At 72.0% G+C, this 56312-nt stretch carries 52 protein-coding genes (2 of these 52 only partly in view); 22 read left to right on the forward strand and 30 right to left on the reverse strand.

Going from position 1 to position 56312, the window contains the following annotated elements; all coding sequences use genetic code 11:
* From GT358_RS05435 to GT358_RS05455, 5 genes are all read left to right on the forward strand, one after another.
* A protein-coding gene (locus tag GT358_RS05435) for an aminotransferase class V-fold PLP-dependent enzyme (RefSeq protein WP_166581551.1) crosses the window boundary here: on the forward strand, nt 1-578 show its 3' portion. The gene continues 655 nt to the left of window position 1, outside the view; 578 of the gene's 1233 nt are visible here — the last part of the coding sequence; its start codon lies off the left edge, out of view; its stop codon occupies nt 576-578.
* Between the two features lie 59 nt (nt 579-637).
* Nucleotides 638-2074 (forward strand): deoxyribodipyrimidine photo-lyase, encoded by a 1437-nt coding sequence (locus tag GT358_RS05440; RefSeq protein ID WP_166581552.1) that lies wholly within the window; start codon nt 638-640, stop codon nt 2072-2074.
* 109 nt (nt 2075-2183) lie between these two features.
* The gene (locus GT358_RS05445) at nt 2184-2624 is read left to right on the forward strand and encodes a TrgA family protein (RefSeq protein WP_166581553.1); all 441 of its coding nucleotides are present in this window, start codon (nt 2184-2186) and stop codon (nt 2622-2624) included.
* Entirely contained in the window at nt 2621-3736 is a 1116-nt protein-coding gene (locus GT358_RS05450; protein WP_166581554.1) for an NUDIX domain-containing protein, read from the forward strand. The genes GT358_RS05445 and GT358_RS05450 overlap by 4 nt, the downstream gene beginning before the upstream one ends.
* A gap of 88 nt (nt 3737-3824) precedes the next feature.
* Nucleotides 3825-4592, forward strand: a complete 768-nt coding sequence (locus GT358_RS05455; protein ID WP_166581555.1) for a GNAT family N-acetyltransferase — start codon at nt 3825-3827, stop codon at nt 4590-4592.
* A gap of 7 nt (nt 4593-4599) precedes the next feature.
* Here the strand turns inward: GT358_RS05455 and GT358_RS05460 are convergent, their stop codons facing one another.
* The 4 genes from GT358_RS05460 to thrS all read right to left on the reverse strand — a co-directional run bounded on the left by GT358_RS05460 (nt 4600) and on the right by thrS (nt 8516).
* Nucleotides 4600-4809: a cold-shock protein gene (locus tag GT358_RS05460; RefSeq protein ID WP_166581556.1), complete on the reverse strand. Its 210-nt coding sequence runs from the start codon at nt 4807-4809 to the stop codon at nt 4600-4602.
* A gap of 170 nt (nt 4810-4979) precedes the next feature.
* Entirely contained in the window at nt 4980-5984 is a 1005-nt protein-coding gene (locus GT358_RS05465) for a YsnF/AvaK domain-containing protein (protein ID WP_166581557.1), read from the reverse strand.
* A gap of 10 nt (nt 5985-5994) precedes the next feature.
* On the reverse strand, nt 5995-6465 hold the full coding sequence (locus GT358_RS05470; RefSeq protein ID WP_166581558.1) for a YsnF/AvaK domain-containing protein: 471 nt from the start codon (nt 6463-6465) through the stop codon (nt 5995-5997).
* Between the two features lie 80 nt (nt 6466-6545).
* Nucleotides 6546-8516: a threonine--tRNA ligase gene (thrS, locus tag GT358_RS05475; protein ID WP_166581559.1), complete on the reverse strand. Its 1971-nt coding sequence runs from the start codon at nt 8514-8516 to the stop codon at nt 6546-6548.
* A gap of 207 nt (nt 8517-8723) precedes the next feature.
* Between thrS and GT358_RS05480 the strand changes: the two genes are divergently transcribed.
* Nucleotides 8724-9452: a carboxylesterase gene (locus tag GT358_RS05480; protein WP_166581560.1), complete on the forward strand. Its 729-nt coding sequence runs from the start codon at nt 8724-8726 to the stop codon at nt 9450-9452.
* Nucleotide 9453: 1 nt separating this feature from the next.
* Complete coding sequence (locus GT358_RS05485; RefSeq protein ID WP_166581561.1) at nt 9454-10362, forward strand: serine aminopeptidase domain-containing protein; 909 nt, start codon at nt 9454-9456, stop codon at nt 10360-10362.
* Here the strand turns inward: GT358_RS05485 and phaZ are convergent.
* Entirely contained in the window at nt 10325-11626 is a 1302-nt protein-coding gene (gene phaZ, locus GT358_RS05490) for a polyhydroxyalkanoate depolymerase (RefSeq protein WP_166581562.1), read from the reverse strand. The two genes, GT358_RS05485 and phaZ, sit on opposite strands and share 38 nt — an antisense overlap.
* Before the next feature lie 96 nt (nt 11627-11722).
* Between phaZ and phaC the strand changes: the two genes are divergently transcribed.
* The 3 genes from phaC (at nt 11723) to phaR (ending at nt 14758) form a co-directional block, all read left to right on the forward strand.
* Entirely contained in the window at nt 11723-13534 is a 1812-nt protein-coding gene (phaC, locus tag GT358_RS05495) for a class I poly(R)-hydroxyalkanoic acid synthase (RefSeq protein WP_166581563.1), read from the forward strand.
* A gap of 135 nt (nt 13535-13669) precedes the next feature.
* On the forward strand, nt 13670-14125 hold the full coding sequence (locus GT358_RS05500) for a Phasin (protein ID WP_166581564.1): 456 nt from the start codon (nt 13670-13672) through the stop codon (nt 14123-14125).
* 147 nt (nt 14126-14272) lie between these two features.
* Complete coding sequence (phaR, locus tag GT358_RS05505; protein WP_166581565.1) at nt 14273-14758, forward strand: polyhydroxyalkanoate synthesis repressor PhaR; 486 nt, start codon at nt 14273-14275, stop codon at nt 14756-14758.
* A gap of 49 nt (nt 14759-14807) precedes the next feature.
* Here phaR and GT358_RS05510 read toward each other — a convergent pair whose 3' ends face one another.
* From GT358_RS05510 to GT358_RS05545, 8 genes are all read right to left on the reverse strand, one after another.
* Nucleotides 14808-16175 (reverse strand): aminotransferase, encoded by a 1368-nt coding sequence (locus GT358_RS05510; RefSeq protein WP_166581566.1) that lies wholly within the window; start codon nt 16173-16175, stop codon nt 14808-14810.
* A gap of 133 nt (nt 16176-16308) precedes the next feature.
* On the reverse strand, nt 16309-17619 hold the full coding sequence (locus tag GT358_RS05515; RefSeq protein WP_166581567.1) for an FAD-binding oxidoreductase: 1311 nt from the start codon (nt 17617-17619) through the stop codon (nt 16309-16311).
* The gene (locus GT358_RS05520; RefSeq protein ID WP_166581568.1) at nt 17616-18005 is read right to left on the reverse strand and encodes a VOC family protein; all 390 of its coding nucleotides are present in this window, start codon (nt 18003-18005) and stop codon (nt 17616-17618) included. Before GT358_RS05520 ends, GT358_RS05515 begins: the two co-directional genes overlap by 4 nt.
* Nucleotides 18005-19354, reverse strand: coding sequence for a glutamine synthetase family protein (locus GT358_RS05525; RefSeq protein ID WP_166581569.1), 1350 nt, complete (start codon nt 19352-19354; stop codon nt 18005-18007). The genes GT358_RS05520 and GT358_RS05525 overlap by 1 nt, the downstream gene beginning before the upstream one ends.
* A complete protein-coding gene (locus GT358_RS05530) occupies nt 19351-20037 on the reverse strand; it encodes a type 1 glutamine amidotransferase (protein WP_166581570.1) in 687 nt (228 codons plus the stop codon). The genes GT358_RS05525 and GT358_RS05530 overlap by 4 nt, the downstream gene beginning before the upstream one ends.
* Before the next feature lie 72 nt (nt 20038-20109).
* Nucleotides 20110-21288 (reverse strand): alpha-hydroxy acid oxidase, encoded by a 1179-nt coding sequence (locus GT358_RS05535; protein WP_166581571.1) that lies wholly within the window; start codon nt 21286-21288, stop codon nt 20110-20112.
* A gap of 670 nt (nt 21289-21958) precedes the next feature.
* Nucleotides 21959-22765 carry a tryptophan synthase subunit alpha gene (trpA, locus tag GT358_RS05540; RefSeq protein ID WP_166581572.1) on the reverse strand — a complete coding sequence of 269 codons (807 nt, stop codon included), beginning with the start codon at nt 22763-22765 and terminating at the stop codon, nt 21959-21961.
* 48 nt (nt 22766-22813) lie between these two features.
* Nucleotides 22814-23263 (reverse strand): VOC family protein, encoded by a 450-nt coding sequence (locus GT358_RS05545; protein WP_166581573.1) that lies wholly within the window; start codon nt 23261-23263, stop codon nt 22814-22816.
* A gap of 121 nt (nt 23264-23384) precedes the next feature.
* Between GT358_RS05545 and GT358_RS05550 the strand changes: the two genes are divergently transcribed.
* The 3 genes from GT358_RS05550 (at nt 23385) to GT358_RS05560 (ending at nt 25762) form a co-directional block, all read left to right on the forward strand.
* Nucleotides 23385-23585: a hypothetical protein gene (locus GT358_RS05550; protein ID WP_166581574.1), complete on the forward strand. Its 201-nt coding sequence runs from the start codon at nt 23385-23387 to the stop codon at nt 23583-23585.
* Between the two features lie 59 nt (nt 23586-23644).
* Entirely contained in the window at nt 23645-24742 is a 1098-nt protein-coding gene (gene ychF, locus GT358_RS05555; protein ID WP_166581575.1) for a redox-regulated ATPase YchF, read from the forward strand.
* Nucleotides 24743-24811: 69 nt separating this feature from the next.
* Nucleotides 24812-25762: a DUF808 domain-containing protein gene (locus tag GT358_RS05560; protein ID WP_166581576.1), complete on the forward strand. Its 951-nt coding sequence runs from the start codon at nt 24812-24814 to the stop codon at nt 25760-25762.
* Here GT358_RS05560 and GT358_RS05565 read toward each other — a convergent pair.
* The gene (locus GT358_RS05565; RefSeq protein ID WP_166581577.1) at nt 25759-27210 is read right to left on the reverse strand and encodes a UdgX family uracil-DNA binding protein; all 1452 of its coding nucleotides are present in this window, start codon (nt 27208-27210) and stop codon (nt 25759-25761) included. The genes GT358_RS05560 and GT358_RS05565 overlap by 4 nt on opposite strands.
* On the reverse strand, nt 27210-28427 hold the full coding sequence (locus GT358_RS05570) for a putative DNA modification/repair radical SAM protein (protein ID WP_166581634.1): 1218 nt from the start codon (nt 28425-28427) through the stop codon (nt 27210-27212). The genes GT358_RS05565 and GT358_RS05570 overlap by 1 nt, the downstream gene beginning before the upstream one ends.
* Before the next feature lie 118 nt (nt 28428-28545).
* On the opposite strand from GT358_RS05570, the gene GT358_RS05575 reads away from it, so the two are divergent.
* Entirely contained in the window at nt 28546-29835 is a 1290-nt protein-coding gene (locus tag GT358_RS05575; RefSeq protein WP_166581578.1) for an adenylosuccinate synthase, read from the forward strand.
* A gap of 10 nt (nt 29836-29845) precedes the next feature.
* Nucleotides 29846-30103: a DUF2842 domain-containing protein gene (locus tag GT358_RS05580; RefSeq protein WP_166581579.1), complete on the forward strand. Its 258-nt coding sequence runs from the start codon at nt 29846-29848 to the stop codon at nt 30101-30103.
* A gap of 63 nt (nt 30104-30166) precedes the next feature.
* Here the strand turns inward: GT358_RS05580 and GT358_RS05585 are convergent, their stop codons facing one another.
* A complete protein-coding gene (locus tag GT358_RS05585; RefSeq protein ID WP_166581580.1) occupies nt 30167-32452 on the reverse strand; it encodes a hypothetical protein in 2286 nt (761 codons plus the stop codon).
* Between the two features lie 117 nt (nt 32453-32569).
* Here GT358_RS05585 and GT358_RS05590 point away from each other — a divergent pair, with 117 nt between their 5' ends.
* Entirely contained in the window at nt 32570-33277 is a 708-nt protein-coding gene (locus GT358_RS05590; RefSeq protein ID WP_243730709.1) for a thiamine diphosphokinase, read from the forward strand.
* Here the strand turns inward: GT358_RS05590 and GT358_RS05595 are convergent.
* Nucleotides 33195-34124: a DMT family transporter gene (locus tag GT358_RS05595; RefSeq protein ID WP_243730710.1), complete on the reverse strand. Its 930-nt coding sequence runs from the start codon at nt 34122-34124 to the stop codon at nt 33195-33197. The two genes, GT358_RS05590 and GT358_RS05595, sit on opposite strands and share 83 nt — an antisense overlap.
* Nucleotides 34125-34276: 152 nt before the next feature.
* On the opposite strand from GT358_RS05595, the gene GT358_RS05600 reads away from it, so the two are divergent.
* Nucleotides 34277-34786 carry a copper chaperone PCu(A)C gene (locus GT358_RS05600; RefSeq protein ID WP_166581581.1) on the forward strand — a complete coding sequence of 170 codons (510 nt, stop codon included), beginning with the start codon at nt 34277-34279 and terminating at the stop codon, nt 34784-34786.
* A gap of 24 nt (nt 34787-34810) precedes the next feature.
* Here GT358_RS05600 and GT358_RS05605 read toward each other — a convergent pair whose 3' ends face one another.
* Nucleotides 34811-35182 (reverse strand): arginine transporter, encoded by a 372-nt coding sequence (locus GT358_RS05605; protein WP_166581582.1) that lies wholly within the window; start codon nt 35180-35182, stop codon nt 34811-34813.
* 124 nt (nt 35183-35306) lie between these two features.
* Nucleotides 35307-37505 (reverse strand): esterase-like activity of phytase family protein, encoded by a 2199-nt coding sequence (locus GT358_RS05610; RefSeq protein ID WP_166581583.1) that lies wholly within the window; start codon nt 37503-37505, stop codon nt 35307-35309.
* Between the two features lie 133 nt (nt 37506-37638).
* On the opposite strand from GT358_RS05610, the gene lepA reads away from it, so the two are divergent.
* Nucleotides 37639-39438 carry a translation elongation factor 4 gene (gene lepA / locus GT358_RS05615; RefSeq protein WP_166581584.1) on the forward strand — a complete coding sequence of 600 codons (1800 nt, stop codon included), beginning with the start codon at nt 37639-37641 and terminating at the stop codon, nt 39436-39438.
* Nucleotides 39439-39896: 458 nt separating this feature from the next.
* Here the strand turns inward: lepA and GT358_RS05620 are convergent, their stop codons facing one another.
* A complete protein-coding gene (locus GT358_RS05620) occupies nt 39897-41444 on the reverse strand; it encodes an alpha/beta fold hydrolase (RefSeq protein ID WP_166581585.1) in 1548 nt (515 codons plus the stop codon).
* Between the two features lie 77 nt (nt 41445-41521).
* Here GT358_RS05620 and GT358_RS16480 point away from each other — a divergent pair, with 77 nt between their 5' ends.
* Both GT358_RS16480 and GT358_RS05630 read left to right on the forward strand, forming a co-directional pair.
* Nucleotides 41522-44143 carry an OmpA family protein gene (locus GT358_RS16480; protein WP_208103329.1) on the forward strand — a complete coding sequence of 874 codons (2622 nt, stop codon included), beginning with the start codon at nt 41522-41524 and terminating at the stop codon, nt 44141-44143.
* Nucleotides 44143-44943, forward strand: a complete 801-nt coding sequence (locus GT358_RS05630) for a hypothetical protein (protein WP_166581586.1) — start codon at nt 44143-44145, stop codon at nt 44941-44943. The genes GT358_RS16480 and GT358_RS05630 overlap by 1 nt, the downstream gene beginning before the upstream one ends.
* A gap of 63 nt (nt 44944-45006) precedes the next feature.
* Here the strand turns inward: GT358_RS05630 and pqqE are convergent, their stop codons facing one another.
* The 10 genes from pqqE to GT358_RS05680 all read right to left on the reverse strand — a co-directional run bounded on the left by pqqE (nt 45007) and on the right by GT358_RS05680 (nt 55377).
* Nucleotides 45007-46107 (reverse strand): pyrroloquinoline quinone biosynthesis protein PqqE, encoded by a 1101-nt coding sequence (gene pqqE, locus GT358_RS05635; protein ID WP_166581587.1) that lies wholly within the window; start codon nt 46105-46107, stop codon nt 45007-45009.
* Complete coding sequence (pqqD, locus tag GT358_RS05640) at nt 46100-46390, reverse strand: pyrroloquinoline quinone biosynthesis peptide chaperone PqqD (RefSeq protein WP_166581588.1); 291 nt, start codon at nt 46388-46390, stop codon at nt 46100-46102. Before pqqD ends, pqqE begins: the two co-directional genes overlap by 8 nt.
* Before the next feature lie 2 nt (nt 46391-46392).
* Nucleotides 46393-47151, reverse strand: coding sequence for a pyrroloquinoline-quinone synthase PqqC (pqqC, locus tag GT358_RS05645; RefSeq protein ID WP_371416225.1), 759 nt, complete (start codon nt 47149-47151; stop codon nt 46393-46395).
* On the reverse strand, nt 47148-48029 hold the full coding sequence (gene pqqB, locus GT358_RS05650; RefSeq protein ID WP_166581590.1) for a pyrroloquinoline quinone biosynthesis protein PqqB: 882 nt from the start codon (nt 48027-48029) through the stop codon (nt 47148-47150). The genes pqqC and pqqB overlap by 4 nt, the downstream gene beginning before the upstream one ends.
* A 9-nt stretch (nt 48030-48038) precedes the next feature.
* Nucleotides 48039-48140, reverse strand: a complete 102-nt coding sequence (pqqA, locus tag GT358_RS05655; RefSeq protein WP_166581591.1) for a pyrroloquinoline quinone precursor peptide PqqA — start codon at nt 48138-48140, stop codon at nt 48039-48041.
* 135 nt (nt 48141-48275) lie between these two features.
* Entirely contained in the window at nt 48276-50177 is a 1902-nt protein-coding gene (locus GT358_RS05660; protein ID WP_166581592.1) for a beta-galactosidase, read from the reverse strand.
* Between the two features lie 31 nt (nt 50178-50208).
* Nucleotides 50209-52287, reverse strand: a complete 2079-nt coding sequence (locus tag GT358_RS05665; RefSeq protein ID WP_166581593.1) for an alpha-galactosidase — start codon at nt 52285-52287, stop codon at nt 50209-50211.
* Nucleotides 52284-53129 (reverse strand): carbohydrate ABC transporter permease, encoded by an 846-nt coding sequence (locus tag GT358_RS05670; RefSeq protein ID WP_166581594.1) that lies wholly within the window; start codon nt 53127-53129, stop codon nt 52284-52286. Before GT358_RS05670 ends, GT358_RS05665 begins: the two co-directional genes overlap by 4 nt.
* Nucleotides 53130-53165: 36 nt before the next feature.
* Nucleotides 53166-54071, reverse strand: a complete 906-nt coding sequence (locus GT358_RS05675) for a carbohydrate ABC transporter permease (protein ID WP_208103330.1) — start codon at nt 54069-54071, stop codon at nt 53166-53168.
* Nucleotides 54072-54132: 61 nt separating this feature from the next.
* Nucleotides 54133-55377: an ABC transporter substrate-binding protein gene (locus GT358_RS05680; protein ID WP_166581595.1), complete on the reverse strand. Its 1245-nt coding sequence runs from the start codon at nt 55375-55377 to the stop codon at nt 54133-54135.
* 102 nt (nt 55378-55479) lie between these two features.
* On the opposite strand from GT358_RS05680, the gene GT358_RS05685 reads away from it, so the two are divergent.
* A complete protein-coding gene (locus GT358_RS05685; protein ID WP_166581596.1) occupies nt 55480-56268 on the forward strand; it encodes an IclR family transcriptional regulator in 789 nt (262 codons plus the stop codon).
* Nucleotides 56269-56282: 14 nt separating this feature from the next.
* On the forward strand, nt 56283-56312 hold part of the coding region annotated (locus GT358_RS05690) for an ABC transporter ATP-binding protein (RefSeq protein ID WP_166581597.1) (this coding region is incomplete at its 3' end). The annotated region continues 731 nt past the right edge of the window; 30 of 761 annotated nt are visible.

Raw genomic sequence — 56312 nt, forward strand, 5'->3', positions numbered from 1 at the left:
TCTTCTCGGCCTACAAGACCTACGGGCCGCACCAGGGCCTCATGGCGATCCGCGCCGAATGGGGGTGGGAGCTGCCCAACCAGGGGCACTTCTTCAACGGAGACTCGCTCCCCAAGCGCTTCACCCCCGCGGGGCCCGACCACGCCCAGATCGCCGCCTGCGCCGGCATCGCCGACTATCTCGAGGCGCTGTCGGCCCGCCACGGCGGCCCCGCCTCGGGCGCGGGCGCCGCGCGCCACGCCCACGACCTGATGCGCGGCCGCGAGGTGTCGCTTCTCGCCCCCCTGCTCGAGGCGCTCGCAGGGCGCAACGCCGTCCGCCTTCTGGGCCCCGCCGACCCGGCCTGCCGCGCCCCCACCGTCGCGCTCGAACTCCCCGGCCCGGCCGAGGAGGCCGCCCGCGCTCTCGCCCCCCACGGGATCATGGCCGGAGGCGGCGACTTCTACGCCGTCCGCGCGCTGCGGGCGCTCGGCATCGACCCGGCCAAGGGCGTGCTGCGCCTCTCCTTCACCCACTACACCACCGAGGAGGAGATCGACCGCCTCATCCGCGCGCTCGACGCTGTCCTGCCCCGCTAGGCGCCCCCGCTGCGAGCGGCCCGCGTGATCCGCCCGCCCGGTGCGGCCGTAGGCGGCGCATGGACCGCTCTCCCGTCATCGTCTGGTTCCGGCGCGACCTGCGCCTGTCGGACCACCCCGCCCTGCACGAGGCCGCCGCGACGGGGCGCCCCGTCATCCCCGTGGCGCTGCGGGACGAAGGGGTGGACGGCATCGGCGCCGCGGCCCGTCTGCGCTGGGGCCTCTCGGTCGCCCGCCTCGCCGCCGCGCTCGGGGCGCGGGGCAGCCGCCTGATCCTGCGCGCGGGCCCTGCCGCCGACGCCCTCGCCGCGCTCGTGCGCGAGACGGGCGCCGGCGCCGTCTGGTGGACGCGCCTCCACGACCCCCTCTCGCGCCGCCTCGAGGCCGAGGTCCGCGCGGCCCTCGGCGCGCTCGACCTGCGCGCCCGCCCCGGCCACCTCCTGCACGAGCCCGAGGCCGTCGCCACCGCCCAGGGCACGCCCTTCCGCCTCTATGCCCCCTTCCAGCGCGCGGTCGCCGCCCGCGACCCGGGCGAGCCGCTTCCCGCCCCCTCCCGCCTGCCCGCGCCGGACCGCTGGCCCGCCTCCGACGATTTGGCCGCGTGGCACCTCGGCGCCGCCATGAACCGCGCCGAGCCTATCGTCGCCGCCCATCAGCACCCCGGCGAAGACGCCGCCCGCGACCGCCTCGGCGCCTTCGCCGAGGCCGCCCTTGCAGGCTACGCCAGGGGCCGCAACGACCTCTCGGGCCAGGGCTCCTCCGGCCTCTCCGAGCACCTCGCTTGGGGCGAGATCTCCGCGCGCGAGGTCTGGCACCGCGCGGGCCTCGGGGCCGGGCGGGGCGCCGCCGGGGGGGCCGAGGCGTTCCGGCGCGAGATCGCCTGGCGGGAGTTCTGCCACCACCTCCTGTTCCACTTCCCCCACATCGAGTCCGAGCCCTTCCGCCCCGGATGGGAGACCTTCCCGTGGCGCGACGACGCCCGCCTGCTCCTCGCCTGGCGGCAGGGGCGAACGGGCCTCGCACTGGCCGATGCGGGGATGCGGCAGATGTGGGTGACGGGGCGGATGCACAACCGGATGCGCATGCTCACGGCCTCGGTGCTGGTCAAGACGATGGGCCTGCATCCCCGCCATGGCCAGGCCGTCTTCGCCGACTGCCTGACGGACTGGGACCCCGCCAACAACGCCGTCAACTGGCAATGGGTCGCGGGCTCAGGCCCCGACGCCGCCCCCTTCTTCCGCGTCTTCTCCCCCGAGGCGCAGGCGCGCGAGCACGACCCCGACGGCGCCTATCGCCGCCGCTGGCTGGCCGAGGGGCAGGCCGACCCGCCCCCGACCGCGCTCGCCTTCTTCGACTGCGTGCCGCGCCGCTGGGGCCTGTCGCCCGCCGATCCGCCCCCGCGCCCGGTCGTGGACGCGGCCGAGGGGCGCCGCCGGGCGCTGGCCGACTTCGCCCGCTGGCGCGAGGGGCAGGTCCGGGCGGGGCAGGGCGCCTGACGCCGGGTCTGGCCGCCGCGCCACGCCCCCCGCCTCTCGTGAGCGGCCGCGCTTGCACCGCTCCGCCCGCCGCCGGAGAGTGCGGCCGACCCGTGCCGCAGGAGGGGCCATGCCCACCGCCGCCAAGCTCGCCGCCGCGCTGCTCTTTGCCGCCCTGGCCTGGATCGTCTCGCGGCTGACCTTTCCGCTCTGGCCCGAAGGCGCCGATCCCGGCCGCTTTGCCGAGATCAACGCGGCCGTGGGCCTCGTGCTCGGATGGCGGATGGCGGGTGCGCGCGCCGGCACCGGCTGGACCAGCGGGATCGGCCACGGGCTCACCACCGCCGTGGCCGTGGCCTTTGTCTCGCTGTTCCTTCACAGCTTTGCAGAGATGATCCGCCAGTCGCTGCGCAAGTTCTATGACGGCCCGATGGAGGCCGTGGTCGCCGTGTTCGGCCTGCTCGTCGAGCAGGGGGCGCGGCTCGGCTCGCCCCAGACGGTCGGGGTGCTGCTGGCCGGCGGCGCGGCGGCGGGACTCGTCACCGCCTGGTGCGGGCGTCATTTCCGGTGAAGCCTCTCTTCGTCTATGGAACCCTGCGGCATCGGCCGCTGCTCGAGACCCTGGCGCGGGACCTCGGCGGCGCCCGGGCGGAACCGGCGCGCCTGCCGGACCATGCCGTGCGGCGGCAGGCGGACGGTCCCTGGCCGGCCCTCGTCCCCGCTCCGGGCGAGACGGCCGAGGGCACCCTCTGGACCGGCCTGCCGCCCGAGGCGCGCGACGCGCTCGACCTGTTCGAGGTGCCCTTCGGCTACCTGCCCCGGCCGGTCCGCGTGCAGACCGACCGGGCAACCGTCGAGGCCGAAGCCTATTTCCCGCCCGAGGGCCTGTCCGTCGCCCCCGAAGCCTGGTCGCTCGAGACCTGGTGCCGCGAGGCGGGCGAGGCCGCGCTGCTGATCGCCGCCGAGATCGCCGCGCACGACCCGCCGCTCGCCGCCGGATCGCTGGTCCGGCAATGGCCGATGATGGCCCATCGCGCCGCGGCCCGCCTGCGGGCGCGGGGTGCCCCCGCCACGATCCGCCACCGCGCCGCCCCCGGCGACTGGGATCTGCGGCCCAACCGTCCCCCCGTGGGCGACTTCTTCAAGATGGTCGGTCTGGACGTCGCCCACCGCCGTTTCGACGGCACCCGCGCCGAGGGCCTGCTGCGCGAGGTGTTCCAGGGCGCCGACGCCGCTCTGGTCCTGCCCTACGACGAGGCGCGCGACCGGGTCCTTCTGGTGGAACAGTTCCGCTGCGGTCCGGCCCGGCGGGGCGACCCCCAGCCCTGGACGCTCGAGCCGGTGGCGGGGCTGGTCGATGCAGGCGAGACGCCGGAGGAAGCCGCCCGCCGCGAAACGGCCGAGGAAGCCGGCCTTCGGGTGGAGCATCTGGTGCCGATGTTCGCGGGCTATGCCAGTCCCGGCAATGCCACGGACCACTTCTTCGCCTTTCTCGCGCCCTGCGACCTGCCGGACGACCACGCGACGCGCGGCGGCCTTCTGGAGGAGAACGAGGACCTGCGCCTGCACCTGCTGCCCTTCGAGACGGCGATCGCCCTCGTGGACAGCGGCGAGGCCAACGCGACTCCCCTTGTCGCCATGCTCCTGTGGCTCTTCCGCTGGCGGATGCAGCGGCGCGGATGAGGCGCGCCGACCTGTCCCTTCGGGCAGGCCCCCCTTGCCTCGCCGCTCCCCGTGGCCACCTTGGGACGGGGGAGAGGGGGACAGGACCATGGCCATGCGCGGAGAAAGCTGGGCGGCCCGCCGCCGCCGGTCCGAGGGACCGCTCGACGGGGGAGAGATCGCGCTGGCCCGGGCCCAAGGGGTCGAACTTGCCTTCGATGCGGCCCAGACCGGCTGGGTGCCTGCCGCCCTGGCCGACGATCTGGTGCCCCCGGCCACCGCTCCGCCCCGTGCGGGCGGCGCGCGGCGCATCGGCTTCCGGCCCTGGCGCAGCGCGGATGTCCCGCTGTTCCGCGAGCTGCTCGACGATCCGGCCGTCTGGCGCCACCTGCCCGAGCCCTATCCGGACCCGCTGACGGATCGCGACGCCCTGGCGCTGATCGCGGTCTCGAACGACGGCCCGCACCACACGGTCCGGGCGATCCTGCTCGACGGCCGGCCCGTCGGGCAGGTCCGGCTCGCCTTCATGGCGGGCACGGACGCCGGTCTGGGCGAACTCGGCTACTGGATCGGCCGCGCCTTCTGGAACCGCGCCATCGCCTCCGAGGCCGTACCCCTGTTCGTGGCCCGGATGTGGCGGACGCATCCGGGGCTGGGGCGGATCGTCGCCCGGGTCCACGCCGACAACCCCGCCTCGGCGCGGGTCCTCGAGAAGCTGGGAGCCCAGCCGGCGGGCCTCGACCCCCGCTCGCCCGCCTGGCGGCTCTTCGTGCTGGACCGGGGCGCTGCGAACCGGCGAGCCCGATCTGCCGCCGCGAGGCACCCCGGCCTTGCCCTCGCGCCGCAGACAGGGGCCGCCGACCGGCCGTCGGCTTGAGATCGCGTCAGTCGGACCGGCGCAGGTTTCCCGCCATCATCCGCCCGTCGCGTCCGGTGATGAGATCGAATTCGACCTTCTGGTTGTCGGCCAGGCCCGTCATGCCGGCCTGTTCCACGGCGCTGATATGGACGAACACGTCCTTGCCGCCGTCATCGGGGGCGATAAAGCCATAGCCCTTCGTCGTGTTGAACCATTTCACGGTGCCCTTCGGCATCGCCCGTCTCCATCCTTCGCGCCGGCCGCCCCCGCGGCTCGCGGGTTCAGCTAGCCCGCCTGCCGAGACGGGCAACGCCGGCCGAACGACAAAGTGCACAGGTCCGCCGGGGACAGCGGAAAGGCCCGGGCACCCTGCCGGCACCCGGGCCCTTCCTGCCTGCAAAACGGTCAGTAGCGATCGCGCTCGCCGCTCAGGCGGGTCGTCTCGCCCGTCCGGTCGTCCTCGATCTCCACCTCGGTCTTGCGCACCGTGTCGGTGACGGTCTCGTGGCGGACCTCGCTCTCCTCGCGCAGCGCGATCTCCTCGACCACGCGCGCCTCCTTGGAGACGACGGCCTCCTCCTCGTATTCGCGCGCCTCGATCACGCGCTCGCCGTCGCGGAAGTCGGCGGCTTCCGCCGGGCGGTCCACCGGGCGGCGCTCCACATAGACGCGGGTCGAGCGCAGGTCCACCTCGGCGGAGACGGGTTCCTCCCGGACATAGGAGCGCACGCGCACGCGGCCGCCTTCGCGGGCACGCTTGCCGACGGCGAGCTGCTCCTCGACCACCTCGACCGTCTCGCCGGGCGCGCGCTCGTGCCGGCCCATGTCGCGGCGGCCCATGTCGGCCGCCATCTGGGTCTGGCCGCGCATCCCGTCGTCGTAGATGGTGCCGCGGTCCTGATCCTCGATCCCACGCGCGCCCAGATCGACGCCGACGGCGGCCGCCGACATCCCCGCCCGGGCGCTGTCGCCGCGGTAATAGTCGGAATGCTCGTAGCCCCAGCCCGAGGAGCGCCATTCGCTCTCGCGGGAGTCGAGATCGACCGAGCCCTCGTCATCCAGGATGTCGATGATGGTGTCCTCCATGACGGGGTCGTAGCCCGTCACCGCCACCATGTGCGACCCGCGCGAAAGGCCCTCGGCATAGGTGTAGCGGTCCTCCTCGGGAAAGAAGAAGTCGCCCAGCGATTCCCAGAAACCCTTGTGCGTCTCGCGATAGCGCGGATCGTCGCGATAGGCGGGATCGCTGTAATCCCAGCGGGTGCCGCCCTCGTGCGAATAGCCGGGGGTATAGCGGATCGCGCTTTCGGCGACGCCGGCCTGCCGCAGGCGCGCCACGGCGCGCTCGGCCTCGGCGGCGGAGTCGAACATGGCAGTCAGCGTGCGGCTGCCGGAATAGGTCGTGTCCATCGGGTGCTCCTCACTCGGACGGGGTGGTGGGCGTTTCGGGGGGCAGACGCTCCACATCCGCCACCTGGCGGCGGAGCGTGACGGGGACCTCGACCTCGTGCCGGCGGGTGAGCCGGCGGATGCGGACCTCCTCCACGAGGACCAGCTTGGTCTCGTAGATCAGCCGCTCCTCGTAGATCGGGATGATCGTGACGTCGCCCTCCTCGCGGGGGGCTTCCATGGTCTCCACGACGCGCTCGATGGGCACGCGCTCCATCTCCACCGCCGTATCCTCGAGCGGGACCCGCAGGGTCTCCTCGCGCGATTCGGTGTGGGTCCGGATGCGGATGCCGCCGCGATCGACCACGCGGCGTTCGATGACGGGGCGTTCCTCGACAAGCGCGAGGCGGTCCTCGGCGATGCGACCCTCACGGGTGTCGAGCGGTCGCAACTCGTCGCCCGCGACCCCGGGGGGGCGCGGCTCGTCGTATCTGGCGGTCATGGCGTCCTTCCGTCCGCCCGCACCCCCTCGGCGCGGGTTGCCGGCTCAACGCCTGACTCGCGGCTTCGTTCCCTCGGTTCTCAGCGGCGCAGGTCGGGCGGCACCGCGTCGGCGGAGAGCCGCGCCACCGCCTCTTCCAGCGCCAGGACCTCGCTGCCCTCCTGCCCCAGCCGCCGCAGCGAGACGGTGCGCCCTTCCACCTCGCGCATGCCCAGCGCCAGGATCACCGGGACCTTGCCGACGGAATGCTCGCGCACCTTGTAGTTGATCTTCTCGTTGCGCGTGTCCGCCTCGGCCCGCAGACCGGCCGCCGCCAGCCGCTCCGTCACCTCCGCCACATAGGTGTCCGCCCCCGACACGATGGACGCCACCACCACCTGCCGCGGCGCCAGCCAGAAGGGCAGGCGGCCGGCATGGTTCTCGATCAGGATGCCGATGAACCGCTCGAACGAACCCAGGATCGCCCGGTGCAGCATCACGGGCCGGTGCTTCTGCCCGTCCTCGCCCACATATTCCGCCCCCAGCCGCTCGGGCAGGTTGAAATCGGCCTGCAACGTGCCGCATTGCCACTCGCGCCCGATCGCGTCCGTCAGCGTGAAGTCCAGCTTGGGCCCGTAGAACGCCCCGTCGCCGGGGTTCAGATCGAACTCCCGCCCCGCCGCCCGGATCGCGCCCTCCAGCGCCGCCTCCGCCTTGTCCCACACCGCGTCCGAGCCCACGCGCACCTCCGGCCGCGTGGACAGCCGGATGCGGAACCGCTCAAAGCCGAGGTCGCGGTACACCTCCGTCAGCATCCGCAGGAACCGCCCCGTCTCGGCCTCGATCTGGTCCTCGGTGCAGAAGATGTGCGCGTCGTCCTGCACGAATCCCCGCACCCGCATCAGCCCGTGCATCGAGCCCGAGGATTCGTAGCGGTGGCACGACCCGAACTCCGCGAGCCGCAGCGGCAGGTCGCGATAGCTCTTGATGCCCTGGTTGTAGACCTGCACGTGGCAGGGGCAGTTCATCGGCTTGAGCGCGTTGACGCGCTTCTCGCGCGCGCCCTCCTCGTCCACCTCCACGATGAACATGTTCTCGCGATAGGCCTCCCAGTGGCCCGACCGCTCCCACAGCACGCGGTCCACCACCTGCGGCGTGCGGATCTCGCGATAGCCGTGGGCACGCTGGCGGCGGCCCATGTAGTCCTGCAGCGTGCGATAGACCGTCCAGCCGTTCGGGTGCCAGAACACCATCCCCGGCGCCTCCTCCTGGAGGTGGAACAGCTCCATCTCGCGGCCGATCCGGCGATGGTCGCGCCGGGCGGCCTCCTCCAGCATGGCCAGATGCGCCTTCAGCTCGTCGCGCGTGCGGAACGCCACTCCGCTGATGCGCTGAAGCTGCGGGCGCGTGACATCCCCGAACCAGTAGGCGCCCGACACCCCCATCAGCTTGAACGCATCCGCCGGAAGCTGCCCGGTATGCGCCAGATGGGGGCCGCGGCACAGGTCCATCCACTCCCCGTGCCAGTAGAGGCGGATGGGCTCGCCTTCGGGGATGCGCCCGATCAGCTCCACCTTGAAGGGCTCTCCCGCCGCCTCGTAATGGGCCAGGGCGCGGGCGCGGTCCCAGACCTCCGTGCGCACGGGCTCGCGCGCGGCGATGATGCGGCGCATCTCGGCCTCGATCGCGCCCAGATCGTCGGGCGTGAAGGGCTCGGCCCGGTCGAAGTCGTAGAACCAGCCCGTCTCGGTCACGGGACCGATCGTCACCTTGGTCTCCGGCCACAGCCGCTGAACCGCCTTGGCCATCACATGCGCCAGGTCGTGGCGGATCAGCTCCAGCCCCTCGGGGTCCTTCAGCGTGCGGATCTCCAGCGCGCCGTCGCGCTCGATCGGCCATTGCAGGTCCCAGTGCACCCCGTCCAGCCGCGCCGATACCGCCGCCTTGGCCAGCGAGGGCGAGATCGCGCGCGCCACCTCGGCCGCGCTCGTGCCCCGCGGCACCTCGCGCACGGCCCCGTCGGGCAGGGTCAGGCGCACGGTCCCGGTCAGGGTGTCGGCGGTCTCGGTCATGGTCCGGCTCCTCGTCGGTTCGGCGCCCACGGTTGCGCCCGGTTGTGAGGGGCGCGCACCCGCGCCCGGAGACGCCGCATGCGCGGCGGGACGCCCGGACTCCTCGCGGGCGCGGCCGCGCGCCCGGCGGCGCCGCGTTGTCGCGCCCGCTTGCGCCGGGGTCAAGCCTCGGGGCAGGGTCCCTGCGCCAGAGGCCGGAGACACCCGATGGAGACGATCACCACCCCTCAGGGCCGCACCCTCGCGCTCCGCCGGCAGGCGGGCAGGGGACCCGCGGTGCTGTTTCTCGGCGGCTTCGCCTCGGACATGACGGGAACCAAGGCGGCGTGGCTCCACGACTGGGCCGCCGGGCAGGGCCGCGCCTTCTGCCGCTTCGACTATTCCGCCCACGGCGCCTCTCCCGGCCGGTGGGAGGACGGCACGATCGGCGCCTGGGCCGAGGATGCCGGGGCCGTGCTCGACCTGCTGCCGCGCCCCGCGATCCTTGTCGGCTCCTCCATGGGCGGCTGGATCGCGCTGCTGCTCGCGCGGGCCCGGCCGGGGGACGTGGCGGGCCTCGTCACGATCGCCGCCGCCCCCGACTTCACCGAGGACCATTACTGGGACGCCGCCACCCCCGACCAGCGCCGCGCCCTCGAGGAACGGGGCCGCCTCGAGATCCCGTCCGAATACGGCGCTCCCCTCGTCATCACGCGCGCCCTTGTCGAGGACGGCCGCCGCCACCTCGTGCTCCGCTCGCCCCTCCACCTGCCCATGCCCGTGCGGATGCTCCAGGGCACGGCCGACCGCGACGTGCCCTCCGCCACCGCCCTGCGCCTGCTCGATCACGCCACCGGCCCCGACATCCGCCTCACGCTCGTCAAGGACGCGGACCACCGCTTCTCCACCCCCCGCTGCCTCCGGCTCATCGGCGCGGCGGTCGAGGAGGTGTCGTGACGTGACCGCGCCCCTGCCGCCCCTCGCCGACATCCCCGACTGGCTCGTCGCGCTCGAGGCGCGCGCCCCCGCGCTGCGCCCCGGCGCCGCCGCCCGCCTCGACTGGGGCGACAGGCCCGGCGCGCGCACGGACTGGTGCGTCCTCTTCGTCCACGGCTTCTCGGCGAGCCCGCGCGAGCTGTCCCCCTTCCCCGAGCGTCTGGCCGGGGCGCTCGGCGCCAACGCCATGTTCGTGCGCCTGACCGGGCACGGACAGGACGGCGCGGCGATGGCGCGTGCGCGGCTCCGGCACTGGCGCGCCGACGTGGCCCGCGGCTTCCGCATCGCCCGCGCGGCCGGCACCCGCACCCTCGCCGTGGGCTGCTCGACCGGCGCGACGCTTCTCGTGGACGCCCTCCTCCGGGGCGAGGAGGCCGCCGCGGCCCTCCTCGTGTCGCCCAATTTCGGCCTGCGCGACCCGCGCGCGCGCCGCCTGCTCGACGCGCCGCTCGCGCGGATCTGGGGCCCCCTCGTCGTGGGGCGCGAGCGCGTGGCCGACATGACCCCTGCCCAGGCGCTGATCTGGACCGCGCGCTATCCCTCCTCGGCGCTCGTCACGATGGGGGCGGCGCTGCGCGCCCTCGACGGCGCCGATCTCGGCCGCCTGCGCCTGCCCGCCCTTTTCGCCTATGCCGACGAGGATGCGGTCGTGGACCCTGCCGCCGCCGCCTCGGCCATGGCCCGCTGGGGCGGCCCGGCCGAGCGGCTGCGCCTGCGGCCCCTGCCGGGCTGCGACCCTGCCGCCCACGTGCTGGCCGGCGACGGGATGTGCCCCGCGGGAACTGCGCCGCTGCTGGCCGGCGCGCTCGACTGGGCCGGGCGCGCGCTGGGCGTCAGTCCGAGGCCGTCGCCCCCGCCACCCGCGGCATGAGCGAGGCGACGGCGCGGGGCCGCCGCGGGCTCTCGGCCGCGTTGTCGTCGAAGAAGCGCAGGACCAGGGGCCGGATGTTGTCCCGCCACGACCTGCCGGCGAAGATCCCGTAATGGCCCGCGCCCGGCTCCAGATGCGCGGCCTTGCGCGACGGGGGCAGGCCGGTCAGCAGGTCCAGCGCGGCCAGGCATTGCCCCGGCGCGCTGATGTCGTCCTTCTCGCCCTCGACCACCATCACCGCCGTCCGCGTGATCCGCCCCAGATCGACCCGCCGCCCCCTCACGGTGAAGGCGTTGCGCGCCACCTCGCGCCCCTTGAAGATCCGCTCCACGGTCGAGAGGTAGAACTCGGCCGTCATGTCCATCACGGCCAGGTATTCGTCGTAGAAGGCGTTGTGCTTGTCGTGGTCGCTCGCCTCCCCCTTGGCCACGCGGAACATCTGGTCGATGAAGCTCCGGCTGTGGGTCTGCGCATTCATGCTCATGAAGGACGCGAGCTGCAGGAGGCCCGGATAGACCATCCGCCCCACGCCGCGGTACTTGAAGCCGACCTGCTGGATCATCGTCTGCTCCAGCACCCCCATGGTCACGCGCCGCCCGAAATCCGTGACCTCGGTCGGGTTCGCGTCCGGGTCGATCGGCCCGCCCACCAGGATCAGCGACCGCGGCTGCGCCTCCTCGTCCTCCGTGGCCAGCAGCGCCGTGGCCTCCAGCGCGAGCGGCGCGGGCTGGCAGACCGCCATCACGTGCAGGTCGGGGCCCAGATGCCGCATGAACTCGGCCAGATAGAGCGTGTAGTCCTCGATGTCGAAGGTGCCCTCCGACACCGGAATGTCCCGCGCGTTGCGCCAGTCGGTGATGAACACCTCGCAATCCGGCAGGAGCGAGATCACCGTCTTGCGCAGCAGCGTCGCATAGTGCCCCGACATCGGCGCGATCAGCAGCACGCGCCGCGACCGCGGAAACCGTCCCGGCACGCGGAAATGCACGAGATCCCCGAAGGGCTTGCGGATCAGCGTCTCCACCCGCACCGTATGGTCGCGCCCGTCGTCGCCCGTGACGGCCGAGATGCCCCAGTCCGGCTTGACCACCATGCGCGCGAAGGTCCGCTCCGTCACCTCGCCCCAGGCCTTGATCCAGTCCACCAGCGGGTTGCCGCTCGCCGCGAGCGCCGGATAGGACCCCCAGGCCCGCGCCGTGGCGCCCAGCCACTGGTTGGTGTTGCGCGCGCTTTCCATGAGGTCGTAGGTGAACATGGACTTCATATAGGTCTCCGCGACGGTCCGGCACAGCCCGGACCGGGAGGGTCGCGGAGGCGGGTCCGTGATGCTGCGCTTGCAAAGTAGGGCGGGGGAGGAACCATGGCAACAGAGCAGAAGAACGACCCGCCCGAGGCGCGGCAGGAGGGCCGCAACCTGGAAACCTTCGAGCGCAATCTCCGCCGCATCGAGGATCTGAGCGCCCGCCTCGTCTCGGTCATGGCCCAGCGCCGCCACGTGCCCCCCGCGCTTCAGGGGCCGTCGCCCGACCTCTACGTGAAGGCCGCCCAGGCGTGGATGGCCGAGGCGATGGCGAACCCCGCCCGGCTCATTGCCCAGCAGGCCGGCTACTGGACCGAGGCATTGCGCCATTTCAGCGCCATGCAGGCGGCGTTTGTCCCCGGCGCCGGACCGGCGCCCGAGGCCGGGCCGCGCGACCGGCGCTTTGCCAATCCGCTCTGGGATACCCATCCCTGGTTCGCCGCCGTCAAGCATCAGTATCTTCTCAACAGCGAGGCGGTCGCGCGCGCGGTGGACTCGATCGAGGGGCTGTCGGAGCGCGAGAAGACCCGCCTGCGCTACTTCTCGCGCCAGATGGTGGACCTGCTCGCGCCCACCAACTTCCTCGCCACCAACCCGGATGCCCTCGAACGCGCGCTCGAGACGGATGGTCAGAGCCTCGTGGACGGGCTCGAGAACCTCGTGCGCGACCTCGAGGCGCATGGGGGCGAGCTGATCGTCCGCCTCGCCGACGACAGCGCCTTCCGCCTGGGCGAGAACATCGCCACCACGCCGGGCGAGGTCGTGTTCCGCAACCGCCTGTTCGAGCTGATCCAGTACGCGCCCTCCACCGAAACGGTGCACCAGATCCCGCTCGTGATCTTTCCGCCCTGGATCAACAAGTTCTACATCCTCGACCTCAAGCCCCAGAACAGCCTGGTCAAGTGGATCGTGGATCAGGGATTCACGCTGTTCATGGTCTCCTGGGTCAATCCCGATCCGTCCTATCGCGACACGACGCTGGGGGATTACGTCGCCGCCTATCTGGAGGCGACGGACCGCATCCGCACGATCTGCGGCACGGACCGGGTCAACGTCGTGGGCTACTGCATCGCGGGAACCACCCTTGCGCTCGCGCTCGCGCTGCTGGCGCGCCGGGGCGACCGGCGGGTGCAGGCGGCCACCTTCCTGACCACGCTCACCGACTTCTCCGACCCCGGCGAGATGGGCGTGTTCCTCGAGAACGACTTCGTGGACGCGCTCGAGCGCGAGGCGGGCGAGAAGGGGATTCTCGAGTCCTTCTACATGGCGCGCACCTTCTCCTACCTGCGCTCCAACGACCTCATCTACGCGCCCGCCATCCGCTCCTACATGCTGGGCGAGACGCCGCCCGCCTTCGACCTGCTCTACTGGAACGGCGACGGCACCAACCTGCCCGCCGCGATGGCCGTGGAATACCTGCGCGGCCTCTGCCAGCAGGACCGCTTCGCCCGGGACGGCTTTCCGGTCCTGGGCGAGACGGTGCACCTCTCGGACGTGGACGTGCCGCTCTGCGCCGTGGCCTGCCAGAGCGACCACATCGCCGCCTGGACCTCCTCGTGGCGCGGGGTGCGGGCCATGGGGGCGACGGACAAGACCTTCATCCTGTCCGAGTCGGGGCACATCGCCGGGATCGTCAACCCGCCCTCCAAGGGCAAGTACGGCCACTGGACCAATCCCGACTGGCCCGACACGCCCGAGGAGTGGCTGGCCGGCGCCGAGAAGCACGCGGGCAGCTGGTGGCCGCGCTGGGGCGACTGGCTGGCCGGGCGGTCCGGCCCGCGCATCCCCGCGCGCGAGCCCGGAGGGCCGGGGCACGAGCCGCTCGGCCCCGCACCGGGCCGCTATGTCGCGGTCAGCGCGCCCCCCGCCTGACGGCGGCCGCGAAGGCGGGGCCGGACTTTTTTGCTGCATCGCAGAAAAGGGCCTTGTCATGCTGCACCGCAGCATCTATCTGTGGGCCCATGACGCCGGGGCAGGGGTCCCGGATGGATGCAGGAGACCGAGACGATGGCCAGGACGCAGGATTACGTGGCGATGATGAAGGACATGATGGGCAACCTGCCGGTGGACACCACCGCCATGGAGAACCTGTTCAAGTCCCAGACCGCGCTGGCGGAGAAGATGTCCGCGGTGGCCATCCATGCCGCTCGCGAATCGACCGAGATTTCCTCGCGCTGGATGCACGACACGCTCTCCAAGCTGTCCGCGATGACTGCCGCCAAGCCGGAGCCGGCCGATTACGCCAAGTCGATGACCGACTTCCTGGCCGCGACCGCCGAGTCGACGGCCGAGCACATGGCCGCCTTCGCCGAGGTCGCCAAGCGCGTCCAGACGGAGACGATGGAACTGATGATGGCCGCGGGCAAGGACATGTCCGAGGACGTCACCGCCGCGGCCCGCAAGGCCACGCAGGACATGACGGACGCCGCCCGCAAGGCGACCTCCGCCTCGACCAACGTCTGAGATCCGCGCCCGGCGCGCGCGGCCCGTCCTCCCCGGGCCGCCGGCGCACCGCGCGGCAGGGGCGGGCCCTCACCGGGGGTCCGCCCTTTCTTTTTGCCGCATGGCGGCCTAGGGTTTCTGCAACCGCAGCAGGACAAGAGGAGCCCCATGCCCGCCGAGCCCCGCAAGCCGCTCCTCATCAAGCGCTACGCCTCGCGGCGCCTCTACAACACGGAGACGAGCGACTACGTCACCCTCGACGACATCGCCCGCTTCATCCGCCAGGGGCGCGACGTGCAGATCGTGGACCTCAAGTCCGGCGACGACCTCACCCGCCAGTATCTCCTCCAGATCATCGCCGAGCACGAGAGCCGGGGCGAGAACGTGCTGCCCGTGGGCGTGCTCACGGACCTCGTGCGCGCCTACACGACGCAGGCCGCGCACCTGATGCCCACCTTCCTCGCCGCCTCCTTCGAGATGCTGCGCGAGGGGCAGGCCAAGATGCTCGACCAGATGGCCAAGACCAACCCCATGGCCAAGATGCCCGGCTTCGAGGCGCTCCGCGCCCAGCAGGAGGCGTTCTTCAAGGCCATGACCGGCGGCTTCGGCACGACCGCCCCCCGCAAGGACGAGGACGAGCGCGACAAGCCCTGACGGACAGGGGACCCGCGCCGCCCGACATTCCGGGGGGCGGGCTGCCCCCTCATGCCACCTCGGCGAAGACCCGATCCAGCGCCCGGCCCAGCTTGGCGAACATCTCGTCCATCTGCGCCTCCGTCAGGATGAAGGGCGGCGCCAGCACGATGCTCTGGCCCAGCGGCCGGCAGATCAGCCCCTCGTCCGTGCTCGCATTGGCGATCCGCTCGCTCACCGACAGCTTGCTGTCGAAGGGCCGCTTGGTGGCCTTGTCCGCCACTGCCTCCAGTGCGGCCATGAAGCCCACGCCCCGCCACTCGCCGATGTGGGGGTGCTCGGCCAGCTTCGCCAGGCCCGCCTGGAACCGCGGCGTCAGGCGGCGGACATTCTCGGCTAGGCCGTCGTTCATCACCACGTCGATCGCCTTCAGCGCGATCGCGCAGCCCACCGGATGCCCCGAGGCGGTGAAGCCGTGGGGAAACTCCTCGATCGCCTCCGACGCGCGCTGGAGGCGGTCCGACAGCTCCGGCCCCAAGATCACCGCCCCCATCGGAAAGAACCCCGCCGTCAGGTTCTTGGACGAGATGATGGCATCGGGCACGAAGCCGAAGGTCTCGCAGCCCCAGGTGTTCCCCGTCCGCCCGAACCCGCAGATCACCTCGTCCGCGATCAGCGGGATGCCGTGACGCTTCAGGATCGGCGCGACCGCCTGGAAGTAGCCTTGGGACGGCACGATCACGCCCCCCGCGCCCTGCACCGGCTCGGCGAAGAAGCCCGCGATCGTGTCCGCCCCCTCGCGCGCGATCGTGTCCTCCAGCTCCTGCGCCATGCGCTGCGTGAACTGCTCCTCGCTCTCGCCCTCGCGCCCCTCGCGCCAGTAATGCGGGCAGGTCAGGTGGATGAAGCCCGGCAGCGGCAGGCCGAACACGCTGTTGTAGGGCTTTCCGGTCATCGAGGCCGACACCGCCGTGACCCCGTGATAGGCGTTCCACCGCGTCAGGATCTTGCGCCGCTGCGGCTGCCCCTCCGAGGCCCAGAGGAACCACAGCATCTTCACCATCGTGTCGTTCGCCTCCGACCCCGAATTGGTGAAGAACACCTTGCCCGTCTCGAAGGGCGACACCTCCACCAGTGTCTCGGCCAGCATCACCGCCTGGTCCGAGATGCGCCCGAAGAAGGCGTGATAGCCCGGAAAGCGCGCATACTGCTCCTGCGCCGCCGCGATCAGCCCCGGATGGTCGAAGCCCGCGACCATGTTCCACAGGCCCGAATTGGCATCGAGGTATTCGCGCCCGTGCACGTCGTAGATGTAGGGGCCCTTGCCATGGGTCAGCACCACGGCCCCCCGCGCCTTGACCGTGGGCAGGTCGGTGAAGCCGTAGAAGGTGGCCGCGTCCGCGCGCGCCTCCCAGGTCTTGGGGCTCTGGTCGTTCATGGCGGGCCTCCTCTTTGCTCCGTCCTAGCGCGGACCTTGCGACGCGGGCAATGCGGCGCAGGAGCCCCCGGCCCCCGACCGGCGCAAGCCGCTTGCGCTGCCCCGCCACCGTGCGCAACACCCTTGCGCCGGGTCAGAACCCCAGCCGGTCGCGCAGCCCGTACCACGTCATGGCCAGCGTCAGCAGCGGCGCCCGCGCCGCCGCCCCGCCCGGAAAGCGCGGCGTGGGCAGCAGCGCCATCGCGTCGAGGCGCGCCGCCTGACCCAGCACGGCCTCGGCCATGATGCGCCCCGTGATCCCCGACAGCGCCACCCCGTGCCCCGAGAAGCCGCCCCCCGAGACGATGTTGGGCGCCACCCGCATCACCAGCGGCAGCCGCGTCATGGTGATGCCCAGCGTGCCGCCCCAGACATGTTCGATCCGCACGCCCCCGAGCTGCGGAAACAGCCGCGCCAGCCGCTTGCGCAGCGGCCCCGCGATGTCGCGCGGGAATCCCAGCGTGTAGCTCTCGCGTCCCCCGAACAGGAACCGCCGGTCCTCCGAGAAGCGGTAATAGTTCACCACGAACTTGGAATCGGCCACCGCGATGTCCTCGGCCAGAACCTCCTGCCAGCGGTCGGGCAGGGGCTCGGTCGCGCCGATGAAGCTGTTGATGGGCATGACGCGCGCGGCCACTTCGGGCTCCAGGTCGGGCATGTAGCCGTTGCCCGCCAGGATGACGTGCCGCGCCCTCAGCCGCCCTCCGTCCGTGACCAGCACGGCCGGATCGCCCTTCTCGATGCGCAGCACCTCCGAATGCTCGCGGATCAGGGCGCCCGCGGCCTCCGCGCTCCGCGCCAGCGCCAGCGCATAGCGCAGCGGGTGGACGTGCCCCGCGCCCCGGTCGAACGTCCCCCCGGAATAGAGGGGCGAGCGCACCAGCGCCCGGAAGCGGTCGCGGTCCATCACCTCGATGCGGTCGTAGCCATAGCGGTCGGCCAGGAACCGGGCATTGGCCCGTGCGGCATCCGCCTCGGCGGCGTCGTACTGCCCATAGGCCACGCCGGGCAGGAAGCGCGCCTCCGGCGCCTCGCGCTCGCAGAACTCGCGGACCTGCGCCTTGCCCGCCTCGCAGATTTCCCACAGGAGGCGCGCGTTGCCCTCGCCCAGCCGCTCCTCCAGCCATTGCTGGCTCTTGTTGAAGCCCGAGGCGACCTGCCCCCCGTTGCGCCCCGAGGCGCCCCAGCCCGCCCGGTGCGCCTCCAGCACGACGACGCGCAGCCCCGCCTCGGCCAGCACCCGCGCGGCCCAGAGCCCGGTATAGCCCGCGCCCACGATGCCCACGTCGGCGCTCTCCTCGCCGCGCAGGGGCGCGCGCGCCTCCCCCGGAACGTCCGCGCTCGCCGCGTACCAGGACCGGGGCCAGGCGCCCCGGACGGGGTCGTTGCGGTGCAGCGGGTTCATGGCGCCTCCGTCCGTGGTCCGAGAATGCAGAAGCCGTGGCCGAAGGGGTCGGCGCAGAAGGCGACGGCCGGACGCCCCGGCGGGCGGTGGACCGCCTCGACCGCGCCGCCCGCCGCCTCCACGGCCGCCACGGCGGCGGCAAGGTCCTCCACGTGCAGGTCCAGGTGCACGGGCGTCCAGTGCCGCCCGTAATGGCGCTCGGTCCCCTCGGCGGGTGCCGCGCGGCTGCCCGCCGGCTTCTCGGCCAGGGTCAGGCTCTGCCCCGCCGCCTCCAGCACGGCAAAGGCCGGATGCGGCCGCGCCACCTCGGCGAACCCGAACGCCCGGCGCCAGAAGGCCACCCCCGCCTCCAGGTCCGGCACGTCCACCGTCACCCCCAGCCGCATCACACGTTGAGCAGGAGGTGCTCCCGCTCCCAGGGGCTGATGACCTGCAGGAACTCCTCGTTCTCCGTGCGCTTGACGATGGCATAGACGCGCGCGAAGTCCCGCCCCAGCACCTCGTGCAGGTCGGTCGCCTCCTCGAACAGGTCCAGCGCATCCGACAGCGAATAGGGAATCTCGGCGTCGGACTGGTAGGCGTCGCCCTCGAACATCGGCCCCGCGGGCGTGGCCTGCACCATGCCCAGATACCCGCAGGCGAGCGAGGCGGCGATGCACAGATAGGGGTTGCAGTCCATCCCCGGCAGGCGGTTCTCGATCCGCCGCGCCTCGGGGGTGGAGACCGGCACCCGCAGCCCGGTGGTCCGGTTGTCGCGCCCCCATTCCAGGTTGATCGGCGCGGCATGGTTGCGCACGTAGCGCCGGTAGGAGTTCACATAGGGCGCCATCACCGCGATGGCCGAAGGCAGGTGCCGCTGCAGGCCCCCCACGAAATGCAGGAATTCGGGCGTCTCGCCCCCGTCCTCGGCGGTGAACACGTTGCGCCCCGTCGCGTCCAGCACCGAATGGTGCACGTGCATGGCGCTGCCCGGCTCGCCCTCGATGGGCTTGGCCATGAAGGTGGCAAAGCAGTCGTGCTTGAGCGCGGCCTCGCGGATCAGCCGCTTGAAGAAGAACACGTCGTCGGCGAGCTTCACCGGGTCGCCGTGCCGCAGGTTGATCTCGAGCTGCCCCGCCCCTCCCTCCTGCGCGATCCCGTCGATCTCGATGCCCTGGATCTCGGCATATTCGTAGATGTCGTCGATGACGGGGCCGTACTCGTCCACCGCCGTCATGGAATAGGCCTGCCGCGCCGCCGCGGGCCGTCCCGTGCGGCCCATCATCGGCACGATCTCCTTGGCGGGGTCGAGGTTGCGCGCGACCAGGTAGAATTCCATCTCCGGCGCCACGATCGGCGTCCAGCCCCGCTGGTTGTAGAGCTCCACGACGCGCTTGAGCACGTTCCTCGGCGCGATCCCCACCGGGTTGCCCGACAGGTCGTAGGCGTCGTGGATCACCTGCAGCGTGCCGTCCACCGCCCAGGGCGCCGCCGTCGCCGTGCCCAGGTCGGGCCGCATGATCATGTCGGGCTCGGTGAAACCGTCCGTGGCCGCCTCCGCCCAGTCGCCCGTGATCGTCTGGAAGAAGATCGAGTTGGGCAGGTGGAAATACTGCTGCCGCTCCCACTTGGCGGCCGGCACCGCCTTGCCCCGCGCGATCCCCGGAAAGTCGGCAATCACGCATTCCACCTCGTCGAGGCGGTTCGTCTCCAGATAGGCGCGCGCCGCGGCGGGAATCTTGTCGATCCAGCTCATGCCGCCCGCCCTTCCAGAAAGACCCGCGCGATCCGGTCTGCCACCTCGCCCGAGTCGAGCGGCCGGCCCAGCGCCTCGCGCGCCGCGCCCAGCAGCGGCTCGGGCACCACGCCCGGTCCCCGCTCGGCCATCAGGTCGGCCAGGAAGTCCGGGTCGAACTCGGGATGCGCCTGCACGGTCAGGATGGGCGCGTCGTCATAGGCCAGGGCCGCGACCGCACAGCCGGGCGCCGAGGCGATCACCCGCGCCCCCGGCGGCACCGCCGTCACCTGATCCTGATGCCAGGCGTTCAGCGCCACCCGCTCGCCGCCCCATTCGTATTCCGTGCGCCCCACGGACCAGCCGCCCGGATGCTTCTCCACCCGCCCGCCCAGCGCCTGCGCGACGATCTGGTGCCCGAAGCACACCCCCACGAGCGGCCGGCGCGCGTCGCGGATCTCGCGGATCAGCGACTCGAGCGGCGGGATCCACGGATGCCCCTCATACGCTCCGTGGCGGGAGCCGGTCACCAGCCAGCCCTCCGCCGCCTCCGGGCCCGGGGGAAACTCGCCGTCCACCACGGCCCAGGTGCGGAACTCGAGTCCCCGTCCGGCCAGCAGGCGCTCGAACAGGTCGGGATAGTCGCCGTGGCGGGGCCGCAGCGGGTCCGGCGCATGGCCGGTTTGAAGGATGCCGATCAGCATGGGGTGCTCTCTTGGACCCCACGGGCTTACGCCCGGACCCCGGGGGGTCGTCAACCCCCCGGCACCGCCGCGTCAGGCGTTCTCCGCCCACTCCCCCTCGAAGTCGCGCGGCACCAGCAGCACGTCCCGCCCGACCTCCGCCACGCGCCGCCGCCCGATCAGGGCCATCGTCACGTCCATCTCGCGCGCGATCACCTCCAGCGCCCGCGTGACCCCCGCCTCGCCCATCGCGCCCAGCCCGTGCACATAGGCCCGCCCGATCATCGTCGCATCCGCCCCCAGCGCCAGCGCCTTCAGCACGTCCTGCCCCGACCGGATGCCCGAATCGAGCCAGATCTCCGTCCGGCCCTTCACCGCCCGCACGATCGACGGCAGCATCCGGATCGACGACAGCGCCCCGTCGAGCTGCCGCCCCCCATGGTTCGACACCACGATCGCATCCGCCCCCGCCTCCACCGCCAGCCGGGCATCCTCGGGGTCCAGGATGCCCTTCAGCACGAAGGGTCCGCCCCACCTGTCGCGGATGCGCGCCACCTTGCCCCAGTCGAGCCGCGGGTCGAACTGCTCGTTGGTCCACGACATGAGCGAGCGCAGGTCGCCCACGTCCTTCGCATGGCCCACGATGTTGCGGAACGTCCGCCGCCGCGTCCGCGCCATCTCCATCGACCACCGCCAGCGCCGGGCGAAGTCCCAGGCGTTCCTTGCCGTGATCTTGGGCGGCGCCGAGAGCCCGTTCTTGAGGTCCTTGTGCCGCTGCCCCAGGATCTGGAGGTCCAGCGTCAGCACCAGGGCCGAGCAGCGCGCCGCCCGCGCCCGCTCGATGATCCGGTCCACGAACTCCTCGTCCTGCATGACATAGAGCTGGAACCAGAACGGCGCCTCGGGCACCGCCTCGGCCACGTCCTCGATCGAGCAGATCGACATGGTGGACAACGTGAAGGGCACCCCGAAGCGCGCCGCCGCCCGCGCGGCCTTGATCTCGCCGTCCGCGGACTGCATCCCCAGGCTTCCGATGGGGGCCAGCGCGACCGGCATCGCCACCGGCCGGCCCAGCATGGTCGAGGCCAGCGACCGCCCCGACATGTCCACCGCCACCCGCTGGCGGAAGCGCAGCTTCTCGAAGTCGGTGGTGTTCTCCCGATAGGTCTGTTCCGTCCAGGACCCCGAGTCGCAATAGTCGTAGAACATCCGCGGCGTGCGCCGCCGGTGCAGCGCCTTGAGATCGGCGATCGAGGTGATGACGGGCGGCATGGGGGCTCCTCCTGCCCCGGATCGGTAGCAAAGCGGGGCAGGGCGGTCCATCGCCCGCGCGCCGGGGGCGTTGCGGCTGCGGAGCGGGAAGTCCGTCCGGGATCGTGCCGTCGCCCGCGCGCCCACGGGCGTTGCCGCCCCGCACAGCCGGCCCGGTGACGCGAGACCCGCCGCCCGCGGGCGCCGGGGGTGTTGCGCGAATCGGGGACGGTGCGCGCGGTGGTCTAACGGGTCGTTAACCTTTCGCCGGCATCCTCCGGTCCGAAGCCCCGTCCAGGACCCGTCCATGCCCCCGCTCGCCGCCTTTCACGACCCCCGTTGCCTTCCGCCGTCCCGCGCCGCGCTGCTGGCCGCGCTGCACGAACGCCTCTCCCATCTGGGCCTCGGCCGCCCAGAGGGTCGCACGCTCGCGCGCGCCGCCTTCTGGCGCGCGGCCCAGGCCGCCGCCTCGCCCCTGTCGGACGCCGCGCTCGCGCGGACCTGCCGCGCGGTCCTGTCGGACTTCATCGCCGCGTGGCTCGGGCTCGAGTGGAACGCCTACCGGACCTGCACCGGCCCCGTGCTGGACGAGGTGCGCTGGAACGCGCCCGCCGCGCCCGCCGGACGCCCCGCCCCGGCGGGGCGCCTGCCGCGGATCGTCCGGCCCCGCCTGCCGCGCCTGCGCCGTCCCTCAGGCGGCCTCGCCCGCCTCGGCATGGGCGCCGCGGGCCAGGTCGGCGACAAAGCGCAGCACCTCGGCCGGCGGACGCCCCTGCGCCACCTCGCTCACGATGGCCGAGCCCACCACCGCCCCGTCGGCGACCGCGGCGATGGCGCGCGCGGCCTCGGGCGTGCGGATGCCGAATCCCACCACGACCGGCAGCCCCGTGGCCGCGCGGATGCGCGCCACGTCGGGCGCCACCGCCTCGGGATCGGCCGCCGCCGCCCCGGTGATCCCCGTGATCGACACGTAGTAGACGAAGCCCGAGGCATTGGCCGCCACCGCCGGCAGGCGGCGGTCGTCGGTCGTCGGCGTGGCCAGCCGGATGAAGTCCAGCCCCGCCGCGCGGGCGGGCAGCGCCAGCTCCTCGTCCTCCTCGGGCGGCAGGTCCACCACGATCAGCCCGTCCACCCCCGCCTCGCGCGCGGCCCCCAGGAACGCCTCCACGCCCATGGAGAAGATCGGGTTGTAGTAGCCCATCAGCACCAGCGGCACGTCCGGATGCGCGCGCCGGAACTCGGCCGCGAGGTCCAGGGTGCCCCGCAGCGTCTGCCCCGCCGCCAGCGCCCGCTGCCCCGCCAACTGGATCGTCGGCCCGTCCGCCATCGGGTCGGTGAAGGGCACGCCCAGCTCCACGATGTCCACGCCCGCGCCGGGCAGGCCCAGCACGATCTCGCGCGCGGTCTCGGGGTCGGGATCGCCCGCCATGACATAGGCGACAAAGGCCTTGCGCCCCTCGCGCCCCAGCCGTCCGAACGTCTCAGCGATCCGCGTCATGCCCGCCCCTCCCTCGCCGGGACGGGGTGCGACGGCGGCGCCGATTTGTCAACGCGGCCCGGCCGCGGCGCCCTCCGCCTCCCGTGCCGCCGGGGCATTCCCGGCCAGCGCCGTGTCCACCATCCAGCGGGTGCCCCAGCGGTCCGTCACGATGCCGAAGGCCGGGCTGAAGAACGTCTTCTCCAGCGCCATCTCGACGGTGCCCCCGTGGGACAGGGCCTCGAAGATGCGCCGGCTCTCGTCCGCATGGGGCAACGCCACGCAGACGCAGGACCCCGTCATGCCGCCCGCGCCGGGAAAGTCCGATCCGTAGAGGACGCCCTCGCCGATCCGCACCGCCCCGTGCATGACCGCCTCGGGACCCACCGGCCCGCCCTGACCCTCGGGCGCCTCGCCCGCGCGCAGGATCTCCGGCTCGGGCGTGCCGAAGATGCGGGCATAGGCGCGCAACGCCTCCTCGCAGGTGCCGTCGAAGAACAGGTAGGGAATGGGCTGCATCGCGACTCCTCCGGTCCGCGGGACGATTCATCCTACCACGTTCGGCGTTTGTTCCAAGCCGGATATTCCGTCGCGTCAACGGGGGGTGACAAGGCTGGGCGCGGCCCCCACATCCGCGCCCATGAACTACCTGCTCGCCCTTCTCCTGCCGCCGCTCTCGATCCTGCTCGCAGGGCGCCCGATCGTGGCCGTCGTGACGTTCCTGATCTGGGTGCCGTCCGTCCTGTTCTCCGGCGGGCTCGGCCATCCGGTCTTCATCGCGCTGGCCTGGATCATCATCTGGGAACGCAACCAGGACCGCCGCCTGCGCCGCCGGCCCTGACCTTGCCCCGGCCCGGCGCGGCCGCTAAGGGCGGAGCGCTTCGCAAGGGGGAGGGGCCGATGGGCTTCCGCATGGGCATCGTGGGCCTGCCGAACGTGGGCAAGTCCACGCTCTTCAACGCGCTCACGCGCACGGCCGCGGCCCAGGCCGCCAACTTCCCCTTCTGCACCATCGAGCCCAATGTGGGCGAGGTCGCCGTCCCCGACCCCCGTCTCGACCGCCTCGCCGCGATCGCCAAGAGCCGCCAGATCGTCCCCGCGCGCATGACCTTCGTGGACATTGCGGGGCTGGTGAAGGGCGCCTCGAAGGGAGAGGGCCTCGGCAACCAGTTCCTGGCCAACATCCGCGAGACCGACGCCATCGCCCACGTGCTCCGCTGCTTCGAGGACGGCGACATCACCCATGTCGAGGGGCGCACCGACCCCGTCGCCGACGCCGCCACCGTCGAGACCGAGCTCATGCTCGCCGACCTCGAGTCGGTCGAGCGCCGCCTCGCGGGCCTCGTCCGCAAGGTCAGGGGCGGCGACCGTGACGCGCTCGAGCAGGACGCGCTGCTGCGCCGCGCCCAGGCCGCCCTGGCCGAGGGGCGCCCCGCCCGCACCGTCGCGGTCTCCCCCGAGGAGGCGCGCGCCTGGCGGATGCTCGGCCTCCTGACCGCCAAGCCCGTCCTCTACGTCTGCAACGTCGAGGAGGACTCGGCCGCCACCGGCAACGCCCACAGCGCCGCCGTCGCCCGCGTGGCCGAGGCCGAGGGCAGCGCCCATGTCGTCATCTCCGCCCGCATCGAGGAGGAGATCGCCCAGCTCCCCCCCGAGGAACAGGGCGAGTTCCTCGCCACGCTCGGCCTCGAGGAGCCGGGCCTCGACCGGCTGATCCGCGCGGGCTACCGCCTGCTGCGCCTCCAGACCTTCTTCACCGCCGGCCCCAAGGAGGCGCGCGCCTGGACCATCCCCGAGGGCGCCACCGCCCCCCAGGCCGCCGGCGTCATCCACGGCGACTTCGAAAAGGGTTTCATCCGCGCCGAGACGATCGCCTACGAGGATTACGTCGCCCATGGCGGCGAGGCGGGGGCTCGGGAGGCCGGCAAGCTCCGGCTCGAGGGGCGGACCTACACGGTGCGCGACGGGGACGTGATGCACTTCCTCTTCAACACCTGAGTTGATCCTTGTCGCCGCCTGCCGCCCGCCCTAGATGGCGCGGGCCGGCAGCGCGGAGGGCCGGGGGGCATGGCCAGCGGGCTTCTTGCGCTTCTCGACGACGTGGCGGCGATCGCCAAGCTCGCCGCCGCCTCGCTCGACGACATCGGCGCCCAGACGATCAAGGTCGGCGGCAAGGCGGCCGGTGTGGTGATCGATGACGCGGCCGTGACGCCCCGCTACGTCACCGGCCTCGCGGCCGAGCGCGAGCTCGCGATCATCTGGCGCATCGCCAGGGGATCGCTGCGCAACAAGCTCCTGATCCTGCTGCCCGCCGCGCTGCTGCTCAGCGTGTTCGCACCTTGGGCCATCACGCCGATCCTGGTCGTCGGCGGCCTCTACCTCTGCTTCGAGGGGGCCGAGAAGATCCTCGGCAAGTTCCTCCATCATGCCGAGGAGCCTGGTCCTGCCCTTGCGGCCGAGAGCGCCCAAGCGCTCGAGGACCGGCGCGTCGCCGGTGCGATCCGCACCGACCTGATCCTGTCGGCCGAGATCATGGCCATCGCGCTCGCCGCCATCGAGGCGCCGGACCTCGCCACCCGCGCGGCGATCCTCGCGGCGGTGGGGATCGCGATCACGGTGGCGGTCTATGGCGTCGTCGCGCTGATCGTGAAGGCCGACGACATCGGGGCCGCGCTCGCCCGCGGCCGCAGCCGGGCGGCGGCCGCTCTGGGGCGCCTGCTGGTGCGGGGCATGCCGCCGCTGCTCTCCGCCCTCGGCGCGGTGGGCACGGTCGCGATGCTGTGGGTCGGTGGGCAGATCGTGATCCACGGCCTGGCTGTCTGGGGCTGGCATGCCCCGGAGGACGCGCTGCACGCGCTCGGCCACGCGGCCTCCCACGCAGTCGAGGGGGCAGGCGGCTGGGCGGCGACGGTCGCAGGCTGGGCCGCACAGGCCGCGGGCGCGGCGATCGCGGGGCTCGCCCTGGGGCTGGTCATCGCGGCCGCGCTGCATCTGGTCCGGCCCAAGGCCGCGCACTAGGCCGCCTGCTGCGCCTCGAGCCAGGTCCGCGCCGCCACCAGGTCCTCGCGGAAGCGCTCCGTCTCCGTCTCGCGCAGAACGGGGTCGGGCAGGCGCAGCAGGAAGCTCGGATGCACGGTCAGAAGGACCGGCAGGCCGTCCGGTCCCTCCTCGATGCGGCCGCGCCGCTTCAGGATGCCCTCGCCCCGACCCGTCAGGGCGGCGGCCGCCGTGGCCCCCAGCGCCACGACCAGCTTCGGCCGCAATTCGGCCAGCTCGGCCAGAAGCCACGGCCGGCAGGCCGCGATCTCGCCGCCCGAGGGGCTCTGGTGGATGCGGCGGCGGCCCTTGAGCGTGTACTTGAAGTGCTTGACCGCGTTGGTGAGATAGGTCCGCTCCCGCGCGATCCCGGCCTCGCGCAGGACCCCGTCCAGAAGCTGCCCCGCCGGGCCGACAAAGGGGCGCCCCCCCAAGTCCTCGCCGTCGCCCGGCTGCTCGCCCACGAGGGCCAGCGCGGCGTCCACCGGGCCCTCTCCGGCGACGGCGCGCGTCGCCCCCTCCCACAGGGGGCAGCGGCGGCAGCCCTCGATCTCGCGGACGAGCCCGGCCAGACCCCCGGCCGGGGCAGGCGCCGGGGCGGCTGCCTCCTCGCGGCGGGCGGCCAGCGCGCGGGCGTAGAAGGGCGCCTCCTTCGGCGCCGCCTCGGCCATGGCGCGCACGCGGCCCTCGGCCTCGCGCAGCAGGTCGGGGATCGTCTGCGCCTCGGGCAGGTTGGCCCAGTAGCGGCGCGGCATCTCGGCCAGCATCCGGGCGGGATTGGCCCGCGCGGGGTTGAAGATGTTGCGGAAATAGGTCCGCCACAGCTCCTCGGCGTCGTCGGCGGTCAGCTCCGGCCGCGGTGCCCCCTCCTCGAGGCGCAGCACCCCCCCCTCGAACCGTGCGGTCAGGTCGGGGGTGGCGATCAGCCAGTCCATGTCGCCGAAGCGGCGCGCGAAGAAGGGCGCGGAGGGCTCGAGCGTCAGGTGCTGGGGCTCGAACCACGCGGCAAAGCGGCGACGGGGGGCGTCGCGCTCGCCCACCTCGCGGAAGCGCACAAAGGCATGGGTCTTGTGGATGTCGCGGCGCACGGCCTTTTCCATGCCGCGCAGCGCGACCAGCGCAGGGTCGGCCGCGTCCTCCATCAGCGCGGGCTTCAGCCGCAGCCGCCACAGAAAGGCATAAAGGCGGGCAAAGCGCTGCGGGTCGCGATGCCAGCAGACCTGCGCCGCCATCTCGACAAAGGCGGCGGGCACCCGGATCGGCCCGGCCTTGACCGGGGGCGGCGCCTCGCCCTCGTCGAACAGGACGCCCGCCTCGGCGCCCCGGCTCCAGGTCACGGCCTCGGGGGGTAGGCGCGCGGACAGGCAGGCGCGGGCCGCCTCCCGCCAGGCGGCCGCCGTGCCGGTCGGGGGAAGCGCGATGTGCGGCATCAGAACAGCGCCAGCTGCCGGGGCGCCGGCGTCAGCCGCGCGGCGAGGTGCCCCGAATCGAGCAGCGCCCCCGGATGCCAGTCCGCCGCCTCGATGAACGGGGCGGCCTTGCGCAGCGAAGCGCCCATCCGCAGCAGGTCCGCATGCCGCAGCCGCCGGTGCCGCCGCGCCGACAGGATGCGCTCGACCGTCCGGGTACCGAAGCCGGGCACGCGGAGCAGCATCTCGCGCGGGGCGGTGGCCACGTCCACCGGAAACCGCTCGCGGTGCCGCAAGGCCCAGGCCAGCTTGGGGTCCATCGACAGGTCGAGATCGCCCCCTTCGGCGATCTCCCCGGCCTCGAAGCCGTAGAAGCGCATGAGCCAGTCGGCCTGATAGAGGCGGTGCTCGCGCACCAGCGGCGGCGCCTTGACGGGTAGAAGGGCCGACGGCTCGGGGATGGGAGAGAAAGCCGAGTAATAGACGCGCTTGAGCCCGTAGGCCCCATAAAGGCGCTGAGACTGGCGCAGGATCGTGGCGTCGTCCGCTCCGTCGGCGCCGACGATCACCTGCGTGCTCTGCCCCGCGGGGGCAAAGCGGGGCGCGGGCGTGCCGCGATGGCTGCGATCGCCCGCTTCCTCGCGCCTGAGGCGGATGTCGCCCATGTGCCGCCGGATCGCGCCCGCGTCCTTTTCGGGCGCCAGCCGCGCCAGTCCCGCCTCGGTCGGCAGCTCGATGTTGACCGACAGGCGATCGGCGTGGCGGCCCGCCTCCTCGATCAGCTCGGCGCTCGCGCCGGGAATCGTCTTGAGGTGGACATAGCCGCGGAAGTCGTGCTCCTCGCGCAGGGTGCGCACGATGCGGACCATGTCGCGCATGGTGTCGTCGGGAGACCGGATGATCCCCGAGGACAGGAACAGCCCCTCGATGTAGTTGCGCCGGTAGAATTCGATCGTGAGGGTCACGACCTCCTCGACCGAAAAGCGCGCCCGTGGCGTGTTGGAGGACACCCGGTTCACGCAATAGGCGCAGTCGTAGATGCAGAAGTTGGTCATCAGGATCTTGAGCAGCGACACGCACCGCCCGTCCGGCGTGAAGGCGTGGCAGATGCCTGCTCCGGTCGTGCTGCCCAGCCCCTTGCCGTCGCGCGAATCGCGCCTCTGCCCCCCCGACGAGGCGCAGGAAGCGTCGTAGCGGGCCGCGTCCGACAGGATGGCCAGCTTGTCCTGAAGACTCATGCTCATGGCTGTTCATATAATGTTCCGCCCTGCGTCTTCAACCGTGTAGGCTCTCCCACGCGCCTTTCATCGCGCCGCCGCCGCCGCTATAGCGGCCGGGCAAGAGGGGAGAGGGTTCATGGCCAATGTCGCGGTCGTCGGGTGCCAGTGGGGCGACGAGGGCAAGGGCAAGATCGTCGACTGGCTGAGCGAGCGCGCCGACATCGTCGCCCGCTTCCAGGGCGGCCACAATGCCGGCCACACGCTTGTCGTGGGCGGAGAGGTCTACAAGCTCTCGCTCCTGCCCTCGGGCGTGGTGCGGGGCAAGCCCTCGGCCATCGGCAACGGCGTGGTCCTCGATCCTTGGGCGCTCCTGGACGAGATCGACCGCCTGGCGGGGCAGGGGGTCCGCGTCACCCCCGACACGCTGATGGTGGCCGAGAACGCCCCCCTCATCCTGCCCCTTCACGGCGAGCTGGATCGCGCGCGCGAGGCCCAGGCCGGCGCGGCCAAGATCGGCACCACAGGCCGCGGCATCGGCCCCGCCTACGAGGACAAGGTGGGCCGGCGCAGCGTGCGCGTGGCCGATCTGGGCGATGCGGCGACGCTCGACCTGCGGCTCGACCGGCTGCTTCTGCACCACGACGCGCTGCGCCGCGGCCTCGGCTTGCCCCCCGTGGACCGCGAGGGGCTGCGCGCCCGGCTGATGGAGGTGGCGCCTCGCCTCCTGCCCTATGCCCGGCCCGTCTGGGCCGTCCTGAACGAGGCGCGCCGCCAGGGCCGCCGTATCCTGTTCGAGGGGGCGCAGGGCGCGCTGCTGGACATCGACTTCGGCACCTACCCGTTCGTCACCTCCTCCAACACGCTGGCGGGCATGGCGGCGACCGGGACGGGGCTCGGCCCCACGGCAGTGGACTTCGTCCTCGGCATCGTCAAGGCCTACACGACCCGCGTGGGCGAGGGACCCTTTCCGACCGAGCTTCACGACGCCGAAGGCCAGCGCATGGGCGAGCGCGGGCACGAGTTCGGCACCGTCACGGGCCGCAAGCGCCGCTGTGGCTGGTTCGACGCGGCGCTGGTGCGCCAGACCTGCGCCACCTCGGGCGTATCGGGGATCGCGTTGACCAAGCTCGACGTGCTCGACGGCTTCAAGCGGCTGCGCATCTGCACGGGCTACGAACTCGACGGAGAGCGGCTCGACCATCTGCCGATTGCTGCCGATCGGCAGGCTCGTGTCCGCCCCCTCTACGAGGAGATGGAGGGCTGGAGCGAGAGCACCGCAGGCGCGCGGTCCTGGGCGCAACTGCCCGCGCAGGCGGTCAAGTACGTCCGCCGGATCGAGGAGCTGATCCGCTGCCCGGTTGCGCTCGTGTCCACCTCGCCGGAACGGGACGACACGATCCTGGTGACGGACCCCTTCGCCGACTGACGGAGGACGGATGAGCCGACGCAAGGGGCTGTCGTGGCGCGCCCGGCGCCGCTGGGCCATCGTGGTGCTGGTGGTCGGGCTGCCCGCCTATGTCGTTGTGGCCGTGAGCCTCGTCAACTGGGCCGAGGCTCGACTGGGCCGCCCCGTCTGGTGGCTGGAGCTGATGATCTATGTGGCGCTCGGCATTCTCTGGGCCGTGCCGTTCCGGCGCCTGTTCCGCGGGATCGGACGGCCCGACCCGGACGAGCCGTCCGCGCCGGACCGGTGATCCGCAGGGGCAAGAAGGGGCGGGATGATCCCCGCCCCCCTGGTCCGCCGCGATGGGGTCCGATCAGCCCGTGCGCTGGCCCGGATGGAACCGGCTGTCTTCCGAGACCTGGAACCGTCCGCCCCGCACTCGGGTGATACGTCCTTCCCGGAGCAGCGCTCCGAACGACCGCAGTCCGTCTTCCCGCGAGAAGCGGTCGGACGACACCTCGCGGACCTTCTCGATGATCTGCGGTCGGGAGAAATCCTCCTCGCCCTCGATCACGGCGGTATAGACCGCTGCCGCCTCCAGGATGTCCTTGAGGGAGGTCGCCCCCGTCTCGGCCGCAAAGGCGGCAAACGACGAGGCCACCTGGCGCACGGCTTCGGGTCGTGCGGTCGCCTCGGATCCGAGGCTGTCGAGCGTCACCCGGCGCGGTCTGACCGGACCGGCCGCCGCGGCCGGTGCGGCGCGCGGCGCCGGCTCGGGGGCCGGCAGATCCACGCGCTGGCTGGCAACGAGCCGGAGCGGCGCCGGTCGGGACCGCTCGAGCGCCGTGGTGGCCACCGGGCGGCGGGGGCGCACCGTCTCCCGCAGATCCTGACGGAACACCTCGGTGCGATCCGCCTCGTGATCGGGCTCGTCCGCATTCCCTCTGAGGCGCCGGGCAGCTTCCGTCGCGGCCACGGCGGCCTTGAGCTGGGCGATGGCCTCGCGGCGGCGCTGCGTCTCGGGGTCGAGCAGCACCTCGTCCGTGCGGCTCAGCAGACGCGAGACGGCAGCCTCGTCGCCGTCGGGACCTTCGGGCAGACCGTGACGCGCGGCGGGCAGCGGCGCGGGGCCGGCGCTCGCGTCTCCATCCTTGCCCTCGTCCGACGCGACGACCGGCTCGGAACCCGTCTCGCCGGTCGGGTCTGCAGCGATGTCGGCCGGGAGCGGCTCGGCAGCTGTCTCCGCCGCCGGCACAGCGGGCGTCGCGATGCCGTCCCGGTTCTCCAGTTCGGCAAGGAAGGCATCCACCCTTGCTGCCGCTGCCCTGTCCGGCGGCAGGTCGGCGTCCTCCTCCGGTCGGTCCGGCGCCGCCTCGACAATCGGGGAGACCGCTGCGGCGGCAAACAGCGCATCCGCCGCCAGAGGCAGCTCGGGCTGGGTCGCCCCGTCGCCGCTGTCGCGAGCGGCGGTCACAGACGGGCCGGATGCGTCCTCGTCCGCGTCGGCACCTGCCTCCCCGGCTTTCGCCGCGGGGGCGGTTTCGGGCTCCGCCTCGACCGGGCGGCGGTCGGCGCGCGCGGGCTCCTCGGGCGAGGGGCGGAGCGCCTCGGCCGCCCTCTCTGCAACGCTGGCGGCCATTGCCGCGGCCGCCGCCGCCGCAGCGGAGCGGGCCAGGTCGGCCATGTCGCCGGCGGATGCCGGCTCCGCCGTTGCGGGGCCCTGCTCCGGCTCCGACGCAGGCGCCGTCGCGGCCAGTTCGGCCTCGATGGCGGCCAGTTCGGCCTGGAGGTCGGCTTCCTCCTCGGCGCTGAGACGGCGCGGTTCGGTCGGCCGGTCCGGCGAGACCGCTTCGGCATCCTCGGCGGCGTCCGCCTCCTCCATCTTCTCGGCGGCGGCTCTCGGCAGACGGATGACGCGGGGCCAGACGGGCGTCTCCGTGCTGGGGTGCGGAGAGGCGTCCTGCGCACCGGACCCCAGAGCCGGAGCGGTCACCTCTTCGGGCAAGACCGCGGAGTGGCGGCTCTCCGTCTCCGGTGCGGCGAGCTCGGTGGCATCCTCCGTGGCCTCGGCGGCTATCGCGCTGTCCGATCCGGGGGCCGTCGCCGGGTCGGGCCGCGGTTCCCCGGCCGGCGGGACCGCCGCGGCCGCCGGCCGGATCTCCTCCTCTTCCGGGGAGGACAGGGCCGCACGGCCGGCGACTGCCCTGATACGCTCAAGGCGGGCGGCGAGCCCGTCCGACGTGCCCGGCTGGATCGCCGGGCGCGGAGGCACCAGTGGCTCCGCCTCGGCGGCGGGCACGGGCTGCGTCTCGGGTGGGGTGCGGGTTGCGGGCGGCACCTCTCCATGCGCCGCGCCCGGTCCGGCACCTGCCACAGGCTCCGGCGCCGCCACCATGTCGCCAGCCAGCGCCGCCCTGAGCACGATGCCCGACGCTTCCATCCGCGCCTCGACCCGGCGCGCGATCTCCTTTTCGGCGATGCGCGCCAGCATCTCGGCGTCCGGCGTCGGGGGCACGGCTCCGAAATAGCGGTCCTCCGCGGCGAGGTCGCGGAAGTATTCCGCGATGGCCTTCATCGTCCCGAAGGAATCATCGAACCCCTCGAGCGTGCAGGAGAAGGTCCCGTACGAGACCGTTAGGATTTTGTGGGATCCGACCATGGGAATGCTCGCTTTCTTCCTGTCCCGAGGTGCAGGGTGAAGCGCGATTGAGCCGAGAGCGCATCACGGCAGGGCAGGGGAGGGGTTCTTTTCTTGGCGGTTTCGGGGCGACGTCCGATGTTGGTGAACAATTCCATGATGGGCGGCACGGTCGTCCACGCGCAAGAGGCAGTGACGCTGGTGGGGGGGGCGCCCTTCGGGCCCGACGACCTCACCGAGGCGCTGCGGCTCGCGCCGCGCCTCGTTGCGGCGGACAGCGGGGCGGATCGCGCCCTTGCGCTCGGGCTTCAGCCCGAGGCGGTGATCGGGGACATGGACAGCCTGTCGGCCGGCGCCCGTGCGGTGCTCGGCCCGCGCGTTCATGTGGTGCCCGAGCAGGAGACGACCGACTTCGACAAGGCCCTGTCGCGGATCGCGGCGCCCCTTGTGCTGGCGGTCGGGTTCGAGGGCGGCCGGCTCGACCATGCCCTGGCGGCGCTGCACGGCCTGGTGCGGCGGGCCGAACGACCCTGCATCCTGGTGGGCCCGCAAACCGTCACCTGTCATCTGCCGCCGCGCCTCGATCTGGGTCTCGGTGGCGGCGTGCTCGTGTCGCTGTTTCCGCTCGGGCAGGTCCGGGTGGACTCGGTGGGGCTGCGCTGGTCCACGACGGATCTGGTTCTCGACCCGCTCGGCCGGATCGGGACCTCGAACGAATCGATCGGACCGGTGGTCCTGCAGCCCGATGGTCCGGGCCTGCTGCTCATCCTTCCCCGCGCCGAGCTGTCGCGGCTGGCAGAAGCTCTGACCGCCGCTCCGCGCTGGCCACCCGCTCGCGATGGATGACGTAGAGTCCCGACACCACGATCACCCCGATCCCCGCCCAGGTCGGCCCGTCCGGCCAGTCCCCGAAGACCAGATAGCCGAGCGCGGCCGCCGACACGATTTCCAGGTAGTTGAGGGGGGCGAGCGTGGCCGATGGCGCCAGCCGCAGCGCGAGCGTCATCAGCCCGTGCGCGAGCGCAGAGGCGACCCCCACCCCCGCAAGCCAGGCCCAGGCGAGCCCCGCAGGCCAGACGGGGGCAAGCGCAGGCTGCCCGGACGCCGCCCCCAATCCGAGGAGAGGCAGGCAGAGCACGACCGCCAGCCACGATGTCTGCACCTGCATCTCCGCTGGCCCGAGCCGCGGCGACAGGCTCCGCGTCAGGAGCATGTAGAAGGCGAAGGACACTGCCGTGACCAGCGGCCACAACGCCGTCGTCCCGTAGCTGTCCCAGGCCGGGCGCATCACCAGCAGCGATCCCGCAAAGCCCAGCACGGAGGCCGCGATCCGGCGCGGCCCCACCGCGTCGCCCATCAGCAGCCGCCCGAGAAAGAGCAGCACAAAGGGCATCACGAACACGATCGCCAGCGCATCCGCGATCGGCATGACGGCGACCGCCGACACGAAGGCGAAGGTGGAGACCACGAGGCATGCCGCACGGGCGAGCAGGGGCCACAGGAGCGGACGCGGGACCCGCAGCGCAACCAGACCCGCGAAGGGCAGGGTGACGAGGCCCTGCACCAGGAACCGGACAGCCGTGATCTGCCCCACGGGCACGGTCTGGGACGCCAGCTTGGACGCGACGTCGATCAGGGGCGCGGTCGCCACGAAGCCCAGCATCAGGGCCATGCCTGCCAGCGTGCGATCCATTCGACCCTCCCGCGAGCGACCCTAGGGAGGCGGGCCGTCGGACGCCAGAACGGGCCGTGCGAAGCCGGACTTGCGGGACGGGACGCCGCATGGCCAACCCCGCGAGGCCGTGATAGCCGCTCCGCGACCGCATCATCAACGGGAGTTACCCGATGTCTCAACGCCTTGCCCTTGCTCTCGCCGCGCTTCTGACGGCGCCCGCCGCATGGGCCGGCGAGGGGGTCGAAATTCACGACGCCTTCGCCATCTCGGCGGGACCCGCAGCGCAATCCGGCGCGGCGTTCATGGTCATCCACAACCACGGCGGCCCCGACGACCGCCTCGTGCGCGCCGAATCGCCCGCTGCCGAGCGGGTCGAGCTGCACACGCACGAGATCGACGCCGACGGGGTCGCGCGCATGATGGAGGTCGAGGAGGGCTTCCCCCTGCCCACCGACGGCGAGCTCGTCCTGGAGCGCGGAGGGCACCACGTCATGTTCCTCGGCCTGACCGAGCCGTGGGAGGACGGGGACCTTATCCCGCTGACTCTCGTCTTCGAAGTCGCGGGCGAGATCGAACTGGAGGTGCCGGTGGACCGGTCCCGGCTGGCCGGCGGCCACGGCCATGAGGCCGGGCATGGCCATGGGCACGGCCATTCGCACGGTGAGGGCTCCGGCGGCTGAGGCAGCGCCAGGCGGCCGGCGGATTCAGCCGATCCGCGGGCCGCAGACCGCCGTGGCGCGGTCGGCAAAGGCGCGATAGCGCCGCCAGAAGGCTGAATCGCCGGAATCGCTCGACTGCCGGGTGTCCTGCGCCAGTTGCGGCTCGCGGAAGAAGCGGGCCGCGCGGCGCTGCTCGGCAGAGGTGAGCGTCTGGTTGGCGACGCTCTGGATGCAGGAACACAGCCGCGGATTGGCGGCGTCGCGGCCCGAGTTCAGGCAGGCCTGACCGATCGCGCCGGACACGCGCCCGCCGCATCCGCCCAGGACCAGCAGGGCGACCACGGCAGCGCCCAGGGCACCCCGCCGCCACCGCGCGCGCCCTGCCGCAGGCTCGCGCCCTTTCCGTCGCTGCGCCATCGCCCGACCTCCGCTTCCTGCCCGCCGGCCATCATGGCGACCCCGGCGCGGCGGCGCAACGGCCCCGACACGTTCGGGATACGGTGTCGCCGGAAGCGGGGCCGGCGACACCGCCGCGGGCCGATCACGGCTCGAGCGGCACGCTCCAGAACAGCGTCTCGCCCGAACTGTCCTGCACCCCGTCATTGTCGGTGACGAGCCACATCGTCCCCTCGCCGTCGATGGCCAGCCCCTCGACCTTGTCCACGACATAGCCCCCCGTCGCGGTCAGGTCCTCCAGCAGGTCGCGCACCACCTCGCGCGTGACCACCGGCAACTCGCCCCCGAGCGGGGCGGGCACCATCTCCGCGAGGGGCACGCGGGTGACGAGCTTCGTGCGCGCCATCTCGCCCAGATGGTTGTCGCGCTCGATCAGATAGACGTGGTCCCCGTGCACCGTCATGTCGCCCAGGCCCACCCAGCCGCCGTCCGTGGGTGCGGCCGTCTCGTAGCGCACCGCCCTCCACTCGGCCGAGGCGGGGTTGTAGGACACGAGCTTCACGTGGTTCTCCGGGTCGTCGCGCCAGGGCCGCTGGATGGCGATCCACACCACCCCGTCGATCACCGTCACCCCCTCGGCCCCGAACCGCGTCTCGTGGTCGAGCAGGGCAGGGGGGAACCCGATCTCCTCGCGGATCGCCCCGTCGGCGCCCACGCGGATCAGACCATGCGGCACCAGCCGGTCCGACCGCCCCTCGGTCACGACCCAGAAGCCCCCCTCGCCATCGAGCGCGATCCCCTCCAGGTCCAGCTTCTGCGCCGGGAACCCGCCGCGCGTCACCCGCAGGGCGCCGGTGATCCGCGCGGGCACCTGCGTGGCGTCGATCGTGAAGATCGTGGGCTGCATTCCCAGCACGCTGTCGCTGACCGCGTAGAGGGTCCCCGGCCGCTCCGGGTCCGCGACCAAGCCTGACAGCGCGCCCCAGCCCAGCGGCCCGCCCTCCGGCGCCTCCGTGCCGGCCGAGGTCAGGTGCGGATAGACGGGCGCGCCCTCCTGCCACTCGTAGATCATGACATGCGACCGCGCCGAGCCGTCCTCGCCGAGGTCCGCCTCGTTGGCCGTGGCCAGCAGCCCGCGCGACGGGATCGCCACCGCGCCCTCCGGGCTGATCCCCGAGGGCAGGAGCTGCGTCAGGACCGGCGCCGCCGGGTCCGTGACGTCATAGACAGCCACGACCGACGACCGCTCGGACAGGACGAACAGCAGCGGCACCCCGTCGAAGACGCCGAAGGCCAGACCCTCCGGTTCGTTGCCCTTCGAATGCGACCGGTGATCGGGATAATGCCCGATCTCCACGATCGCCCGCTCGAGATCGGCGCCGCTCTCCCAGACGACGGTGCCATCCTTGTTCCAGATCGTGACCGAGCGCGAGCCGCCGTCCATGTCGCCTTCGTTGGCGGTGGCGAAGTGGTCGTCATCGATCCACTGGATGCCGTCGGGCTCGCGCAGGCGGCCCGGCTGGTCCCCGGTCGCCAGGATCGCCCCGTCGCGCCGCGTGTCGATCCCCTCCAGGTCCACCGTCCCGGCGGAGAAGTGCGACAGCACCTCGCCCTCGCGCGACAGCACGACGATGTGGTTGTTCTCCTGCAAGGTGACGGCGATCTCGCCCCGGGCGTTGATGTGGACGAACTCCGGCTCGGGGTCCTCCGGCGCGATCTCGGCCAGGCCCGTCACGTCCGCCCGCACGATCCCCTCGCAATCGGGCAGCCCGTCCGTCACGGGGACGATGCTGACCCAGCCCGCGGGCATCTGCCCCACGCGGCCGTCGCCCGCCTCCTCGTCGCGCTCGTTCTCGATCGCCACCGCCAGGAACGACCCGTCGGGGGCCAGCGCGGTCGAGTCGGGCTGCCCGCCCAGGTCGCAGCGTGCCAGTTCCTCCTGCGAGTCGAGGTCGAGCGCCACGAGATGCCCCGAAGGCTCGGTGAAGCTCTCGGACGTGTTCACCGCCACGAAGGCCGTCCGCCCGAGCACGGAGGCGGCCGTGGGCTCCCCCTCCATCTCCACCGCGCCGAGCGGCCTGGGATCGGCCGGGTCCGCGATGTCGATGAAGCCGACCACGCCCAGCGGGCTGTCGGTGTAGATCAGCACGGTGCCATCGTCCGAGGCGTCGATGATCTCGGCCGAGGACTCGCGCGAGCGGTCCTCGCCCTCCGCCATGTTGGCCGTCACCGGAAAGCTCGCCACGCGGTTGAAGGCATGGCCGCGCTCCGCCGCGTCCTGCGCCGCCGCCATCCCCGCCGCCAGCGCGAGCGCCGAGGTCAGCGCGATCCGTGTCGGGTTCATCGGGTCCTCCGTCCTTGCCGATCCGGGACCCCTTGGCGCCTCCGCGTTACAGGAGCGTGACAGCGCCATGACGGCCCCGTGACGCAGGGGCCCTTCCTTGACGCGCGCCCCCGCCGGCCCCATAGCCAGCCGCATGACCGACCCCGCGCGCATCCGCAACTTCTCCATCGTGGCCCATATCGACCACGGCAAGTCCACGTTGGCCGACCGCCTGATCCAGGCGACCGGCACCGTCGCCGACCGCGACATGAAGGACCAGATCCTCGACTCGATGGAGATCGAGCGCGAGCGCGGCATCACCATCAAGGCCAACACCGTCCGCCTCGACTATCGTGCGAAGGACGGCCAGGACTACGTTCTCAACCTCATCGACACGCCCGGTCACGTGGACTTTGCCTACGAGGTCAGCCGCTCCATGCGCGCGGTCGAGGGCTCGCTCCTCGTGGTGGACGCCTCCCAGGGGGTCGAGGCGCAGACGCTCGCCAACGTCTATCAGGCCATCGACGCGGGCCACGAGATCGTGCCCGTCCTGAACAAGATCGACCTGCCGGCGGCCGATCCGGACCGCGTGCGCGCCCAGATCGAGGACGTGATCGGGCTCGATGCCTCCGACGCCGTGCTGATCTCCGCCAAGTCGGGCCTCGGCATCCCCGACGTGCTCGAGGCCATCGTCCACCGCCTCCCGCCACCCAGGGGCGACCGCGACGCGCCGCTCAAGGCGATGCTCGTGGATTCCTGGTACGACCCCTATCTCGGCGTCGTCGTGATGATCCGCGTGATGGACGGCGTGGTGCGCAAGGGCGACCGCATCCGGATGATGGCCACGGGTGCCGTCTACGGCATCGACAAGCTCGCCGTCCTGCGTCCCCAGATGAAGGATATCGCCGAACTCGGCCCCGGCGAGATCGGCGTGTTCACCGCCTCGATCAAGCAGGTCCGCGACACGCGCGTGGGCGACACGATCACCCACGAGCGCCGCGGCACCGACACGCCGTTGCCCGGGTTCAAGCCCGCCCAGCCGGTCGTGTTCTGCGGCCTGTTTCCCGTGGACGCCGCCCAGTTCGAGGATCTGCGCGACGCCATCGAGAAGCTCGCCCTCAACGACGCTTCCTTCAGCTACGAGATGGAGACATCGGCCGCACTCGGCTTCGGCTTCCGCTGCGGCTTTCTGGGCCTCCTGCATCTGGAGGTGATCCGCGACAGGCTCGAGCGCGAATACGACCTCGATCTCATCACCACCGCGCCCAGCGTCGTCTATCACCTGCACATGAAGGACGGCACGATGCGGGACCTGCACAACCCCGCCGACATGCCGGACCTCACCCTGGTGGACCATATCGAGGAGCCGCGGATCAAGGCGACCATCCTGGTCCCGGACGAGTATCTGGGCGACGTGCTCAAGCTCTGCCAGGATCGCCGGGGCATCCAGCTCAACCTGACCTATGCCGGCAGCCGCGCGATGGTCGAATACGACCTGCCGCTCAACGAGGTGGTGTTCGACTTCTACGACCGCCTCAAGTCCGTGACCAAGGGCTATGCAAGCTTCGACTACCAGATCACCGGCTACCGGCAGGACAACCTGGTGAAGATGCAGATCCTGGTGAACGGCGAGCCGGTGGACGCGCTCTCCATGATGGTCCATCGCGACCGGGCCGAGACGCGCGGCCGCGCCATGGTGGAAAAGCTCAAGGAGCTGATCCCCCGCCACATGTTCCAGATCCCCATCCAGGCCGCCATCGGCGGCAAGGTCATCGCGCGCGAGACGCTCTCGGCGCTGCGAAAGGACGTGACCGCCAAGTGCTACGGCGGCGACGCCACGCGCAAGCGCAAGCTTCTCGAGAAGCAGAAGGCCGGCAAGAAGCGCATGCGTCAGTTCGGCAAGGTGGACATTCCGCAGGAGGCGTTCATCTCGGCGCTGAAGATGGACGGGTGACGGGAAAGGTCGCCTGCTCTCTGACCGATCTCGGCCGGGCGTCCGGTTCGCTCCGGGCGCGGTCCCTGAGAAATACCCCCGTGATCCGCGTGCCAAGCGGCCAGCTCCGGCCAGCCTGCCCGTCCCGTGCTCGCCGCAGCGTTCTGGCAGGCCCGGTCCTTCCTTGTGCTCCCTCGGATGCCGGTGCTCCGGTCCTCGCCGGAGGGTCTTAGCGGACCTCGCCTCGGTCTCGCTCGGATCGATCCCGGATTGGAAGAAACCCCGGAGAGCAGGTCAGCCGGAGATGTCGGAAGGGGAGAGACCGGGCGTGCACCGTGGTCGGAGCCCCGCGATCTTCGCGGAACGTTTCCGCTCGCGCCGTTCGGCATCCGCGGCCCCCCGGTCTCTCGGGTCCGCGCGGTCGGGAGAGGTCCTCGCCTCGTTCGACGGCTTCGGGGTTGTCCGGTGGCTCCTGCGCATCAACCTCCCCGATCCAGCCCGAGGCGCAGCGCCGCCCGCAGCGGGAGGGCCGCGTGGCTCAGCGGCAGGGTGTGGCCGGCTTCCTCGACGACCACGAGATCGCAGCGGGGCAGCCGCTCCGCCATCCGGCGGACGGCGGACAGCGAGACGGTGCGGCTTCTCGCCCCGTGCAGCAGGACCACCGGGCAGGTCACCTCCTGAAGCTTGGCCGACCAGTCGCGGTTCGTCACGAACATGTCGGCGATGAAGCCGCGCGCGTCCTGCTCCAGCGCGAAGTCGTGCAGATGCTCGAGCACCGGCAGCGCCGCAGGGTCCGCCATCACATCGTGGTCGTGGTCGCAGCCGGCGAAGACGAGGCGGGGGATGGCGGAGGCGCCCTCAAGCGCCACCCGGCGAAGCCCCAGCCGCACAAGGCTTTCCATTAGATGGGGCACCCGCTGGGCGGCTACGGCATAGAGCCTGTGCCGAGGCGGCATGCCGGCGATCTGCCCCGGCTCGTCCATTGGTGGCGTCACGGGCGCGGCAACCAGGCCGGCCACACGGCCGGGATGGGCCGCGGCCACGGCACAGGCATAGACGGTGCCCACGTCGTGGGCGAGAATGATCGCCCGCCCGATGCCCAGCGCATCGAGGATGCCGACCGCCTGCTCGACTGCCAGCGCGACAGGGTCGGCGCCAGCGGGCAGCGGCACCTCCCCATAGCCGGGCCGCACCGGCGCGATCACGTCGAAGCCGAACAGGCGCGCCTCGGCCGCGGCCTGAGGCCGGCCGAGCACGCCGTAGAGTGCGCCGTGCAGGAACAGGAGCGGCTGCCCACCCGATTCGCCCAGACGCCAGACCGTCGCCGGACCGGCGGCGGCGACCGTCTGGCGGAAGGCCGGCGGGCCGGGGGTCAGGGCGAGCGCGTCGGTTTGACAGGCTGCCCCCGCCACCGCGAGCGTCGCCATCCGGGCGATCGCCTGCGCCTGGCTGCGGACCCCCATCTTGGCCAGGAGACCCTTGATGGCCTGCCGCACGGTGCCGAGTGTCCGGCCCTCCTCCGCCGCGATCGTTTCGGCCGTCCCTCCGGCCAGCAGCCCGAGAGCGATCGTGACCTCGCGCGGAGTCAGGCCATACAGCGCGGCCATGATCTGGCCCAGCCAGTCCGAACCCGCGGGCGGCGCCTCGACAAGATGCCAGCTTCGGCTGTCGGGCAGCGCCGTGGCCTGCACCAGAAGCACCCCGCCCCCTGCCGTCTCGAGCCAGAAGACCCGCCGCAGTTCGGGGGGCCGGGCCAGCGCCGCCGCCACGCCCGGGACGATGGTGCCGCGGCCGCGCAGGGCGAACAGCGCGGCCGCCCGCGCGTTGCAATCCGTCACCCTGCCGTCGGCCCGCACGTTCAGCCAGGCACGCGGGGTGACGGCAGGCGGCGGCAGATCGGAAAGAAGGGTCCGTGCGGCATGAAGGTCCGCCGCCGCGGGGACTGGCGCATCCTCCACATGCCGGCCGATCGCGGCAATCAGGGCATCGTGCAGCCGTGCGAAACGGCGGGGCGGAATACGGGTCATACCCTACCATATGGGAGTAGTCCGGTCTGCCAAGCCCAACCTATCCTTCGGCGCGCAACAAGCACGGGTGGGCCGGGATGATCTGGAATGGCACAGTGCGGCCGGGGGCTCTTGCGGTTGCGGCTCTCCTCGTCGCAGAGGGTAGCGGCGTTGCGCGGGCCGAGGCTCTGCCCTGTCAGGCGCTGGTGACGGCGCTGGCCGAGGAGGGTCGGGTGGCCCTGGACGGCGTCAGCTTCGACTTCAATCGCGCCACGCTGCGCCCCGACAGCCTGCCCGCCTTGGTGGCGGCGCGCGATGCGATCCTCGCGCTCGGCGGCGACTGGCGAATCGAGGGGCATACCGACAGCGTCGGCAGCCACGCCTACAACCAGGCGTTGTCCGAGGCGCGGGCAGGGGCGGTGCGCGACTGGCTGGTGGCCGCAGGGGTGCCGGCGGCGAGCCTGACCGCGCAGGGCTTCAGCTTCGACCGGCCGGTCGCCCCGAACGACAGCGAGGCGGGCCGGGCGCAGAACCGCCGGGTCGAACTGGCGGGCGCGGTCGCGCCCGGCCTGGCGGGCTTCGGCGGGCCGGCGGGCGTCGATCCCTGCCCGGCGACGCTGACGCCGGCCACCACCGCCGCGGCCGAGCTGCCGTCACCGCCACCCGTCACCGGCTGGACCGGCACAGGCGGACCCGAATGGCTGCCCTTCGCCTACCTCATGACCACCGGCGACGGCGCCGCCGAGGGCTGGCGGGGCGAGCGGCTTGCGATGCTGCCGGGCACTCAGCCCCAGGCCTGCCAGGCCCTGTGTCTGGCCAACGAGGAATGCGCGGCCTTCAGCTTCGAGCCCGCAGGCAGCTTCTTCGTGGCCGAGGCGCGCTGCCTGCTGCTCGGTTACGGCACCGAGGTCGATCTGATGCGCGACAACGGCTATTTCGGCGGCGGCACCCATTTCGCCGCCGGGCTCAAGCCCGACGCGCGCATCCTGACGCCGCAATCCGAGACGTTGGCGGCAGAGATCCTCGCCGACATGGCTGAGGTCGCCGCGCTGCGCGCGCGGGTGCGGCTCATGGCGCCCGAGACGGCGCCGGACGGCGACTGGCTGACGGTGGCGATTTCCGGCGCCGCCGACCCCGGCCGCTTCCCGAGCTACGTCGAGATCGCCGAACTCGATGACTACGCCTTCGACTGGTCGAAGAGCCGGTCGTCGCTTCCGGTCACGGTCACGGATGGGGTTGCCGGCGATCTGCTGGTCCCCGAGCCGGGCGACTTCGTCCTGCGCTACGTGATCGACCACCCGACCGCCGGTCGGCACAGCATCGCCGAGCAGCTTCTGCGCGTGGCGGCGGGCGCCGATACATCCGCCCCGGGCGCCGTTGCCGCGACGCTCGACTTTCCCATGGTCGTCGCGCCGGGCGAGCAGTTCACTGTTTCCTTCACCGGCCCGCGCTTTCCCGGCGACTGGATCGACATGATCGCGCCGGGCAATGACGAGGACATGTCGGGCGGCTTCGGCTGGGCCTGGGCCGAGGGCGGCTCGGTCGAACTGACCGCGCCCGAGGCGCCAGGCGAATACCTGCTGCGCTATGTCGCCGAGCACCCCGAACTGGGCCGCACCGTCGCGGGGCAGGAGGTGCTGGTGGTGCGCGCCGGGGCCGCGCCGGTGCCCGGACCGGGGGCCGCGCCCGCAGCGGCGGCGGCGGAGGAGGAGGTCGCCTTCCGCTGCGACGGGGCGGGGTTTGCTCCCTGCGAGATCCGCGTGCCCGAGGTCGGCCTGAGCCTCTCGCTTATGCCAGGCTATGGCATCACTCGGCCCGAGCGGCCGACCACCGCGGCGGGCGAGGCCGCCGTTCGGCCGGTCTTCGACATGGTGCGGCTGGCCGACAGCGCGGTGATCGCCACCGTCAACCCCCGGCAGGCAAGCAGCGCGTTCTGCTTCCCCGCAACCCTCGACACGATCTGCACCCTGGGCGCGCCGGCCGAAGCCGACATGCTGGCGCTTCTCGCGCTTGTGGGCTCGCTCGAGGAGATGGCGGCTGCGGCCCAGCCGGAACCCGAGCCCGATACGGCTGCGGCCGGGCCGATGCAGGGGATCTGGTTCGGAGCGCTGGACATGCCCGGCAACCCGCAGGACCAGGCGCTGTTCCTGCTGCTCGAACTGATGCAGGATGCGGGTAACGTCGCGGTGTCGGGCAGCTTCGTCACCGCGCCCGATCTCGGCCCCGCGCCGGGGCTTTCGGGCGACGTGACGGGCGCGGTCGCGGGCGAGACGCTGAACCTGTCGCTGGTCGCATCCGACGGGATGGCGATGGTGTTCAGCGGCGCACCTTGGGGCGGCGATGCCTGGCGCGGGCAGCTCATGGGGTCGCTCGGATCGGCGATGCAGCCCGTTGGCGCGATCCTGCGGCTCGAGGCCCGACCGGGCGAGGACTGGAGCGGCCCGCCCTGGATGACCGGCGCGCCCGAGGGCATGGCGGCGGCGCTGGGGATGGGGGCGGCGGCGCTTGAAGGGCTTCTGTCCGGAGACGAGTTTGACGGCAATGACCGGGCGATGCTCGAGATGCTCGGCGCATTGATGGGCGGCGGGGCCGCGCCGGCCGCCCCGGACCCGGCCGCCCCCTCGCCGCAGATGCGGGCGCTCGGCGGCACGGCGCTGGCCGATCTCGACGCCGAGGAGGCGCTGATCCTGTTCGCTCCCCATCTCTTGGAGGCCCGCTGATGTTCCGCTCCCTCACCCTGACCGGGCCGCTCGCCCTGGCGCTCGCCCTGCCAGCCGCCGCGCAGGAGATCATCCGCCGCACCGATCCCGGCAACATCCTGGGCGAGGTCACGGCCATCTGCACCGCCGGCGGGGGCTGCGAATGCACGGCCATGGTGGACCCGGAGTCGCTAACCGTCCTGCACGGGGTGGCAGATGCCGCGCCCGAGGGCTTTGCCGGCGACGTGCGGGCGCAGACGGTGGTGATCGACCGCAGCGCGGGCATGGTCTATCGCACCGCGCGGGCGCGGGCCGAGATCAACGCCGCCTATGGCGGGCAGGGCGACTGCCCGGTGAAGGAACCGCCCGACGCGCCGCTCGTGCCCCTCGACGGGCTGTGGCAGTGGCGCACGACGGGTCAAGGCATGACCGGCTGCCCGGCCATCCTGGCCGGCGCCCTGGCCGCGGCGCGGACCGAGGCGCCGGCCGCCCGCGTCGCCTGGGGCGGGCGGTTCCATCCCGCGCGGCTGGCCGACAACATGCCCGAGCCCGAAATCTCGGGGATGTCGGCCTATGAATGGCGGCAGACCGGACCGAACCGCTGGCTCTCGGACAACATCCGCGGCCGCGAGTGCGGGGACGGCCCCTGCGTGGAGGTAGGCGTGACTCTCGACATGACGCTGGTGGCACCCGAGCGTGTGGTGGGGGTCCTGTCCACCCGCAGCCGCATCGAGGGGGGCGAACAGGCGATCCTGGCCGCCTTCGGCATGGCCGACTGCCGGGTGCGGGTCCGCTACGAGATCAGGCGCATCGCGCCCTGAGGGACCCGTCCGGCGGACTCTGGCGGCGACCTCATGGCTTGATACGGCATGCAAGGCCCGTCCCTAGCGGGGCGGGGCGCGCATCGTCAGGCCGCTGTCCGAGGCGAGCGCGTCGGCCAGAAGCCGGTCGAGGGCAGCCCGGCCAGGGGTTCGGCGGCAGACCGGGTCGGGAGCGCGCGCATCGCCCAGCACCGCCATGGCCTGGCACCGGCAGCCGCCGTGATCCACCGCGCGACGGTCGCAGGAGCGGCAGGGCTCGGGCATCCAGGCCGTTCCCCGAAAGGCGTTGAACGCCGCGCTCTCCGCCCAGGCCCAGGCCAGCGACACCTGCCGGACATTGGGAAAGACGAGTCCGGGGATGGAGGCGGCTCCATGGCAGGGCAGCACCGTGCCGTCGGGGGCGATGTTGAGGCCCGTCGAGCCCCAGCCGCCCATGCAGGCCTTGGGCAGGTCGGCGTGCCAGTCGGGGGGAACGAAATCGATCACCAGCCGGCCCCGCAGCCGGTCCCGGGCGTCGGCCACGATGCGCTTGGCGCGATCCGTCTGCTCGCGGGTCGGCATCAGGGCGCCGCGGTTCAGCATGGCCCAGCCGTGGAACTGCACGCAGGCCACCTCGATGCGCCGGGCCCCCAGCTCGACCGCCAGCGCGATCGTCGCTTCCAGATCATCGAGGTTCTGCCGATGCATGACCGCGTTCAGGGTCAGCGGCAGACCCCGTGCCACGACCGATCGCGCCACGGCGATCTTGCGTTCGAACCCGCCCGTCAGTCCCCCGATCCGGTCGGAGATGTCCGCCCGCACCCCCTGAAGGGAAAGCTGCACATGGTCGAGGCCCGCCGCCTCCAGCCGGTCGAGCCGTGCCTCCGTCAACCCGATCCCCGAGGTCACCAGGTTCACGTAGAGGCCAGCGCTCCGGGCCTCCGCCACAAGGGTCTCGAGATCGCGCCGCGATGCCGGCTCGCCGCCAGAGAGATGCAGCTGAAGCACGCCCATCTCCGCGGCTTCGCGGAACAGGCGGACCCATTCCGCCGTGTCGAGTTCAGCCGCCCGGGCGACCAGCTCGGTCGGATTGGAGCAGTAGGGGCAGGACAGCGGGCAGCGATGCGTGAGCTCCGCCAGCAGGGCGATCGGCGGCGGGGGAGGGGGCAGGACTCCTTCAGGCATCGCTCCACTCCACCAGGCGGCGCTCGGCCAGGTCGGTCAGGAACACCTCCACGTCGGCGCGGATCTCCGCCTCGGGCGCAAGATAGCGCGCGGCGAGCCGGGCCGAGATGACCGACAGGCTTTGCATCCCGTCCACCTCGTCGAGGATGGCGGCGCCGACCTCGTCCAGCATCAGCGCCCGTTCGGGTCCGAGCAGCACCCGGCAGGCGCGCACGCGGTCGTCATGCAGCCGCACCCCCCTCGGCAGGCGCGGCACCCGGTCAGGGACAGCGCCGCCCGCCACGGTCAGCCTCCGCCGGGCGCGCGGACGGCCTGCCCTTCGCCCGGCCTCCAGGCTCCGGGCGGGGGATGGCCCTCCACATAGGCATGCCACAGCGCATCGAGCTGCGCCCAGAGCACATCCGTCTTGAACACGAGTGCCGCGACGGCCGCATCCTGATCGGCCGGCGTGCGCGCATGATCGAGGACCCACCCCAGGGTGAAGGCGACGTCCTTGGGCGCCTCGTTCAGCCTCTGGCGGAAATAGGCCAGCGTCTCCGGGCTGGCGAAGGCATAGTGCTCGAGCAGCCCCGCGATGCGCCGCTCATGGATCGCAGGCGCGAACAGTTCGGTGAGCGACGAGGCCAGCGCAGCCACGAGCGGCGCCTCGCGCACGAAGCGGACATAGGCGTCCACGGCAAAGCGCGTCGCAGGCAGGACACCGCGGCCGCTTGCGACAAAGGCCGGGTCGAGGCCCACCGCCTCGGCCAGACGCAGCCACCGCCGGATGCCGCCGCCTTCCGCAAGGCCGCCGTCGTGATCCTCCAGCCGCGAGCGCCAGATGCGGCGCAGGTCCGGGTCCTCCATCCGCGACATGAGCGCGGCATCCTTCATAGGGATGCGGCTCTGGTAATACCACCGGTTGATGACCCAGGCCTGCACCTCGGTCATCGAACACTGGCCGCCGTGAAGACGGGCGTGAAACGGGTGCTTGTCGTGATAGCGTTCGGCCCCGACCGCGCGAAGGCGGGCCTCGAGGGCGGTTCGGCTGTCCGGCGCGCTCACGGGACGATCTCCTGCCCGTCGGCGGCGATCTCCCATCCGGCGGCATGGATGGCGTCGCGTTCGGGACCCGGCAGCAGGACGGGATTGGTGTTGTTGATGTGGATGAAGATCCGCCGCCCCCCCATTGTCGCAAGCCGCGACAGGCTTCCCTCCGGGCCCGTCATGGGAACATGCCCCATCCGCCGACCCGTCTTGGAGCCGCAGCCTGCACGGATCATGTCGTCGTCGTGATACACGGTGCCGTCGAACAGGACCACGTCGGCGCCCTCCATCCGCTCGATCAGCCAGTCGGGCAGGGCGGCGCAGGCGGGGGCATAGATCACGCGCCGCCCGTTGGCGCGGATGTCCAGAGCCACCGTCTCCTCCCCCAGTGCCCCCGGATCGGGCCGCTCGCCTTCGAGGTAGAGCGCGACCTTGCCGGGCACGGCGAAGGCCGTCACCGTCAGGCCCGCCGCCTCGAAGGTCCGCTCCAGCTCCATGGCCTCTCGCCGCACCCTGTCGGGAGCCAGCACGCCGAAGACCCTGTCATGGGCCAGCGTCCCGAGGACGGTGCCCGTCGCATGGAGCGTGAAGGGCGAGCCTTCGCGCAGACTCAGAAGACCGGCGACATGATCGATATCGCCGTTCGTCAGGATCACGGCCACGAGCGGACTTTGCCGCAAGCTCGTCGGATGGAGCGGCGGATGGGCTGCCAGCTGCACCCGCAGGTCGGGTGACGCGTTGACGACGACCCAGCGCGCTCCATCGCTCGACAGGGCGATCGAGGACTGGCTCATGCTCGCGATCTGCCCGGACCGCGCGGCCGAGCAGATCGCGCATCCGCAATTCCACTGCGGCAGACCGCCACCCGCACCCGCGCCCAAGATGCGCAGGCGCAAGGCCGTGCGTCAGAACACGGTGTCGTCGCGGCGGTCGTCCTCGGCCGGTCCGTACATGTTGATTTCCATGCCGCAGGCGACTTCGCGCAGGACGGGCTTCTTCCAGGCCATGGCTTGTCCTCCTCCTCCAGGATTGCCGGCACGATCAAAGCACGCGAGGCTCCGTCTGTCGAGTCCCGCTATGGTAGCATGGACCGGGGCGGCACCTTGCGGCGCGCACCCCGGCGGGAGCCGGAGCGGCGGGACCTACGGGTCCAGTGGCGCCCAGTGCACGCCAGCCGGGGGGATCGTGATGCCGCGCCATTCGACCGGCACCGCGTTGTAGTTGAACCAGAACCGGTGCGTGGTTCCGTCCCGCTGCCGCAGCCCTTCCGGCATCCGCTCGACCGCGAGCCCTGCCTCGTCCGCCAGTGTTCCGAGAATGCGATCCAGCGCCTCGTCGTCTGGCCAGCCGGCCAGATAGCGCAGCCGCCCGTGCCGCAGGATCGCCGGCCAGCCGTCGTCGAACCGCTCCACGACCTCCGCCGATCCCTCGACCTTCTCGCGCCAGTGCAGGACCTGCCCGCCGGCCTCGAGCGGCACGGGGATGTCGGGCGGCAGGCTCTCGACCCGCGCGACCGTCGCCTCGAGGCCCGGCAGGTTGGGCGGCAGCGGCACGGGGATGGCGAACTCGGCCGTCTTGCTGTTGGCGCGCGGGCCGACCAGGGCATGGCCCTCGTGGCGGCCCAGAGCGGACAGGAAGGCGGGGGGCAGCGTGGCCACGCCGGGGGCCAGCACGACGCGCCACGCCGACAGGTCGGCCGTGTCGGGGGGGATGATGTCGATGCTGAGCCCCAGCCGCCGCAGCGACCGGTACCAGGCGAACACCAGGCGGAAATAGTCGAAGTCGCGCCCCTGCGGCTGGATCGACCAGGCCCAGGCGCTCTCGTAGTCGAAGACCAGCGCGACGGGCGACCTGCCCGTGCCCGTTTCGGGCATGTCCGCGATCTCGCGCGCGACCTGCGCGGCCTCGGCCAGGGCGGGGGCGGGTTCGCTGTCGGGGCGCAGAAGGCCCGCATGCATCTGCTCCTGCGCGAAGGGCGCCTGCCGCCAGCGGAAGAAGCAGACCGCCTCGGCCCCGTGGGCGAAGGCCTCCCAGGCCCAGAGGCGGGCCATGCCGGGCAGCGGATCGGGGTTCCATGGCGCCCAGTTCACCGGTCCCGGCTGCTGCTCCATGATCCACCACCGCCCACGCCCCACGGCGCGGTAGAGGTCGTGGTGAAAGGCCTGGAAGTCCGGGTCCCCCTGCCGCACGAAGCGCCGCCGGTGCTCGGGTGGAAACTCGAGCCGGTCGGACAGGAAGCCCAGGGGGTAGCTGTCCCACGCCGCGATCTCGAGGTCCGCCCCTACCGCCCAGTGGTCGAAGTCGGTGATGCGCCCCATGAAGTTGTGCGCCACCGGCGCGTCCGAATGGCGGCGGATGATCTCCGCCTGAAGGCGGTTGAAGCTGGCCACCTGCTCCGAGGCGAAGCGGCGAAAGGCCATGCGGTGCGCCGGGTTGGCCTCGGTCACGGTGAGGTTGGGCAGGCCGATCTCGTCGAAGCTCGCATATTCCATCGACCAGAACACGTTGCCCCAAGCGCGGTTGAGCGCCTGCGGCGACTGGTAGCGGCGCGCCAGCCACTCACGGAACGCGGCGAGCGCGGCGGGGGAATAGGACAGGACCGTGTCGTGGCAGGCATACTCGTTGTCGGTCTGCCAGGCCTGCACCTCGCGGCCATAGCGCCGAGCCAGCGCCTCGACGATGCGCGCGCATTCCGCGCGATAGCCTGCGTGGCTGAAATCGTAATGCCGGCGCGATCCGAAGCCCCGCGGGCGTCCCTCGGCGTCCACCGCCAGCATGTCGGGGTGACGCTCCAGCATCCAGCGCGGCGGCGTGGCGGTCGGCGTGCCTAGCACGACCTTCAGCCCCGCCCCGCGCAGCGTGGCGATCGCCCGGTCGAGCCAGTCCCAGTCGAAGCGGCCAGGCTCGGGCTCCATCCGGCTCCAGGCGAACTCGCCGATGCGCACCCAGGTCAGGCCCGCCTCGCGCATGCGCGCGGCGTCCGTCTCCCACCATTCCTCGGGCCAGTGTTCGGGGTAGTAGCAGACGCCCAGAGCGCGGTTCATCCGTCCCATCCTGTTCCTGTTGCGGCCGCGCCTAGAGGCGCGTGCCCTCCACCACCCACATCGTGTGGGGCCAGGCGACCGGCAGCGCCAGCCCCGCCCCCATCAGCGCCGCCCCGCTCAGCGTCAGCGGCCCCTCGAGCAGCGCGACCCGGCCCCGGCTGGCGGGGGGCGCGTCCTGCGGGTTCGCCAGCCGCACCCGGTAGCGCGCCCCGGGCTCGAGGCCGGCGAGCGGCAGGGGACGCGGCAGGCTCTGGATCGTGGTGTCAAGAACCCCGGCGAACAGCACGAAGCGGCTCCCGTCGGCGGCGACCTGCACCTCCGCCGTCACCGCCGGGTCCGGCGTGTCGCAGCGGTGGATCGTGCCCGCCATCGTCCAGACGCGGTTGGCCTTGAACCAGGCGGTCACGGTCCGCAGCACCGCCTCCTCCTCGGCCGAGAGGGTGCGCAGGTCCATCTCGAAGCCGAAATGGCGGCTGGCTGCGACCCAGGCGCGGAACGCCATCGGCAGCACGCGCCCCGTCGTGTGGCTCGTGGCCGCGCCCACATGGCTGCCCGTGACGGCGGCGGGCAGGACCAGCGCCGCGTCGGCCTGCATCCGGAGCCGCTCGGCCGCATCCAGGCAGTCCGACAACCACACCCGCTGCGTCCGCGCCAGGATGCCCGCGTCGATGCGCCCCCCGCCCGAGGCGCAGCTCTCGATCTCGACCCCCGGATGGGCGGCGCGCAGCCGGTCGAGCAGGGCATAGGTCCCGCGCGTCTGGGCGGCCGCGACGACGGGCAGCAGGCGGTTGTGGTCCCACTTCAGGTAGTCGATGGGATACTCGCGCAGGAGCGCGTCCAGCACCCCGAACAGGTGGTCGCGCACCTCCGCGCGCCCGAGGTCCAGCACCAGCTGGTTGCGCCCCGTCGCCTGATCGGCCGGCCCCAGCACCCAGTCGGGATGGACGCGCAAGAGGTCGCTGTCGGGGTTGGCCATCTCGGGCTCGACCCACAGGCCGAAGGTCATGCCGAGGCCGTGCACATGCGCGATCAGCGGGTGCAGCCCCTCGGGCCACTTGCGCCGGTCCACGCTCCAGTCCCCGAGCGAGGAGGTGTCGTCATCGCGCCCCTTCACCCATCCGCCGAACCAGCCGTCGTCGAGCACGAAGCGCTCGGCCCCGATCGCGGCCGCGCGGTCGGCGATGGCGGTCAGGGTCCCGAGGTCGTGGCGGAAATAGACCGCCTCCCAGCAATTGTAGTGGACGGGGCGCGGGCGGGCCGGGTCCGGCCAGCGCACCACCCGGTCGCGCAGGTCGCGCTGGAACGTCGCCCCGATCCCGTTCAGCCCCGAGACCGAGATGCAGGCGATCAGGTCCGCCGTCTCGAAAACGGTGCCGGGCTCGGTCTCGGCGCCCCAGGCATGGCCCATCTGGATCTGCCGCCGCCCGTCGGGCAGCGCCTCGGCCACGCTCCGGTGCCCGCCCGACCAGGCGTAGTGCAGCGCGTGAACGGTGCCTTGGGTCCAGCGCGCGCCCTCGTGCGGGAACAGGACCCAGGGCGGATGCTCGTGCCCCGAGCGGCCGGTGCGGGATTCGCGCAGGCGGATACCGGGGGTCCAAGGGGTGAGGACAGGGTGGAACTCGCGCGTCCAGCGGCCATGGAAGTCGAGGATGTCGCCCGATTGCGGCGCGGGCAGGACCGGCGCGGCCAGCCACTGCATCCGCACCGGCGCCTCCGATTCCAGCCGTGTGCGCATCACCAGAACGCCGGTCGGTTCGGTCCGGAACGAATGGATCAGCGTCAGCCCCTCGGCCCGGCTGACCAGGCGCAGCGCCTCGTCATCCTCCTCGGCATCGGAGAAGCGGAACCGGGGCACGAGCGGCGCCCCGTCCGCCGCCGCCAGCACGAGGCCCGGCTGCCCCTGCCACGGCTCTCCGGGGCCGGGGCAGAGCGTCAGGGGCGCGAGGACATCCAGCATCCCGCCCGTCCGGTCCATCCGCGCCGCTTGCGCAAGCTCGGCCAGGTCCTCGTCCGGCGGCAGGGCGGGGCCCCACCAGACGGCCTCGGGCACGCCCCCCCCGGTCGCCAGGACCAGGGTCTGGGCGCCGGCATCGAGCCGCCAGGTTTTCACTTCACGGCCCCGAGCGTGAGCCCCGCGATGAAGTGCCGCTGCATCAGGAAGAACATCAGCACCGGCGGCAGCGCGGCCAGGATCGAGCCGGCCGAGACCAGGTGCCACTGCGCGATCCACTGCCCGTTCAGCGCCGAGAGGCCGGCCGTGATGGGCTGGGTGTCGGGGCCCTGCGTCAGCACCGTGGCCCAGAAGAAGTCGTTCCAGATGAAGGTGAAGACCAGCACCGACAGCGCCGCGATCGCGGGCCGCATCAGGGGCAGCACGATGAACCAGAAGATGCGCCACTCGGCCACCCCCTCAACCCGCGCCGCCTCGATCAGCTCGAAGGGCAGGGCGCGGATGAAGTTGCGCATGAACAGCGTGCAGAACCCCGTCTGGAACGCGATGTGGAACAGCGCGAGCCCGTACCACGTGTCGTACATGCCCAGCTGCAGCGTCATGTCGCGCACGGGCACCATCAGGATCTGGAAGGGCACGAAGTTGCCCGCCACGAACAGGAAGAACACGATCAGGTTGGACGGAAAGCGGTACACCGCCAGCGCGAAGCCCGCCATCAGCGACAGGGCGATCGAGCCGATCACCGTGGGCACCGTCACCCACAGGCTGTTGAGCATGTAGCGCGCGATGGGCGACTGGCGGAAGATCTCGACATAGTTGCTCCAGGCGATGGCCGAGGGCATCCCGAAGTAATTGCCCTGCGCCAGGTCCGAGGCCGGCCGGAGCGAGGTCAGCGCCACGCCCAGAAGCGGAAACAGCCACAGGAGCAGCGCCACGGGCAGCGCCACGGCATACAGCCAGCGCGCGGGGGCGGGGGCCTGCTGGATCGGGCGGGGAAACATGGGCTCACATCTCCGGGCGAAGGAACGGGGGCATCGTCAGCGCTCCGTCTCCTGCCGCCACATCCGCCAGATGAAGCCCGAGATGAAGACCATCATGATGGCGAACAGCACCACCGCGATGGCCGCGCCGTATCCCATGCGGAATCCGTATTCGCCCAGCGCCATCTCGTACATGTAGTAGGAGAGCACCCGGCTCGAGCCGAAGGGGCCGCCCGATGTCATGATCGAGACGAGGTCGAAGGAGCGCAGCGCGCCGATGACGGTGACGATCACGGCGATAAAGGTGGCGGGGCGCAGCTGGGGCAGGATCACGTGCCACAGCATCCGCCACCCCTTGGCCCCGTCCAGCCGCGCGGCCTCGACCTGATCGGGGGCGACGTTGTTGAGCCCCGTCAGGTACAGGATCAGCACATAGGCGATCTGCGGCCACAGCCCCGCCGCGATGATCCCGTAGGTCACGAGGTTCGGGTCGGCGAGCACGGCCACGCCGCGCCCCGTGATCCACTCCACCAGCGAATAGAACAGCCCGAAATTCGGCGCGTAGAACCACGAGAACATCAGCCCGACGACGACCTGGCTGATGACGAAGGGAAAGAAGAACAGGGACTTGTAGAGGCGGATGCCCGTCACCGTCTGGTTCAGGAAGATCGCCAGGAACAGCCCGATGGGCAGCGCCAGCATGTAGAGCACCAGCCACTTGAGGTTGTTCCACAAGGACACGGTGAAGGCCGGGTCCCCCGCGAGCTCGCGGTAATTGCCCAGGCCCACGAAGCGGCCCGTGAACTGCCCGTCGCGGTCATAGAGCCCGTTCCAGTCGTAGAACGACAACGTGACGCTGTAGGCGATCGGCCACAGCACATAGATCGTGAACATGACGAGGGCCGGCGCCAGGAACAGCCAGGGCGCCACCTGCCGCTGGCTCAGCCGTCTCGATGATGCCATGGAGCCCCCGTCATGCCGTCAGGATGAGGGCGCCCCTGCCAGCGGGGGCGCCCGGTCGGGATCACTGCGCCGCATAGACCCTTTGGCGCACCTGCTCGAGCCGGTTCAGGATCGCGTCGAGCTGCTCGGGCTGGACCAGGAATTGCTGGAACCCTTCCATGGCGGCCTGCGCCATCTCGGCCGGCGCGTCGCGGTCGAAGAACTGGGCCAGCGCCGAGGCATCGGCCAGCGACTCGAAGCTCGTCTGCAGGAACGGATCGTCCGCCACGCTGGCATTGCGGTTGGGCGGCAGACCGCCCTCGGCATTGAGCCGCGTCTGCGCCTCGGGGCTCGCGATGTAGGCCAGGAAGGTCTTGGCATCCTCGGGGTTCTGGGCGCCCGCGGTCAGGTGGATCGTGTCCGTCGGCGCCTCCTCGGCGCGGGGCAGGCCGGGGGTGATCTCCGGGAACACCATGAAGCCCAGCTGCTCGTCGCTCATGCCGCCTTCGCGGAAGGTGCCCACGGCGAAGTTGCCGATCACGTAATGCGCCGCCCGTCCCTGCACGATCAGCGCGGCCGCATCCTGCCAGTCGATGGCGGCATGGTTGGCGGTGATGAAGGGCCGCAGCCGGTCCAGTTCGGCAAAGACCCGGCGCACGGAGTCGTCCGTCCACGGGATCTCGCCGTTGGTCAGCTGCATGTGCCAGTCGTAGCCGTTGGTCCGCAGCGAGATGTAGTCGAAGATGCCGGCTACGGGCCACAGGGCGCGGCTGCCCGTGGTCACGCAGTCGATGCCGGCTGCCTGGAACGTCTCGCAATTGGCGAGGAACTCGTCCCAGGTCATCCCCTCGGTCCCCGGAGGCTCGATCCCCGCCCGCTCGTAGGCGTCGCGGTTGAAGTAGATGCCCCACTGATAATAGGTGTAGGGGATGCCGTAGATGCCGCCGTCGAAGGTCATGGAGGCTTCGGTCGCCCCCATCGCCTCGCTCAGGTTGTTCTCCTCCCAGACATCGCTGATGTCCGCAAACAGCCCGGCCTCCACGAAGGGCCGCATCCGGTTGCCGGCGAACCAGGTCGCCAGGTCGGGGGGATTGGCTGTCAGGAAGTTGCGGATCGCCGTCTTGTAGGCCTCGTGGTCGAAGTTGTTGAGCCGGATGTCGATGTCCGGATGCGCGGCTTCGAAGTCGGCGATCACGCTTTCCCAGATCGCGCGGGGGGCCGCGTCGAAGTTGCTGTTGAACGTGACGACGCGCTGTTCGCCGACCGCCGCCGTCGCAGCGAGCCCGAGTCCCACAAGCGCCGCCGCAGCGGATGTTGTCCGTGTCATGGTTTCCTCCCTCGGTTCCATTATCCGAAACTTGGTCTTGAATATTGAAAGCTAAACCGGGACTCCTCTATCCTGTCAATCGGTGTCGGAGGGTCGTGTGGAATGGGCTCGGGCGGCGCGGAAGGGGGAACGGTGGGCAAGGCTCTCGATGTGCTCGACGCGGTGGCGGCGGCAGGGCGACCCGTCCGCTTCTCCGAACTGCTGAGCCGCGTGCCCTATCCCAAGGCGACGCTCTACCGCTTCCTTCAGGTGCTCACGAGTCAGGGCATGCTGACCTACGATCCCGAGCGGCAGCATTACGCGCTGGGCATCCGTCTCGTCCGGCTCGCCCATGCCGCCTGGGTCCAGTCGAGCCTCGCACCGATCGCGCGTCCGTGGATCGAGCGGCTTGCCGCAGAGGTTGGTGAGACGATCCATCTCGCCCAGATGGACGGGGCGCAGGTTCTTTATGTGGACAAGCTGAACGCCACCCGCCCGGTCGAGATGTTCTCGCAGGCGGGCAAGGTCGGCCCGGCCTACTGCACCGGCCTCGGCAAGGCGATGCTGGCCTTCCTGCCCTCTCCGGCCCTGGAGGAGGCGCTGGCGCGGCAGGCCTTCCATCCCTTCACGCCCAACACGATCACCTCGCCCGAAGCCCTCCGGGCCGAGCTGGAGGCGATCCGCAGGAGCGGTCATGCCAGGGACCGGGAGGAGCACGAGCCGGGCATCATCTGCATCGCAGCCCCCATCCTCACGAGGGGAGGGCGCGTCCTCGGGGCGCTGTCGGTCACGTCCACCACCGCGCGGACCTCTCTGGCGGCGATGGAGCGGCTCGCGCCGCGGATCAAGGATACGGCCGCCCGCATCGCGGCCGAGGCGGAAAGCTGGCGCTTTCCCGAAATCACGCACTGAGGGGGAGAAGCAGGATGTCGGGCGTCACGCTGGAGGGTGTGGTC

The organism is Rubellimicrobium sp. CFH 75288 (assembly GCF_009904055.1).
In the GTDB taxonomy this organism is placed as follows: domain Bacteria; phylum Pseudomonadota; class Alphaproteobacteria; order Rhodobacterales; family Rhodobacteraceae; genus Rubellimicrobium.

Coding starts and splice junctions, on each gene's coding strand:
- GT358_RS05630 (WP_166581586.1), top strand. CDS start 44,143: ATGTTCCGCTCCCTCACCCTGACCGGGCCGCTCGCCCTGGCGCTCGCC.
- GT358_RS05675 (WP_208103330.1), bottom strand. CDS start 54,071: ATGGCATCATCGAGACGGCTGAGCCAGCGGCAGGTGGCGCCCTGGCTG.
- GT358_RS05535 (WP_166581571.1), bottom strand. CDS start 21,288: ATGCCGCCCGTCATCACCTCGATCGCCGATCTCAAGGCGCTGCACCGG.
- GT358_RS05660 (WP_166581592.1), bottom strand. CDS start 50,177: ATGAACCGCGCTCTGGGCGTCTGCTACTACCCCGAACACTGGCCCGAG.
- GT358_RS05510 (WP_166581566.1), bottom strand. CDS start 16,175: ATGAACGACCAGAGCCCCAAGACCTGGGAGGCGCGCGCGGACGCGGCC.
- GT358_RS05575 (WP_166581578.1), top strand. CDS start 28,546: ATGGCCAATGTCGCGGTCGTCGGGTGCCAGTGGGGCGACGAGGGCAAG.
- phaZ (WP_166581562.1), bottom strand. CDS start 11,626: ATGAAGTCCATGTTCACCTACGACCTCATGGAAAGCGCGCGCAACACC.
- phaR (WP_166581565.1), top strand. CDS start 14,273: ATGCCCGCCGAGCCCCGCAAGCCGCTCCTCATCAAGCGCTACGCCTCG.
- GT358_RS05550 (WP_166581574.1), top strand. CDS start 23,385: ATGAACTACCTGCTCGCCCTTCTCCTGCCGCCGCTCTCGATCCTGCTC.
- GT358_RS05520 (WP_166581568.1), bottom strand. CDS start 18,005: ATGCGGCTGGGGGTGACGGTGGACGTGCCGGACCTGGAGGCGGGGGTG.
- GT358_RS05570 (WP_166581634.1), bottom strand. CDS start 28,427: ATGAGTCTTCAGGACAAGCTGGCCATCCTGTCGGACGCGGCCCGCTAC.
- pqqA (WP_166581591.1), bottom strand. CDS start 48,140: ATGGCCTGGAAGAAGCCCGTCCTGCGCGAAGTCGCCTGCGGCATGGAA.
- GT358_RS05445 (WP_166581553.1), top strand. CDS start 2,184: ATGCCCACCGCCGCCAAGCTCGCCGCCGCGCTGCTCTTTGCCGCCCTG.
- GT358_RS05585 (WP_166581580.1), bottom strand. CDS start 32,452: ATGGTCGGATCCCACAAAATCCTAACGGTCTCGTACGGGACCTTCTCC.
- GT358_RS05460 (WP_166581556.1), bottom strand. CDS start 4,809: ATGCCGAAGGGCACCGTGAAATGGTTCAACACGACGAAGGGCTATGGC.
- GT358_RS05500 (WP_166581564.1), top strand. CDS start 13,670: ATGGCCAGGACGCAGGATTACGTGGCGATGATGAAGGACATGATGGGC.
- GT358_RS05545 (WP_166581573.1), bottom strand. CDS start 23,263: ATGCAGCCCATTCCCTACCTGTTCTTCGACGGCACCTGCGAGGAGGCG.
- GT358_RS05680 (WP_166581595.1), bottom strand. CDS start 55,377: ATGACACGGACAACATCCGCTGCGGCGGCGCTTGTGGGACTCGGGCTC.
- lepA (WP_166581584.1), top strand. CDS start 37,639: ATGACCGACCCCGCGCGCATCCGCAACTTCTCCATCGTGGCCCATATC.
- GT358_RS16480 (WP_208103329.1), top strand. CDS start 41,522: ATGATCTGGAATGGCACAGTGCGGCCGGGGGCTCTTGCGGTTGCGGCT.
- GT358_RS05590 (WP_243730709.1), top strand. CDS start 32,570: ATGTTGGTGAACAATTCCATGATGGGCGGCACGGTCGTCCACGCGCAA.
- GT358_RS05455 (WP_166581555.1), top strand. CDS start 3,825: ATGGCCATGCGCGGAGAAAGCTGGGCGGCCCGCCGCCGCCGGTCCGAG.
- GT358_RS05440 (WP_166581552.1), top strand. CDS start 638: ATGGACCGCTCTCCCGTCATCGTCTGGTTCCGGCGCGACCTGCGCCTG.
- ychF (WP_166581575.1), top strand. CDS start 23,645: ATGGGCTTCCGCATGGGCATCGTGGGCCTGCCGAACGTGGGCAAGTCC.
- GT358_RS05480 (WP_166581560.1), top strand. CDS start 8,724: ATGGAGACGATCACCACCCCTCAGGGCCGCACCCTCGCGCTCCGCCGG.
- phaC (WP_166581563.1), top strand. CDS start 11,723: ATGGCAACAGAGCAGAAGAACGACCCGCCCGAGGCGCGGCAGGAGGGC.
- GT358_RS05620 (WP_166581585.1), bottom strand. CDS start 41,444: ATGACCCGTATTCCGCCCCGCCGTTTCGCACGGCTGCACGATGCCCTG.
- thrS (WP_166581559.1), bottom strand. CDS start 8,516: ATGACCGAGACCGCCGACACCCTGACCGGGACCGTGCGCCTGACCCTG.
- pqqE (WP_166581587.1), bottom strand. CDS start 46,107: ATGCCTGAAGGAGTCCTGCCCCCTCCCCCGCCGCCGATCGCCCTGCTG.
- GT358_RS05580 (WP_166581579.1), top strand. CDS start 29,846: ATGAGCCGACGCAAGGGGCTGTCGTGGCGCGCCCGGCGCCGCTGGGCC.
- GT358_RS05470 (WP_166581558.1), bottom strand. CDS start 6,465: ATGACCGCCAGATACGACGAGCCGCGCCCCCCCGGGGTCGCGGGCGAC.
- GT358_RS05530 (WP_166581570.1), bottom strand. CDS start 20,037: ATGCTGATCGGCATCCTTCAAACCGGCCATGCGCCGGACCCGCTGCGG.
- GT358_RS05525 (WP_166581569.1), bottom strand. CDS start 19,354: ATGAGCTGGATCGACAAGATTCCCGCCGCGGCGCGCGCCTATCTGGAG.
- trpA (WP_166581572.1), bottom strand. CDS start 22,765: ATGACGCGGATCGCTGAGACGTTCGGACGGCTGGGGCGCGAGGGGCGC.
- GT358_RS05560 (WP_166581576.1), top strand. CDS start 24,812: ATGGCCAGCGGGCTTCTTGCGCTTCTCGACGACGTGGCGGCGATCGCC.
- GT358_RS05565 (WP_166581577.1), bottom strand. CDS start 27,210: ATGCCGCACATCGCGCTTCCCCCGACCGGCACGGCGGCCGCCTGGCGG.
- GT358_RS05685 (WP_166581596.1), top strand. CDS start 55,480: ATGGGCTCGGGCGGCGCGGAAGGGGGAACGGTGGGCAAGGCTCTCGAT.
- GT358_RS05605 (WP_166581582.1), bottom strand. CDS start 35,182: ATGGCGCAGCGACGGAAAGGGCGCGAGCCTGCGGCAGGGCGCGCGCGG.
- GT358_RS05515 (WP_166581567.1), bottom strand. CDS start 17,619: ATGAACCCGCTGCACCGCAACGACCCCGTCCGGGGCGCCTGGCCCCGG.
- GT358_RS05595 (WP_243730710.1), bottom strand. CDS start 34,124: ATGGATCGCACGCTGGCAGGCATGGCCCTGATGCTGGGCTTCGTGGCG.
- GT358_RS05670 (WP_166581594.1), bottom strand. CDS start 53,129: ATGTTTCCCCGCCCGATCCAGCAGGCCCCCGCCCCCGCGCGCTGGCTG.
- GT358_RS05610 (WP_166581583.1), bottom strand. CDS start 37,505: ATGAACCCGACACGGATCGCGCTGACCTCGGCGCTCGCGCTGGCGGCG.
- GT358_RS05465 (WP_166581557.1), bottom strand. CDS start 5,984: ATGGACACGACCTATTCCGGCAGCCGCACGCTGACTGCCATGTTCGAC.
- GT358_RS05600 (WP_166581581.1), top strand. CDS start 34,277: ATGTCTCAACGCCTTGCCCTTGCTCTCGCCGCGCTTCTGACGGCGCCC.